The organism is Mycobacterium sp. 852002-50816_SCH5313054-b (genome assembly GCF_001667185.1).
Taxonomy (GTDB): domain Bacteria; phylum Actinomycetota; class Actinomycetes; order Mycobacteriales; family Mycobacteriaceae; genus Mycobacterium.
The window spans coordinates 1-55,017 of record NZ_LZIC01000126.1 but is presented as its reverse complement, the minus strand read 5'-3'; the positions used below and the strand labels follow the sequence as shown (position 1 = coordinate 55,017).

Here is a 55,017-nt window from a genome sequence, read left to right as displayed (position 1 = left end):
CGTTGGCGTGGCGACCGGCAACGCGGTGCGAACCTCGTTGATCGTGGTCGTGTCGGTGACGCTGCTCGTCTCGCTGTCCATCTACGGCACCAACGGCAACTTCAACCTGTCGGGCTAGGGAGGGTGGTGAATGGACAGTGACGCGTAACCTCGGGCCGGGCCCCATCCATCGTTCCGAAACCACCAGTGCCGCGCGACCTGTCGCCGCGTCACCCGGGCGCCATTTCGGCGTGCAGTCCTACGCGCGGCCCCTGGCGGGGCTGGTGACCATCGTCCTGATCGGCCTTGTCTTCTTCCTCGCGGTCGGCCTCTTCCAGGGCTCCTTCACAACGAGCGTGCCCGTCACCGTCGTCTCGCCGCGCGCCGGCCTGGTGATGAACCCGGACGCGAAGGTGAAGATGCGCGGTGTCGAGGTGGGCAAGGTCGCCTCGATCGATGTGCGTCCGAACGGCGAAGCCGTCCTGCACCTTGCGATGCAACCGTCGCAGATGCATCTGATTCCGGCCAATGTGCTCGTCGATATCGCGTCGACGACGGTGTTCGGCGCCAAGTTCGTTGAGCTGGTACCGCCGGCCGAGCCGTCGGCGCAGCCGCTGCGCGCGGGCCAGGTCCTCGAGGGCAAACACGTCACCGTCGAAATCAACACCGTATTTCAGCAACTCACGTCGCTGTTGTCGACGATCGATCCGGCCAAGCTCAACGAGACCCTCGGCGCGATAGCGTCGGCGGTCAACGGCCGCGGCCACAAGATCGGCCAGATGCTGCGCGATCTGGATTCCTTTTTGGCCACCCAGGAGCCCAGCCTTCCGGCGCTGAGTCATGACCTCGAGGCCCTGCCCGCGGTGAGCGACGCCTACGCCGACGCGGCGCCGCACCTGCTCGCCACGGCCGACAACGCCGTCCGGATCAGCAAGTCGATCGTCGACGAGCAACAGAACCTGGATGCGTTCCTGATCAGCTCGATCGGCTTGGCGGACATGGGCAATGACGTGGTGGGCGGCAACCGGCAGGCGCTGACCGATGTCCTGCACCTGCTGGCGCCGACCACCGATCTGCTGAACCAGTACCACCAGGCGCTGTACTGCGGCATCGCCGGTTCATTGGGGAACCTGCACGCGCCGGACCTGCCCGAGCCGATGGTCAAGGTAACCGTCGTGCTCGGCCTCGGCGCCGAGCGTTACCGCTACCCGTCCAACCTGCCCAAGGTTGCGGCGACCGGCGGGCCGCAGTGCCTGAATCTTCCGGTGGTGCCCTTCGACGTTGCGCCGCCGTTCCTGGTGACCGACAACGGCTCCAATCCCACGCAGTACGGCAACCAGCAACTGTTGTGGAACTCCGATGCGCTCAAGCAGCTGCTGTACGGGCCGATCGACGGGCCCCCTCGCAACACCATGCAAATTGGAATGCCCGGATGACGGGCTCGCGCGGGACGATTCTCAAGTTCGGGGCGTTCGCCACCGTGATGGTTCTGCTGACCGTGTTCTTGTTCTTCATCTTCGGGCAGTACACCACCGGTTCGACGAACGGCTACTCGGCTCTCTTCACCGACGTGTCGCGGCTCAAGCCCGGACAGACGGTGCGGGTGGCCGGGATTCGGGTGGGCACGGTCAACAGCGTCAGCCTGCGCGCCGACAAGAAGGTAGTGGTGACGTTCGACGCGGATCGCAGCGTGGTGCTCACCACCGGCACCCGCGCCCAGGTTCGCTACCTCAACCTGGTCGGTGATCGCTACCTCGAGCTCGTCGACGGCCCCGGATCCACCAAGGTGCTGCCGGCCGGGACGCAGATCCCGATCGATCGCACCGCGCCGGCCCTCGACATCGATCTGCTGCTGGGTGGACTGAAACCCGTTACCCAGGGCCTTAATCCGCAAGACGTCAACGCGCTCAGCGCAGCGCTCATTCAGGTCTTCCAGGGCGAGGGCGGCACCCTGCAGTCGCTGTTGTCGAAGTCGTCGTCGTTTTCCAACACGTTGGCCGACAACAACCAAACGGTGCAGGAGCTGATCGACAACCTCAATACCGTGGTGGCCACCGTCGACAAGGACGGCACCAAATTCTCCGGGGCCATCGACCGCCTGGAGAAACTGGTCAGTGGATTCGACCAGGACCGTGACACCATCGGGACGGCGATCACCGCCCTGGACAACGGGACCGCCTCGATCGCGGATCTGCTCACTCGCGCCCGCCCGCCGCTGGCCGCGACGGTGGACCAAACGAGTCGGCTGGCGCCGCTGCTGGACAAGGACAAGAACCTCCTCGACACCTCGCTGCAGAAGTTGCCGCACAACTACCGCAAACTGCTCAGGCTGGGTTCGTACGGCGCCTGGTTCCCCTACTACCTGTGCGGACTGGCGCTTAGGGTGTCCGATCTGCAGTACCGCACCGTGGAAGTGGGCATCAAGCACCAGACCACCGGGCGTTGCGCGGAACCGAAGGATCCCGATGAATAAGTACCGCGGAGCGGGCCTCATCAAGGCCGGATTCATCGGCGCCGTCCTGATCGCGCTGCTCATCGCCGTCGGGCTGAACCCCGATCAGCTGGTGCAGCGGGCCACCACGGTCCGCTACCAGGCGCTGTTCGCCGATGCCGGCGGCCTCGCGCTGGGCAACGACGTGACGATATCGGGAATCAAGGTCGGCAGCGTGACGGGAATGTCGCTGCAGCACGGCGACGTGCTCGTCACGTTCACCGCCAAGGGCAATGTTCTGCTCGGTTCGGCCAGTACCGCACACATCAAGACCGGTTCGCTGTTGGGCCAACGGGTGCTCACTATCGACTCGGCGGGCACCGGCAATCTGCATCCGATGGCCGTCATCCCGGTGTCGCGCACCTCGTCGCCGTACTCGCTGTCCGAGGCCGTCAGCGATCTGACGACCGACCTGCAGGGGACCAACACCGAATCACTCAACCAGTCCCTCGACACGCTGTCGACGACCCTGAATCAGGTTGCGCCGCAACTGGGTCCCGCGTTCGACGGGATCAGCCGGCTTTCCCAGAGTCTCAACGCCCGCAACCAGACGCTCGGACAGCTGCTCAAGGGCGCCGCCGACGTCACCGGCGTCCTCGGGCAACGCAGCCAGCAGCTCAACACGCTGATCCTCAACGCCAACGATTTGTTGTCGATGCTGGTGGCGCGGCGGCAGGCGATCGTGCGGCTGCTGGCCAGCACGTCCGCGGTGGCCAGGCAGCTGTCCGGCGTGGTGCACGACAACGAGGCAAAGCTGGCGCCGTCGCTGGAGAAGCTGAACTCCGTGACGGCGGTCCTGGAAAAGAACCGCGACAATCTCTCCAAAGCCCTTCCGGGCCTGGCGAAGTACGAGCTGACGCAGGGGGAGACGGTTTCGAGCGGCTACTACTACAACCCGTTCATCCCCAACCTCTTCCAGCTGGAATTCTTCCAGTGGTTGTTCGACTACGCCTTCGGGTTCCGCGCCTACGGCGCCCCGGGTCAACCACCGGACACCGCTGGGCCGCGGGCGTTCTTCCCCTTCCCGTTCAACCAAGACCCGGGAGGGCGGCCATGACGGGGCTCAGGGCGATTCCGCGCAGCAAGCTCAAGGTGGGCCTGGCGATCCTGCTCGCGGGGCTTCTGGTTGTCGGCGCAGCGATCGCCATCCGTAACACCTTCTTTCGCCCGACGACGATCACCGCCTACTTCCCCACCGCCACCGCGATCTATCCCGGCGACGACGTGCGGGTGTCCGGCATGAAGGTCGGCACCATCGCGTCCATTCAGCCGCAGGGGACCCGGGCGAAGCTGGTGATGCACGTCGATCGCAACGTGCCCATCCCGTCCGACGCGAAAGCGGTGATCGTCGCGCAAAACCTGGTGGCGGCACGCTACGTGCAGCTCACCCCGGCCTACCGGACGAGTGGCCCCACCATGCACGACGGCGGGGTGATCCCGATCGAGCGGACAGCGGTGCCCGTCGAATGGGACGAGGTCAAGAACCAATTGATGCGTCTGGCAACGGAATTGGGTCCCAACAGCAAGGTATCCACCCCGTCGGTCGCGCGGTTCATCGACAGCGCGGCCGACGCGCTGGGCGGCGGCAATGGCGAGAAGCTGCGCCAGACGCTCGCTCAACTGTCCGGGGTTGCCCGGGTCTTCGCCGAGGGCAGCGGCAACATCGTGGACATCATCAAGAACCTGCAGTCTTTCATCGGGGCCCTGCGCGACAGCAACGTCCAGATCGTGCAATTCGACAACCGGCTGGCCACGCTGACCAGCGTGCTCGACGACAACAAGTCCGATTTGGACGCGGCGCTGACGGACCTGTCGAGCGCGGTCGGCGAGGTGCAGCGGTTCATCGCGGGCAGTCGTGATGCGACCTCCGAACAGGTCGCGCGGTTGGCCGACCTGACGCAGATACTCGTCGACCAAAAGATGGCGTTGAAAAACGTGCTGCACATCTCGCCGACCGCGCTGGCCAACGCCTACAACGCCTACGACCCGGACACCGGGAACATCCGCGGCGGGGTTGGCCTGCAGAACTTCACCAACCCGACGTACGCCTGGTGCGCAGGCATCGGCGCCATCGAGAACGTCACCGCCGTCGAGACCGGCAAGCTGTGCGGCCTGTATCTGAGCCCGGCGTTGAAGGTGTTCAACCCGAACTTCTTCGTCAACTTCAACTATCTCCCGATTCCGGTCAACCCGATCCTGGCCCCGTCGTTTGCCCCGCAAAACGTCATCTACAGCGAGGACCGGCTGAAGCCCGGCGGCGAGGGCCCCAGGCCCGGCCCGCCCTTGCTGCCGCCCGCCGTGTCCGCGTACACCGGGCTGCCGGGCGACCCCGTTGGACCGCCGGGTTCGGTCCCGTTGGGGCGGATACCGGGCGCGGCGATGCCGGAACCCCCGCCGGGTGAACCGCCGCCGGCCGCACCGCCGCCCGCCGCGCCGCCGGCCGCACCGGCGCCGGGCCCGGCCAACCTTCAGGACATGCTGCTCCCGGGTGAAGGAGCGCAACCATGACCGCCCGGATCGCGATACGGCGCCTGCTCGGCATCGGCTGCGCCGTCGTGCTCGCCGTGAGCGGATGCGCGTTCAACGGCCTGAACTCGCTGCCGCTGCCGGGTGCGGTGGGACGGGGTCCGGGTGCCACCACCTACCACGTGGAGCTCGCCAATGTCGTGACGATGGAACCGAATTCGCCGGTGATGATCGACGACGTCATCGTCGGGAGCATCAGCAAGATGACGGTGCGCGGGTGGCACGCCGACGTCGAAATCTCCGTGCGACCCGGCACGGTGATTCCCGCCAACGCGGTCGCGAGCGTCGGCCAGACCAGCCTGCTGGGATCGATGCACCTGGCACTGAATCCGCCGCTGGGCCAGCAGGGCACCGGGCGGCTGCAACCTGGCGCCACGATCCCGCTGAACCGGTCCACGACCTATCCGTCGACCGAACAGACGCTGTCGTCGCTGTCGGTGGTCCTCAACGCCGGCGGGCTGGGCCAGTTCGGGGACATCATCCACAACTTCAACGCCGCCCTGTCCGGAAACGAGGGAGCGGTTCGCGATCTCCTCGAGCGGCTCGACAGGTTCGTGGGCACACTCGATCAGCAGCGCGACAACCTCGTCGCGTCGATACGGGCGCTGAATCGCCTGTCCGGCACGTTCGCCGCCCAACGCGACGTGATCACCCAGGCGCTGTACAAGATTCCGCCCGCGCTGGACGTGCTCATCAAGGAGCGCCCGCGCATCACGACCGCGCTGAACAAGCTCGGGACGTTCAGCAACACCGCGACCCGGCTCGTCAACGACGCGGGCGACGACTTGGTGAGGAACCTGAAGAATCTCGCGCCGGCGCTTGGCGCGCTCGCCGACATCGGGCCGGATCTCGACGCCGCCATTGCGTACGCGCCGACGTTCCCGTGGACCCAGGGCATCATCGACCGGTACATCCGGGGCGACTATCTCAACGGGTATTTCATCATCGATTTGACGAACGCCGGGCTCCGCAAGGGCATCCTGCGCGGCACCCACTGGGAACGGATCGGCGCCGAAGCCGTACCCGGCCCCGCGGACCCCGAATACCTGCAATTCAAATACGGTGCGCCGCCCGGGGCGCCCGGCGGAGTTTCGGCGCCCGGGCCGGTGGGCGAACCGGCGCCGTTCGGGCCACCGCCGCCCTGGGGGCGGCCGCTGCCGGGACCGCCGCCGTCCGCGGCGCCGGCGCCGGTCAACCCGCAGTCGGGAGACACACCGCCGCCCGCGGCTCCGCCGCCGCCGGTGTCACCGCTGATCGCGGGCTTGACATGGCTCGGCCCTGATGCGCAGAAGGGGCCGTCGTCGCTGCCCGCAACGCCGCCATCCGGCGCCCCGGCGCCACCGGCCGACCTGGGTGCCCCGGTGCCGGGTGCGACGCCGACCCCAAGCCAGCCGACGGACGGGGGCTCGTAGATGCTGACCCGCTTCGTCCGCATCCAGTTGGCGATCTTCACGATCGTCGGGATCATCGGTGTGGTCGTGATGACGCTGTGGTACATCCAGGCGCCGACCCTGCTCGGCATCGGCAAGATGACGGTCACGTTGAAACTGCCCGCCACCGGTGGCCTGTACCGCTTCAGCAACGTGACCTACCGTGGGGTGCAGATCGGCAAGGTGACCTCGGTGGGGCTGACCCCCGACGGCGCGAGAGCCACTCTGTCCCTTGATACTTCGCCGAAGATCCCGGCGGACCTGAAGGCGGAGGTGCTGAGCATCTCCGCGGTGGGCGAGTACTACGTCGATCTGCGGCCCCGAAACGACTCGCCGCCGTACCTGCACGACGGCTCGGTGATCGCCATGAACGACGCGACGATCCCCCAGCCGATCGGCCCCGTGCTCGACCAGTCGACTGAATTGATCAACAGCATCCCCAAGGGCAAGCTCGGTCAATTGCTCGACGAGTCGTTCAGTGCATTCAACGGCGCCGGTTACGATTTCGGGTCGCTGTTCGACAGTTCGTCACGGCTCTCGGGTGACCTCAACGGCGTCGCCGACCGGACCCGGAGCCTGACCGAGGACACCGGGCCGTTCTTGGACGCGCAGGCCCAGACAGCCGATTCGATCCGAACGTGGGCGCGCAGCCTGGCCGGATTCAGTGGGCAGCTGGCGAAAGACGACCCGCAGTTCCGCACTCTGCTGCAGCAGGGGCCTGGAGCCTTGGACGAGGCGTCGCGGCTGCTCGACCAAATCAAACCGACGCTGCCGGTGCTGCTTGCGAACCTCACCACGATCGGACAGATCGGCGTGACCTATCACGCTTCCCTCGAACAGATCTTGGTGCTGCTGCCGCCGTTTACCGCGGCGATCCAGTCGTTCGTCGGCACGAAGTCGCCGACGGGGTTGGCCACGGGTGCATTCAACCTCATCATCAGTGACCCGCCCGCGTGCACGGTCGGCTTCCTGCCGCCGAGTCAGTGGCGTTCTGCGGCCGATACCCGCACCGTTGACACGCCGGATGGGTTGTACTGCAAGCTGCCGCAGGATTCACCGATCGCGGTGCGCGGCGCCCGCAACTATCCCTGCATGGGCCAACCCGGGAAACGTGCGCCGACCGTCGAAATCTGCGAGAGCGACAAGCCTTTCCAGCCGTTGGCGATGAGACAGCACGTCTTCGGCACCTACCCGCTGGACCCGAACCTCATCGCGCAGGGCATCCCGCCCGACGACCGGGTCAACTGGAACCGCGAACGGATCTTCGGGCCGGTGGAGGGGACACCGCTGCCACCGGGCGCGGTTCCGCGGGGAACGCCCCCGGGATCGGCGCTACCGCCGCCCGCGGCGCCGCTCAGCCCGTTGGCGCAAATGGGGGAGGTGTCACCCATCGCGCCGATCGATGTTCCTGCTTCCCCCGCCGGGTCACCGGCGCCCGCCGCGTCGCCGGCCGCGCCGCCCGCGGGGCCGTCGGCGGCGCCAAGTGCGTTCGGCCGCAGCGAGTCTCAGACAGGTCCGTCGGTGGCGATCGCCCAGTACAACCCGCGTACCGGCACCTACGTGACCCCGGACGGCCAGGTTTACCGCCAGTCGGACCTGGCCACTTCCAAGGCGCCGAAGACGTGGAAGGACATGTTCGCCACGTGACGCCGGCGGCGGGCCGTCAGGTCAGCTGCGCTGGGTCAGCCTATTTGGTCCAGCCTGAACGGCTGGTCGATGTAGAGCGGCTTGTTGGTGCCGCAGGCACCGCTGGGGCCCGACGTCTGTTCCCGCCCGGCCAGGACTGACGACCCAGGCATTTTCTCACCGGTGTCCGGGTTCGCGGGATAGAAATGGATGACGTCGTGGCCGGTTAATGCGGTGCCGTCGGGACACGTTGTCCAATTCGGGATGTCGCGTTTGACGAACCAGGTGGACCCCTCGTTCATGAAAATCGGTGCGGTCCAGCCTTGGTCGCTGACGACCTGGCCGTCGCAACGGTAGGCCGTGGAGCACGACGTGGTGATCGTCCACGTGCTTCGCACCACCGGCTCCTGGTGGAACACCTCGTTCGTTCGGGCCCAGTCGCCGATCACGGTGGCGGTGAATTTGCCGTTGATGGAGGGGTCGTAGGCCCATGCCGACGGGGCCACTCCCACGCCGCCGGCCACGCCGACGGTCACCAAGGCTGCGCTAATCGCCAATTTTATCGGACGCATCATGTGCTCCTTGACGCCCTAAATACCGCCATTTTCAAGCGAATCGAATTCACAGACTAACACCGCCCCCGCACGTCACGGAATGGTTTTCCCCGATGCTCAGACGGTTCGCTCATAGAACATCGAATTTATCGATGAGCCACGATCCATTGACCTTTGCCATCTCTACCTTCACGCTGCTCGACGTCACGACCGGTTCCGGCTTCGCCTTGCTCGTGGTCTTCTGTTTTATGAAGACAAGCACTACAGCCGAATTGGGGTGCAGTTCCGACACGGCGGCCTTGACGACGCTGGCCGTCGTCGTGACTTGACCGCGTTGTGCCGATGGACCCACAACCTGGTCGACGAACCGTTGGTAGTAGGCAAGATAGTCTTCGGTGAGCCGGGATTTGGCGTTGGCGAAGTCGCGTTCGAGAGTTTCAGGCGAGTAGGACAGCAACGCCACCGCGCCATCGCTGGCGGCCTTGATGACCTGGTGCGTCGCGGCACGGTCGGTCTGCAAATCCGGACGGTAGTCGAAGTAAAAAATCCTGGCAGCGTTGCCGAGAGTAGCAATCAGCAAGAGTGTCAAAAGGATTGGGCGCCACCGCGCCAGGAGATGACGCGTCCAGCGCACGATCGCGCCGGTTCGGCGGGCGGGCGTCGGCTGCCGAGCCGCCTCGGTGGGCGCTGCGTTGTCGACCGTCACGGCACGAACTCGAGTCGCGAAATCTTCAGCTGCCCTGCGTCGCGCTGGACGGTAACGACGATCCGCATCGACCGCGATTCCGGCTTAGCCTGACCGGGTTTGGTGATCTCGGATTTCGCCGCGACCAGGACCACCGCGGAATCCTGGCTCATGGATTGCACAGCGGCGGCTTGCACCGAGCCCTTGGAGCTGACCTTCGAGTCCTCGACTGCCTTCACGGCATCCTCACCGCCCATCAGGATGCTGAGTTTGAATGTCCCGGTCGTGTCGTCGACGAAGCGCTGCAGATCTTCTCTCGCCTTGGTCGCATCGATCGTCATCATCGTCACGATGGCGTTGCGGGCGGCTGCGGCGAACTCCGAGCTGCGCTGCCTTTGCTGCTCGACGCCCCGGTGATGCCATACCAGGAACCCGCTGCCCGCCAGCGAGGCGCAGACGACCCCAACCGCCGCGATCGCGGCCGTGGCCTTTCGGCTGGGGCGGCGCGGCCGGCGGCGGCGCAATGGTGCCGAACCGGTCTCGTCGGCCCCGGCCCCGCTGTCCTGGTCGCCGGGCGCGGCCTCGACCTGCTGGCGCAATCGCATTGCGCGGGCGCGCGCGGCCTCGGCACGGGCCTCCGCCTCGGCGACTTCGGCGGCTTCTGGGATCTCTGTGACCGACGGAGGCGGCGGCGCCGACGGGGCCACCACAAGTCGATCGCGGGCGTCGGTGGCCCCAGCGGGAAGCTTGCGCCGAGGCACTGGATCACCTCCTCGTCCGCGCCTACAGGAGAGCCACATTATCACTGCCAGATGGGCACGCCGGCGGCGGCGACTGTGGGATTGGCTGCCTATCTTCTCGGACCCGGAGAATTCTATTCCCAGAGGTGGGCCAAGTAATTTAAAGTGATCCCGTGCGATTCATCGTGGCAGCGGCCGCCGCATGCTTAGGCCTCTTGCAAGGCCTCGGTGTCCTGGCGGCACCGCCGGCAAGTGCCGGGCCGGTTAATTGCGATTATCCGGACTGCACGCCGGGCATCATGCCGCACCAGGTGCTCGGTGCGCCGTGCGACAACACCACGTACTACGTTTTCGGGACCGCCGACTACTACGTGTCATTCGCCACGCAGCCGGGACGCCTGATGTTCTGCGGCTCGCCGCGGCGGTATGAGCCCCGCTGGTTCCGGTCGCCGCCGATGGCCGGCGTCAAGGTCGAGGGCTCGTCGTGCGTCGACTTCCCGGAGTACTACGTCGCGCAGGCGCCGGATGGCCTGTTCCTGGTCTGCAACGCCCATGACGGAACACAGGTTTGGGAGCGCGGCGACACCTGAGTCCGATTCGCGGCGGGACTTACGGCCGTGTGTTCGGAATTTCCGGCCAATCCTGGAAGGGGCTGGGCCCCCAGTAATCGCCGTTGTGGACCGTGCCGTCCCTGTCCCGATGGTGCGCGTCGTGACACGTGGTCGGATCCCATTGGGGACCCCATGCCGGATCGAACGGCTGGCCCGGGCACCAGTGGTATCCGACGAACGGCCAGGGCGGGTTGTCGGCGTGCGCGCCGGCTGCGGTGCCCAAGCCGGCCAGTCCCAAGCCGGTGGTGGTCATGACCGCTGCGGCAGCGAAACGCGCGACTTTGCTCATGGGAGAACCGTACCCGAGCGCGCGGGAACCCGACCAGGAAAATTGCCGGAATGGGCGTCAGTCGGCGGCGTCGATCAGCCGGCGCGTGATGCGCCCCACCTGGGCCCGCAGGGCGTCGTCGTCAATGTCTGCCACCAGGGGGGACACCACCCCGACCGCGATGGCGCCCGACAGCATTGCCGCCGCGACCCGCGCGTCCTCGGCGGCGTCGTCGAGCAGCACACGATAGAGCCGCTGGACGAATTGCTGGAACGGTTCGTGCTCGCCCAGCAACCGCACGATGACCGGATCGAACTGCAGGGTGCTCGCCGCGCCGCGGCGCTCGACGGCCACGTCGATGACCCGATCGAGCAGCACCTCCCGCGCCCTGCTCCGGTGGTCATCTGCCTCCGCGGCCTCCAGCGCCTCCTCGAGCCCCCCGAGCTCGCGCTCCGTGAGGGCGATGACGATTTGCTCCTTGGTCTTGAACTGGTGGTAGACGGCGGCTTTGGTGACCCCGATGGCGTCGGCGATCATTTGCAGCGAGGTTCCACCGACACCGTGCTCGGCGATCAACTGCAGCGAGGCGTCGAGGATGCGCGTCTGCGCGGGACTGCGCGTGATGAAGCGGAACCGGCTTCTGGTCTGGGGTGAAACCACACCGGCAGCGTAGCCGATCGGCTATTGACCGCAGATAGCCGATCGGCTAGTTTCCCTGACTAGCCGAGTGCGGCCGACCGACCTGGCGCGCTGGAAGGAGTCACCGATGACCGACGTCGGCGCTGACCGTACTCCCGGCCCTCCGCGAAAGCCGTTGCGGCGCACCGATGGCGAGCTGATCCTGTTGTGGACTCTCCCCGCGACGGTGCTGATCTGGATAGGCGCGTTCCTGCTGTTCCCCGGCTTCACGCCGCCGATGTCTCCCACGATGTCGGCAGAACAGGTTGCCGCGTTCTACCGCGATCCGGCCCACCTCCCGGAGGTCCGCTACAGCATGGTCGTGTTCAACTGGTTCGGCGTGTGCCTGGTGCCGATGCTGGCCCTGATCGTCTTGCAGATTCGCCGGATGGCGCACCGGACGCCGATCTTCTCCTACGCGATGCTGGGCTGCGTGGCCGGCGGCCCCACTCTGTTCCTCATCGCGAACGTCTGCTGGCTGCTGGCCGCCTTCCGCACCGAGCGCAGCCCGGAACTGACCCAGCTGCTCAACGACTTCGCGTGGATAACCTTCACGATTCTGGTGCCCTTCCTGATCGGGCAGAGCGTGATTCTTGCCCTGGCAATCTATTTCGACGATCAACCGCGCCCGGTCTTCAAGCGCTGGGTGGCCCATTTCAACCTTCTGGTGGCGGCCGCTTTGGTGCCCGCGGCATTCGTCGGGGTGGCCCTGACGGGCCCGCTGGCTTGGGACGGCTTGCTCTCCTTCTGGGTGAAAAACGTTGCCATTGCCGTGTGGATCGTCGTGATGGGCGTCGCTTTGGCCCAGGCAGTTTATCGGGAGCGGGCCGAATACCGCCGGGGCGGCGAAGAACTCGTCGTCGCATGAGCGCGGTGATGATGACTCCGTCGGCGTCCCCGGCCACGCCGCCGCCGGGGCCGCTGCATCGCCGGATCGGTTGGCACCTGTGGCACGGCCCCAAGCGCGAGCTGTGGCTGGCCTGGGGGGTGCTCGTCGTCTTCTACAACCTGTTCTTCCCGGTGTTCTTCATCATCGCGCAGGTCCAGCCGCCGCCGCAGCCCACCTGGGACCTCGCGACGCAGGTGCACTGGTTTCACGAACGCCACCTCGGGATCCCCGTCGGCTTCGGCGTCATCTTCGCCGTCAGCGGCATGATCGCGATCAACAACGCCCTCATCGCGTACTCGATGCGGCGAATGTCGGTCAGCCCGGCGTTCGCGTATTCGTATCTGATCATCTACTCGCTCAGCGCGGTTCCCGGCATGCTGCTGCTCAATATCGCCCTGATCGTGGGGACGCTGCGACCCGAGCGAGACCCGGAAGCGATCGGTTGGCTCTACGACTTCGCCTTCTTGTCCTTCGACGGAACCATGGGGGTTTTCCTGATCGGCTCGCTGATCTGGATGCTCGCGATCCTGCTCGACAAGAATCGGGTCTTCCCCAAGTGGTTCGGCTACCTCAACCTGTGCAATGCGCTCACCGAGGTCGTCGTGGCGCCGTGCTGGATCTTCCGCCGTGGCGTATTGGCATGGAACGGCCAGATCGCGTGGTGGCTGGACATGGTCGTATTCGGCGTCTACCAAGTCACTTTCATCGTCATGTTGTTTCGCATGATCCAGCGCGAGGACTTCGGTACCGGGCCGCTACCCGCCCTCGCCCGGAAAACGGTGGCCGCGTGATGACCGAGGTGGCCGAGAAGAGCCGACGCGCCAGGTTCGTCCCGGGCCAGCCCGATATGTGGGCCTTCGTCCTGTTCGAAACACTCGTCTTCACAGGGTATTTCGGCTTCTACCTGTTCTACCGCAGCCGAAGCCCGGAGCTCTTCCTGCACTCTCAGGAGCAGCTCGACCTGCGTATCGGGGTCTGCAACACGTTGGTCTTGTTGCTGAGTTCCTGGTCGGTGGCGCGGTGTGTCCAGTCGTCACGCGCCGGCGCGTACCGAGCGGCGCTGCGCGACGTCGTCGTCACGGCCGCATTCGCCGCTGTGTTCCTCTGCTTCAAGGTGTTCGAGTGGTACCGGTTGGTCCGCATGGGAAACGGCCTGGACAGCAACGACTTCTTCACCTACTACTTCTTCCTGACCGGGATCCATTTCGTGCACCTGCTGATCGGCTTTGTGGTGCTCGGTGTGATCGTCTACCAACTTCGAAGCCGGGCCCGCCAGGAGCGGGAGCTCCAGAAAAACATCGAAACGTGCGCCACCTATTGGCACACCGTCGACTTCCTCTGGGTACTCATCTTCGCGCTGTTGTACGTGGTGAGGTGACAGGTGATCACATTCAACAAACGGCTGTTGGTTGTTTGGGTGGTGCTGGCGTCGCTCACCTTGGGATACCTGGTGATCGATCACTCGGTGGATCGTTCGGCCGGCCCCAGCGCGGCGGTCACGTCGAGCGTCATCGTGATCGCAGTCATCAAGGTGCGCATCATCTTTCGCGAGTTCATGGAAGTCAGACAGGCGCCCGCCTTGCTGTGCCGCCTGACGGACGCCTGGGTGATACTGATCGCGGTGAGTCTGCTGGCCTGCTACTTCTCCGGAATGGCGTTCCGATAGCGCGCAAAATGTCAACGCGCTAGACGCGGGTGCCCGCTCTGTCATGGAGATATACGCCGTTTGTAACGGTTGAATAACGCTTATCTCGCGCCGACTTTGGTGATTTGTCCGCGGAAATAACATTTGCCAGATCGCGTGATACGCCGACAGGCGGGTGGCAACCATGACGTTTCTGATCGCGGCACCGGCGCTGGTGGCAGCGGCGGCCTCGGAGCTGGCCGGCATCGGTTCGACGCTCGGCGAGGCTAATGCGGTCGCCGTGGTGGGAACCACCGCCCTGATGCCCGCCGCCGGCGACGAGGTGTCGGCGGCCATCGCGTCGCTGTTCTCTACCTACGCGAAGGCCTACCAGTCGCTCAACGCGCGGGCGGCGACCTTCCATCAGCAGTTCGTGCAGGCGTTGAACGGCGCGGGGAATTCGTATGCGGCCACCGAGGCCGCCAACGCCTCACCGTTGTCGAGCCTGGAACAGGATGTGCTGGGCCTGATCAATGCGCCCACCAACGCGCTGCTGGGCCGGCCGTTGATCGGCAACGGCGCGGACGGGGCGCCGGGAACCGGCCAAAACGGCGGTCCCGGTGGGCTTTTGGTCGGCGACGGCGGCAGGGGCGGATCCGGCGCTGCCGGTAAGCCCGGCGGCCGAGGCGGCGACGCGGGACTGTTCGGCACCGGCGGCCAGGGTGGTGCCGGTGGACCCGGCACCGTCGGTGCCGCGGGCACTCCAGGCGTCAACGGCGGCAACGGAGGGGCGGGCGGCGCCGGCGGCACCGGTGGCCTCTTCTACGGAAATGGCGGTATCGGCGGCAACGGCGGTGACGGCGGCAGCGGGGCGGTCGGGGGCACCGGCGGCGCGGGCGGGGCCGGTGGCCAGGGTTCGGCAATGTTGGGCCACGCGGGGGCCAATGGCACCAAGGGCCACGATGGCACCAGCCTCGGCGGGGGCGGCGGCACGGGCGGAACCTCCTCGGGCGTGTACTCGCCCTATGTCGACGTGACGCTCTACCCCGGGCCCAACGGATACGACTTCTCGTCCGCCGGCCACGCCGGAGTCAAGGACGCCACGCTCGCCTTCATCACCGCGGACCCGAACGGTCAACCGTCCTGGGGCGGCTATTCGGCGTACGACATCAACGGCGGCTCGCAGATCTCGTACATCAACAACCAGATCGCCAACATGCACAACGCGGGCATCGCCGGGGCGATCTCCTTCGGCGGCGAGGCCGGCACGGATCTGTCCGCGGTCAATGGTCAGACCCCCACCGCGCTGGAGCAGGACTATTTGTCGGTGGTCAACACGTACAAGATCTACAACCTGGACTTCGACGTCGAAGGCGCGTTGCAGTCCAACACTCCCGCGCTGACCACGCAGGCGAAGGCGATCGCGATGCTGCAGCAGCAGGAGGCCGCCAACGGCACGCCGGTGACGGTCTCGTACACGCTTCCGGTGTTGCCCACGGGTCTGGTCGCCGGGCAGGGCGGCGGGTTGAACGTGCTGCAGATCGCGGCCGCCAACGGCGTGGACGTATCCCGCGTCAACGTCATGGCCATGGACTACGGCAACGGCTTCGACCAGGCCGGCAACCCCGGCATGGGGGTGTATGCGATCGACGCCGCGACGGCCACCCACGGCCAGTTGATGACGCTCTACCCGTCGATGACCAGCCAGCAGGTGTGGCACATGCTCGGGGTGACGCCCCTGATCGGAATCAACGACGACCCGAGCGAGATCTTCAGTCTTGCCAACGCGCAGCAGCTGACCACCTTCGCCCAGCAGAACAACATCGGCGAGCTGTCCATGTGGGAGCTCCCCCGCGACATCACGGGAACGTTGGGCGCCGTCGACGCCGTCGACGGCAGCGGAATCGCACAGACCCCGTTCGAGTTCTCCGGGATCTTCGAGCAGATCGGCAGCGGACCTTAACCCGGCGTGAAGGTCAGGTGCAGTTCGCTCAGCCCGCGCAGGATGTACGTCGGCTCGTAGGTGTACCGGCGGTCGTCGGCCGGCCCGTGTTTGACCTCGTTGATTTTGATGTCGCCCATCCGGTCCAGGATGCGTTCGATGGAGACCCGGCCCTCCACCCGGGCGAGCGGGCCGCCCGGACACGAATGCACGCCACGCGCGAACGCCATGTGCTCGCGGACGTTCTTGCGGCGGAGGTCGAACTCGTGCGGGGTGTCGAACCGCCGCGGGTCGCGGTTGGCCGCGCCCGGTAGCACCATGACGACGGTGCCGGCGGGAATGTCGATGCCGCCGACCGTGGTGGCCCTGCGGGCCAGGCGGCAGTCGCTTTTCACCGGACTGTCCATCCGCAGCGATTCCTCGATGAACCCGGGGATGAGGCTGCGGTCGTCGCGCAGCTGTTGCTGTATGTCGGGCCGGTCACCGATCACCTGGAGCGCGGCGCTGAGCAGCTTGGCGGTGGTTTCCTGCCCGGCGGCGAAAAGGAAGGTGGCGCTACGGACCACGTCGATGACTTCGGGTGTGGACCCGTCCGGGTATTTCGCCGTCGCCAACGAGGTCAGCACGTCGTTGCGCGGTTCGGACCGCCGGTCCTCGATGTAGGAGCAGAACTTGTCGTCGAGCCATTCCAGCGGGTTGATGCCGACGCTCTCATGGTCGAGGGCGCCCACCCGCGCATCGGGGCGGTCGGCGCCCAATACCACGCGGAACTCCTTGTGATCCTCCTCCGGGACGCCGAGCAGATCGGCGATCACCAAGGTGGCGAACGGCTTTGAGTATTCGCTGATGAACTCGCACTCGCCGTTGACCAGAAACTCGTCGAGCTGGCGGTCGGCGAGGCGCCACATGAACTCCTCGTTCTGCTTGAGCCGGCTCGGGGTGAGCAGTTTGGCCAGCACCGACCGGGCCTTGGTGTGGTCCGGCGGGTCCATGGTCACCATGTGCTCGTTCATCGGGAAGTAGCTGCGGTGCTCATCGATCTGGGCGCTGATGTCGTCGCCCTCGGGCTGGAAGGGCAGCGGGGGAAACGGCCCGCCGAGCGCGACGATGTTCGAGAAGGTGTCGGGATCCTTGTAGACCTCGGTGGCCTCCTCGTAGCCGGTGACCGCGACGACCCCATGATGCGGCAGCCGCAGCACCGGATTCTGGCTGCGCAGGTAGTCGAAATAGGGGTGGGGATCGGGCACCAGCGATTGATCGGTGAAGAAGTCGATCGTGTCGAAGTTGCTCATGTCGTGCATGCCTCCAAGAGCGGCTCTCGGCCGAATGATCGGTCAGCGGCGAGACTCTGCGCCGCCCGAGTCAGGTGTCCATTATCCACAAAGTGCTGAGCACTTGCTTAGCATGGCGGTATTGTCAGGGTCAAGATCGCCGCGCATGGGAGGCGCGACGATCTGGCTACGATCAGGCATGGTCGACACTGGGATGTCGCGAGTGCGTCGAGGGTATGGAGTCAAGGCATGACACCTGCTTCCGTGGCCCGCAGGATCGGGGCGCCGGACGCCAAGAACCGCGGCCTGCTGCTCGACGCGGCCGAACAGCTGATGCTCGAAGAGGGCTATGCGGCCGTCACCTCGCGTCGGCTCGCCGGCCGGGCGGGGCTGAAACCCCAACTGGTGCACTACTACTTCCGCACCATGGACGAGCTGTTCCTCGAGGTCTTCCGCCGCCGCGCCGAAGAAGGGCTGCAAGCGCAGGCGCGAGCGCTGCAATGCCCCCAGCCGCTGTGGGCGTTGTGGAGGTTCGGCACCGACCCGGGCTTCACCCGGATTTCGATGGAGTTCATGGCGCTGGCCAACCATCGCAAGGAGATGCGAGCCGAAATCGCTTACTACGCGGAACGCTTCCGCGAGGAACAACGCCTGGCGGTGGGCGCCGCCCTGCAGCGCTACGGCGCCGAGCGCGAGGACGTGCCGCCGGTGGTGTGGACGGTCCTGATGACCAGCCTGTCGCGGTTCCTGGTTCTCGAGCAGGCGGTGGGCATATCCGGCGGCCACGCCGAAACCTTGGAGCTGGTCGAGACTTACCTGCGCCGGCTGGAAGGCGAGCCGCAGCCCGTTGCAGGGATGCCGCCCACCTGGGTGGTTCACCAGGTCCGCAGCGAACAGAGCGCGCCCTTGGGTCCAACCTTGGACACGACAACCTTGCCGTCGACCGACAGGTCGCATTGAATGCCGGGGTCCCCCGGTTCGCGCCCGGTAGTGACCGTGACCATCGCCCACTGATCCGGGTTCAAGAGGTTGACCGGTTGAACCCACGGCTTACCGGGGCCGACATCGGCGTGGACCTGCGGGGTGAACGCGTATGGGTTGTGGCTGTAGTCGGAGAAGACCGTCGGGTCCTGATCCTGATAGAAGATGTCGACGTAGGCCGGGTTCCTGGACGAGACGACGTACACGACTTGGTGCCAGACCGGGTCGGCGTGCGCCCGCCCGGTGTTCACCAGCAGGCCCGTCAGCGCCATCAAGATCGCCGCGCCAACGCCCAACAGTTTCTTCGCGGTGCTCGTCATGTCGCTCCTTCGGCTGCCGGGCGCGGACTGGCGGTGCGGTTCATCACCCGTTCTGCGGCCTGCCAGTGGGCGTCGGCAACCCACAGCCGTGCAAAGGATGCTATCGCTTCATCAGGGGAAACGCCGCTGATTACCCGTTTTATCTCGGCCGCCGGATGGCGGGCCAGCGAGATTGCGACCGACCGCCAGCCTTCATCGAACGAGGCACGCGGAAACACCAGATCCACCAGGCCTATCCGCTCCGCCTCCGCGGCGTCGAGGGCGGTTCCCGTCCCCGCCAGGAGCAATGCCTTGCTCTTGCCGACAATCGCGGCCAGTCGTTCGGCGCCGCCCCACGCCGGCATGATCTCCAGCGTCACCTGATTGAAGGCGATCTTGATGTCGTCGGCGGCGACCCGGATGTCGGCGGCGACGGCGAATTCGGCGCCGCCGCCGAAGGCGTGGCCGTTGAGCGCGGCGACGACCGGCGCCGGAAACGCCGCCAGCTGATCGCAGATGGACCGCATCCGCCTGGCCATGGCCGCGGCGTCCTCTTCGGTGCGCAGCGCGCTCAGCTCCTTGAGATCACCGCCCGAGACGAAAGCCCGGTCGCCCGCGCCCTTGACGACCAAGGCGCGCGCGCCCGCCGCGGCGTCGATCGCCTTCTCCAGCTGCTCCATGGTGTCCAGCGCGATGGCATTGCGCGCGTGCGGGCGATCGATGGTGAGCACCGCCAGCCCGCCATCGAACTCGAGGTCCACCATGCGTCATCGCTCCAGGGAAAAAGCCGCGAATTACCGATATTGGCATTCTCTTTCGGGGAGAATAACATCATCGCAGCAGGTCCAGAAGTTCGTCGCCGAGGATTGAGGTGGCCAGGTGCGTAACCGAATCGTGGTGGTAGCGGCCGCGGCGCTTGCCGTGGCCGGGCTGGGCGCATGCAGCCCAAAGCCGCAGAGCCCCATCTCCAGCGCAGCGTCGGTGACCGTCAACGGAAACGACGCGAACATCCATGTGGTCAAATGCAGCCAGTTGGAGTGGTACCGGACGATCGACATCGGCGGCGATTTCGCCGGGGCCAAGGTGGTGATCGATCAGCGAGCCGAGCCGCTGACCGCCGAGTCGGTCCGCATCCAAAATCTGGGCGGGTTCACCGGTATGTACTCGGCACATGACGGCGGCAATGCGGACATGAGCCTCAGTGGCGACAAATTCACGATCACCGGCACCGCCAACGGCTACAAGACCGACAAGCCGGGCGAAGCGGCTTCCGCGACGTTCAAAATCATCGCGACCTGCTGACTAACACGGCCCGAGCCTTGAAAGGTGGGGCCCCGTTGCGGTCGTCCGCCCGTAGAGAATAGTATTCTCGTAAATTGCGAAGGAGGATTTCATGGGCCAGTTGTCGCACCGGGAGGACGTCCCGTTTCCGATCTTTGACGCGGATAACCATCTCTACGAGCCGCCGGAGGCGTTGACCAAGTTCCTGCCCAAGGAGTACAAGGACTTCGTCCAGTACGTGCAGATCAACGGCCGCACCAAGATCGCGATCCGCGGCCACATCAGCAACTACATTCCCAACCCGACCTTCGAGGTCGTCGCCCGGCCGGGCGCGTGGGAGGAATACTTCAAGTACGGCAACCCGGACGGCAAGAGCAAGCGCGAGCTGTTCGGTGAGCCGATGCGCGCGATCCCGGCGTTCTTCGAGCCAGGTCCGCGGCTGGAGAAGATGAACGAGCTGGGTCTGGACCGCACCCTGATGTTCCCGACGCTCGCCAGCCTGCTCGAGGAGCGGTTGCGCGACGACCCGGTCGCCATCCACGTCCTGATCCATGCGCTGAACGAATGGCTGGATGAGGTCTGGGGCTTCAACTACCAGAACCGGATCTTCACCACCCCGGTCATCACCCTGCCGATCGTCGAGAAGGCGATCGAGGAGCTGGAGTGGGCGGTCAAGCGCGGTGCCCGCTGCATCCTGGTCCGGCCGGCTCCCGTCCCCGGCTTCCGCGGTCCGCGGTCGTTCGCGACGCCCGAGTTCGACCCGTTCTGGGAGCGGGTCGTCGAGCACGACGTGCTGGTCGGCATGCACTCCAGCGACAGCGGCTACTCCCGGTACACCTCCGAGTGGGACGGCGCCGAGCAGGAGATGCTGCCGTTCCAGACCAATGCGATGGGCATCCTCAACGAGTGGCGGCCGATCCAGGACGCGGTGGGCTCGTGGGTGATCCACGGCGCGCTCTACCGCCACCCGAAGCTGAAGGTGGCGATCGTCGAGGCCGGTTCGAAGTGGATGACCCCGTTGCTGGACGGCCTCGCGGAGGTCTACCGCAAGGCCCCGGAAGTCTTCCCGAGCGACCCCGTCGAGATGGTCAAGAGCCGCATTCACGTCAGCCCGTTCTTCGAGGACGGCATCGACGACCTGGTCAACCTCGTCGGCGTGGACCGGGTGTTGTACGGCTCCGACTGGCCGCACCCCGAAGGGCTGGCCGAGCCGACCTTCTACGTCAACGCGCTGTCGCACCTGTCCGCCGACGACCAGGCAAAGATCATGGGCGGCAACCTCGGTCGACTCGTCACGGTGTGACGTCTAGCAGGCGGCCAATCGAACCTGAGTGGCGGACCATCCCCGAGATGGTCTTGAGCGCGGCGGACCGGTTCGGCGACGCGGAAGCCGTCGTTGACGGTCCGTTGCGCTTGACATTCACGGAAGTCGTCCAGCGGATCCGTTGCGCCGCAGGGGCTTTCGCTGACCTTGGTGTCGACAAGGGCGATCGGATCGCGATCTGGGCACCGAACTCGGCCGAGTGGATCATCGCGGCGTTCGGACTGCTCACCGCCGGCGGTGTGCTGGTGCCGGTGAACACCCGGTTCAAGACCGAGGAAGCGGGTGACGTCATCGCGCGGAGCGGCGCCAAGGCCGTCCTGGTGCAAAAAGGATTTCTGGACCAGGACTACGTTGCGCCCGCGGGGATACCGGTCATCGATGTGAAGTCCGACTTCCTTTCCGGCGGTTCCCCGTTCGAGCGGGCGGTGGACGGCACCGACATCTCGGACATCATCTTCACCTCGGGCACGACGGGGCGCCCCAAGGGCGCGATGATGAATCACGGTCAAACGTTGCGCATGTACGAGGAGTGGGCGACGCTCGCGGACCTGCGCAAGGGCGACCGGTACCTGCAGATCAACCCGTACTTCCACACGTTCGGCCTGAAGGCAGGACTCGTCACGTCCTTCCTGCGCGGCGCGACGATGCTGCCCGTAGCGCTGTTCGACGTCGACGCGGTGGTGAATCTCATTGACGGCGAAGGCATCACGATGCTGCCCGGGCCGCCGACGCTGTACCACTCCTTGCTGACGGTTCCCGACAAGTCCAGGCTTGCCACGTTGCGCGCCGGCGTCACCGGCGCCGCCGACATCCCCGTCGAGCTGGTCCGGCGCATCCATGACGAGCTGCCGTTCCAGACGTTGATGACCGGGTACGGGCTCACCGAGGCGGGCAACGTGACCTTGTCGCGGCCCGGCGACTCCTTCGAGGATGTCGCGACCACCGCCGGGCTGCCGTGCGAGGGCGTCGAGGTGCGCATCGCCGACGACGGCGAGGTGCTGGTCCGAGGCTACGGCGTCATGCAGGGCTACCTGGACGACCCGGCGGCTACTGCCGAGGCGATCGACCCCGACGGCTGGCTGCACACAGGCGATTTGGGCAACTTCGACGACGCCGGCCGGCTGCGCGTCATCGGGCGCAAGAAGGACATGTACATCGTCGGCGGGTTCAACGCGTATCCGGCCGAGATCGAGGGCTTCCTGATGAAGCACCCGGCCGTCGCGCAGGCGGCGGTCATCGGGGTGCCCGACGAGCGGCTGGGACAGGTGGGCAAGGCTTTCGTCGTCGCGAAAGGCGCGGTGGGCGCCGAGGAATTGATCGGCTGGTGCCGTGAGCGCATGGCGGGTTTCAAGGTGCCGCGCACGGTCGAGTTCCTCGAGGCGTTGCCCCTCAACGCCACGGGCAAGGTCATCAAGGACCGCCTGCGTTAGACCCGGCCGCACAAAGACGCGATCTGGGCGAGCCCCCATCGGGCAGCCGGGGTCATGTCGTGAAGTAGTGACCCTGCTCGAGGTCGGCGAGCAGCCCGGCATGAATGGGCTCCCAGCCCAGCAGGTTTCGGCTGTGCGCGCCGGACAGTGTGAGGTCGAGCGATATGAAGGGGGCGAAGGTTCCGAAGTGGTCCGCGGCCCGCTCGGCAGGGATGCTCGCGGTGGGGATACCCAGGTGGCGGCCGATGGTCTCAGCGATCTCGCGTACCGGAATGCCCTCCTCGGCCGCGGCGGGCAGCTGAGATCCGATTGGGGCGTCTTCCAGGGCGAGCCGGAAGAGCGTGCCGAGGTCGAGGGCGTGAACGGCGGGCCACCTATTGTTCCCGTCTCCGACGTAGCCGGAAACGCCTGTGCCCCGCGCGATCCCGATCAGCATCGGGACGAAACCCCGCTGATCGCGACTGCTGTGCACTACCGGCGGGATCCCCACGTTCACTGACCGCACACCGTCCTCGGCGAGCGAGGCGACCGTACGAGCGATTTCCGAGCGGGGGTTGGCGCTCAACGCCTCATCGCTGTCGGTACTGCCGCTACGCGTCACGCCGACCCCGATCGAGGTCTTGCCGGCGCCGGCCAAGGCCTGGCCGAAGGTCTGCACGACGGCCAGGTCTGCGCTTGCCGCACCGGCCAGGTCTCCGGCGGCTACCGCGGCGTGATCGAACGCGAGATGAATCACCGCGTCTGCCCCTGCGGCAGCGTCGCGCAACCCGTCGAGATCGCCGAGGGCGCCGCGAAAGACGTTGGCGCCGAGTGCTTTCACAGCATCTGCCGAGGTGTCGGACCGGGCGAGCCCGACCACCTCATGTCCGGCTCGGAGCAGCTGCGGAACCACAGCGGAGCCGATGTGGCCACTGGGTCCGGTGACGAAGACGCGCATCGTGAATCCTCCGCTGGCGTAATTCGGGCCCGAGGTTGGGACGAAGAGTGATGTGACTCGGTTCCATCACCCTAACACCGTGACGGAACCAAGTCACATCACCCGGAAAAGCGGCGCGGTGCCGGTTTCGGTGTCGGCCCCGGCGGCGAGGCATTCTCGGCCTCAGCCGACCCGGATGACCAACTTGCCGACGTGCTTGCCATCGCGCAGCCGCTCGAACGCCGATTTGGCATCTTCGAAATCGAAGACTCCGTCGATGACCGGTGTGAGGCCCGTCGCAACCACGGCACGGACGAGTGCCTGCAAGTCGGTCCGGTCGCCGACCGTGATGCTGCGCATTGTCGCGCCACTGCCCTTCAGGAGGAAATAGTCGATGCCGGGGTTGTCGTCGCTGAGGAAACCGATCAGCGTCACCTCCCCGTTCGCGGCGACCGCCCGCAACGACTGCTCGATGGTGGCGGGCCCGCCGACCTCGACGACGCGGTCCACACCGCGCCCTTCGGTCACGTCACGAACCTGCTCGCCCCACTTGGGGTTGTCGCGGTAATTGATGACCTCCGCGGCGCCGAGGGCGCGCAGTGTCTCGGCCTTTCGCGCGCTCGAGGTGGTCGCGATGACGCGGGTGCCCAAGATCTTGGCCAGTTGCAACGCGAACACCGAAACCCCACCCGAACCAAGGGTCAGCACCGTCTGGCCCGCCCGCACCGGCGTGGGTCCGCCGAGCGCGTTCCACGCCGTTACCCCGGCGCAGGGTAGCGTCGCCGCCTGTTCGTCGGGGATTGCCGCGGGGATGCCGACGACCGCTTCCCGCGAGACCACCTTGTATTCGGTGAGCCACCCGTCCTGCCCACTGCCGTAGCTGTCGGAGTTCGCGGTGGCCGGCATCGGGCCGCCGAACCACCGGGGGTGGAAGGCACTGACGACCCGGTCGCCCGGCCGGTGGTCGTCGACGCCCTCACCGGTCTCGACGACTTCGGCGGCGGCATCGCTGCACGGCACCAGGCCCGGCCTGCTGTCGCGCACGTAGCGACCCAGCGGGATTGCGATGTCCCGGTAATTCAGTGCGACAGCCTTGATGCGAAGCAGCAGTTCTCCTCGCTGCGGTGACGGGACGGGTTCGTCGCGCATCCGCAATCCGTCGAGCCCGCCGGCGCCGTCGAATCGGTACACCTGCATGGTCGAGTTCCTTTCTATCCGACAGCTTTCGATGTCAGCAGAGTGTGAGTTTGTGTCGGTGCTCGTTGTAGGGGATCAGCTCGTCGTCCCGTCCGGCGCGGACCTTGTCGACGAAGTCGAGGTTGGCCAGGGCGGCCCGGCCGATGGCGGCGATGTCGAATTCGCCGCGTTCGAATTGCTCGACGAGTGTTTGCAGTGAGGCGATGTCGGCGTGCCCGTCGGGGGTGTTGCCCTGGCCTTCAATGGTTTTGGTGAGCCCGATCGATCCCACGACGATGGTGGGCAGTCCGGTGACCTTTTTGGTCCATCCCGCCAGACTCAGTTGGCCGTCTGTGCCGCTGCGTTCGGGAAAGGCCGGCTGGTAGTGCCGGCGCGTTGACGGGTGCAAGATGTCGACACCGGCTTCGGCGAGCGGGCGCAGGAGCGCTTCCAACTCGTGCGGGCTGTTGACGAGCCTCGCGTCATACAGGTCGGCCTTCCATTGGGAGAAGCGGAAGCTGATCGGTGTCTGCGGTCCCAGTTCGGCGCGCAGCGCCGTGATCAGTTCGGCGGCAAACCGTGTCCTGTCCCGCAACGCACCCCCGTAGCGGTCATCGCGCCGGTTGGTGCGGCCCCACAGGAACAGGTCCGGTAGGTATCCATGGGCGCCGTGCACTTCGATGCCGTCGAACCCCGCCCACTGCGCGTTGCGGGCCGCCCGCACGTAGTTGCCGTAAATTCTGTCGATGTCGTTGGTAGAGAGTGGTTTCCCGACCGGTTCACCGTAGAAGTCGATTCCGGACGGACTCGCGGCCGGGACATCGGGGAACACTGCTGGGTTCGGTCCCCGGTACACCCCGGCATGGAGTAATTGCGAGAAGATCGCCGCGCCTTCGTCGTGTACTCCTTCGACCACGGTTCTCCACACCTCTTTCGCCTCGTCGCGGAAGTAGCTGGCCATATCCAGGTCCAGCGCGGTACTCGGATCGGGGATCAGTGTCGCCTCGGTGATCAGCAGGCCCATGCCGCCGGCTGCGCGCCGCCGGAAATATCCTGGGTACTCCGCGGTGGGCACCCCGTCCGGCGTGGCGTATCGGGTCATCGGGGCCAGGGCGAACCGGTTCGGCAACCGGACCGATCTCACTGTCAGTGGTGTGAGCAGGCCTGAGATGTCGACGGCGTCGTCTGCCATCGGAATTCCTCCCAATAGTCGTTCAGCGATGCAGGCAATGAGCCGCGCCGCAGGCGGCTCGAGCTACCAGGTGAGCACCAGGCGGCCGCGGAGTCCGCCGGCTTCCAGTCGCCGGTGTGCGTCGGCGGCCCGCTCGGCGGGCAGGGTGTCCGCCACACGCAGGGTCAGGGTGCCGGCTTCCGTCAGGTCGCGCAGGGTGTCGAGCACATCGGTGCGCGAGATGTGCTCGGTGACCGAAACCACGTGCCAGCGGATTGATCGCTGACTGGGGCCAACATGCTGGCGGGCCGACGTGACCGAGCCGCCGTCGCGGACGGCCGGAACGATGGCGTCGGTATAGAGCGCCGCGTCCACAACACCGTCGACCCCCGCGGGCATCACCGCGCGAATGCGTTGGGCAAGTCCGTCACCGCGGCGGACGACGACGTCTGCCCCCAATTGTTTGACGAGTGCGTCGTCGGTCTCGGCGGCGTCGGCAACCACCTGCAGCCCTTGGTATTTGGCCAATTCGATCGCGTAGCCCCCCAGGGCTCCGGCCGCACCGGTCACCGCGACGGTGCCGCCGGCGGGAACGGCGAGCGCCTCGAGCATCGCGTAGGCGGTCACGGCATTCATCAGAAGAGTGGACGCCGCAACGGTTGTGGCGTCGCTCGGCGTCCGCACCACCGACCTGGAATCGGTCACGACGTATTCGGCGTACGCGCCGACCTTGCCCATCGGGCTCAGCGTGAGTCCGATGACTCGCTCGCCAATGCCGATCGAACCACCGTCGGGGTCCTCGTCGAGAACACCGCAGAAGTCCCAGCCCGTCACGTACGGTGGATCGGGATAGCGGCCTCCCGGGAGGGTATCTGGCGGATAGTGGCGTTTCATCCATCCCGACCGTGCCGCCGTGTCGGCGGGATTGACCGCCGCCGCGTGCACGCGTACCCGGACCTGCCCGGGCCCGGCATGGGGCTCCGGTAACTCCAAGGCCCGCAGTACTTCTGGGCCACCGAACTCGGTGTAACCGATTGCTTTCATACCCACCCCCAACTACATGTGCGCGGCCGATATTCCGGCATTTCTGGAGTCTTCGCGGTATCTTTCCATCTAATTCATCTGTGGCGGAAGCTCATTGGTTCGTCGATTGCTCGGCCCATCGCGTAGAGCGATAGGTATTTATCGAAAGCTGTTCTGGTGGAAATGCTTACGCTGGTGCCGGTGAGCGCTCGGGAACGTTGAGCACCTTCTCGATGGCGGTGGGAATGTTCTCGACGGCCTCGTGTCCGCCCAGGGCCAACCGCATGAGATAGCCGGGCAGCACGCACAACAACAGGTCCGCCAAGGCGGTCGGATCGAGTTGGCCGTCGGATTGACGATGCGCGCCGGCGCTCAACGTGGCGAACGCGGAGGCGATGGCGTTGCGCAGGTGTGTCGCCAGCGTCGGGTTGCGCAGGGCTTCCGACCAGACCAACAGGGCGATCGCGGCGAAGCCATCCTCACCGTGGCGGAGGGTCACGAAGTCGAGCACCGTCGCGATGGCCGCCTGTGGGCTTGCGCCGCCCTCGATGGATTGTCCGATGACGGCGACGACCTGCTCCAGGTTGTCCGCGGCGATCGCCTCGATGACCGCGTCCTTGCTGGGGAAGTAGCGGTAGACCGCACCCGAGGACATTCCCGCTTCCTCGACCAGGTCGTGCATCGAGGCGGCGTGAAATCCGTTGCGGATGAAGCAGCGACGCGCGGCCGCCATGATGTGTGCGCGCCGCTCCGCGCGGTATTCGGGCGTGACTTTCGGCATGAACCCCAGCATAGCATAAAAAAGCACGAGCATTCGTGTTTGACAGCAAGGGACAACGGGCGCACTATAAAAAGTGAATGTTCGTTCGCGTTATCCGAGTCGACCAGCAGCGGAGGAGACGAGATGAGTGAGGCAAGCGACTTCGGCACGTTCGGGCGTTTCGTGGAGACACCGGTCGACCAGATGGACCCGGCCATGAAACAGGCCTACGAGTTCACCCGCGAGCTGCGAGGATTGGTGCCCGGTCCGCACAGGATCTGGCTGGCCAATCCGGCGTTGTCCATGACGATCGCGCCGACCGGCGCCTATTTTCAGCGGCGCTCCACGTTGAGCAAGGCCGAGATCGAGATCGCCACCCTCGTCGTCACCGCGCAATGGCGCAGCGCGTACGCCACCTACGAGCACGAGATCATTGCCGAACGCGCCGCCCGCCTCGGCCCGCGGCGGGTCGAAGCGCTCATCAGTGGATTGCCGGTGTCGTTCGACGACCCGCGAGAGCAGGTGGTCTACGAGTTGGCGTCCGCATTGGTCGCGCCGCGGGTGGTGCCGACGGGCCTGTACCGGCGCGCCAGGGACCTCTTGGGGGACGCGGGCATCGTCGACGTCGCGGTGCTGCTGGGCTGGTTCACCATGGTGTGCATGACGCTGGCCGCCTTCGACGTGCCGGCCAACGCCGGTGGGCTGGACCAGTGAGCGGCCCCGCACATGGCCTGGGTGGCCGCTTGGCCCTGGCCGACCGGGTGGCTGTCGACGGCGCGGCGCGGGAGTTGTTCGACGACATCACGACCACCGCCGTGAAATGGGCGCGGCGCAGCGGATTCGCGGCGGCCACCGTTGACGGGCGCCTGATCGGGCCGTTCAATCCGAGCCTGCTCAACCCCGGCATGTCCGCGGCATTCCTGAAACTGCAAGCGGCCGAACAGCACTGCACGTCGCTGGACGAGCGTACCCGGCAGGTGGTGATCCTCACCGTCGGTTCCGTGTGGCGCGCGCCCTACGAGCTCTACGCCCACTCCGCCGTGGCCCTTCACGCCGGACTCTCGGAGTCGGTGATCGCCGAACTGGTTGCCGGGACCGAGCCCGAGGCGCTCACCGACGAACAGAGGACCGCCCATCGCCTGGCTCGCGCGCTGTCCGCCACCCATCACGTCGACGACGCGCTGTACGACCAAGCGTCGCAACGGTTCGGGCCCGCGGGTGTCTTCGACATCACCATGCTGACCGGCATCTATCACACCGTGTGCGGCATCCTCAACGCCTTCGCGATTCCAGCGCCCGACCACCACTGACCATCGAGGACCACCATGTCTCTTCCACCCCTGCCCACCGTGACGCTTACCCCGGTGGCCCACTTTCCCCAGAAGTACTTTCTGGAGAACCTCGCGGTGCGCGCGGACGGCTCGCTGCTGATCACCGCCGTTCTTCAACGCGAACTCTGGTGGGTGCCCGCGCCCCGGTCGGGCGCGCTCGTCGAGCCGGTGCTGGTGCACAGCTTCGATCACCCGGTCACCGGGATCGTCGAGGTCGCGCCCGACGTATTCATCGTCAACCTGACCCTCGCCTACACCACCGGTGAATCCTGTCTGGCGAGAGTCGATCTCACCGACTGGGCACCCGGACGGCCCCTGTCGCCGGAGACCGTCTACGCCTTCGACGACCGGGCTCGCGGACTCAACGGCAGCTGCCTGCTCGCGCCGGGGGTTTTGGCGGTCGCCGACTGCTTCGCCGGTCTGATCTGGCGGGTCGATCTCGATCCCGACGCGCGACACGCCACCGCGCACGTGTGGCTCGCCCACGACACGATGGCCTTCGACCCCGACAGCGAGGTGCCGCCGCCCCCGCAGCCGGGGGTCAACGGCGTCCGTTACGGCTCGCGCACCGGCTACCTCTACTACACCTCCACGGCACAAAAGGTCTTCATGCGCGTCGCTGTCGACCCGACGACGCTAAACCCTGCGGAATCAGCGGAATTCGTCGCCGCGATCGACAACGCCGACGACTTCTGCCTGGACGAACAGGCCGCGTTCGCCTACGTCACCAGGCACCGCGCCAACACCATCGACCGCGTGCCGCTGCGGCCGCGGCACGGCAGCGAGGTCCGCCACATCGCCGGTGACCCCTTCGACGACATCCTGGTCGGTCCGTCCAGCGCCGCGTGGGGACGGGCGGACGGCGAGCATGGTCGGGTCGCCTACGTGACCACCGACGGCGGCACCACCGCCCCTCCCGAAGGGGTCGTTCGACGCGCCGCCGTGCTGCGCATGGAGTTGGACTTCGCCACAACAGGATTGACGGGCGGGGCGCACACATGAGCCGGCACGTCGTCGCGGCCGGGCAGGCGTCGATCGACACCCGCGTCGACGGGAACGGACCCGCCGTCGTCGTCATCCCGTCCTACGGCCGCGACGCCGGGCGCGACTTCGACGCTTTGACCGCGTCGCTGGTCGCCGCGGGGTACCGCGTGCTGCGCCCACAGCCGCGCGGCGTCGACGGCTCCTGCGGACCGATGAGCGATGTCACCTTCGCCGACATGGCGGATGATGTCGCCGGGGTGATCGACGATTTGGCCGACGGGCCCGCGGTCATCCTCGGGCACGCATTCGGTAACTTCGTCGCCCGCGCCGCGGCCGTGCACCACCCCGACAAGGTGGCCGCGGTGATCCTGGCCGCCGCGTCCGGGAGAACCGTTCCCCCGCAGATCAATTCAGCGCCCATGCGCGCCGGCGACCCCACGCTGCCCGACGCGATCCGACTGACCGCGTTGCGGCTGGCGTTCTTCGCACCCGATCACGACGCCTCGATCTGGCTCACCGGCTGGTATCCGGAAACCCTGGCGATGCAAGTGGACTGCGTGCGCCGCACAGACGTCGCACGCTATTGGGGCGCCGGAAACGCGCCGGTGTTCGAGATCATCGCCGCCCTCGACCCGTTTCACACGCGCGACGAATGGGGCGATATGCGCGCCCGCTACGGCGCTCGAGTCACCACCACTGTCATCGACGATGCCAGTCACGCCCTGTTCCCCGAACAGCCCGCTGCGGTTGCCGCCGCAGTCGTCGAGTACCTGAACGCCGTCGGCCACGCCGTCGGCCACTGAGGGCACGCAGGGAACCAAGTCACATCACCTACGATGCTGCCATGGGTCGGTGGGAGCCAAATCCCCGGGAGCGATTGGCGCGTGCGGCCCTCGAACTGTTCACCGAACACGGCTATGACGCCACCACGGTCATCGACATCGCCGAACGGGCCGGGTTGACCAAGACCACATTCTTCCGGCACTTCCCGGACAAGCGCGAGGTTCTCTTCGCCGGCCAGGACATCCACCGCCGGTTGCTCACCGACGGCATCGCCGGTGCACCCGACACGGCCACTCCGCTCGAGGCGGTCGCGGCTGGCCTCGATGCCGCCACGGCCGCGTTCACACCGGCCCAGCGCGAGTTCGGACCTCGGCTACAGGCGGTGATCTCCGCCAATAGTGAGTTGCGGGAACGCGCCGCTTTCAAGCGCGCCGACCTCGCCGTCGCCATGACTGAGGCGCTCACGAACCGCGGTATAGCTGACCCTGCGGCCTGCCTGGCCGCCGAGCTCGGGGTGTTGGCGTTTGACCGCGCCTTCGCACTCTGGTGCGATCCCGCCAACCGGCGAACGTTCACCGTGCTGGCACGTCAGGCACTGCACGAGCTCCGCGCGGCGACCGCGGTGCTCGACTGAGACCGAACGTCGCCAGCAGACAATCCGGGTCCCCTGGAACCGACCCGATGAGCGGCGTCGATGTCGGAGAACCCCATTTCCCCAGCTTGCGCTCATTTTCTTGCGCCCCCTGGGCGCCAGCGCGATGGCGTTGCTGGCAAAGAATGATAACGTTGTTCTCCTAGTTGGCACGACCTTCGGGGCGGAAGAACATCGGCGCAGGTGCTCGCGCGGCCATGCGTGTGCCGAGTAGGGTTGCCCGACGGCTGGGAGACAGCAGGTCCCGGCCGGGCTGTCGTCTCCCGGCCGTCGGCGGCTAGGCACTCACTTGCCACGACGAGCAAGCGGTAGAGGAGTTTTGGATTGAGTCACGAGCACTCTCGGCATCGGTCAGGTGAGCGGTGAGTGGCGGGGCACGCCAAGACTCCGCTGACACGAAACTGGTTCCGGTGAACGAGGACGAAATCCCAACTACCGCCGCCGACATGCGGGCGCTGGCCGACCAGGCCGAGGCGGAGGCGGCGGAAGCGGAGGCCCTTGCCGCCGCCGCGCGTGCGCGCGCCCGGGCCATCCAGTTGCGCCGCGAGGCCGAACTCGCCGAAGCCAAGCAACAAGCCGAGAAGAAGGCCGTCGCAGAAGTCCCCGCGGAGGCCGAGCCGGACGCGACGGCATCGGTGGAGACCGAGGTGCCCGACGCCCCGCCTGAGGCGCAGGCCGACGCCACCGAGACCGCGGACGATGCGGAAACCGGCGAGACCGAAGAGCCGGTCGCGGAGGCCGAATCCGATGCGTCCGCCGACGCGGCGCAGCCCGCGCGACGCCGGCGCCGCGTCTCCGGGCGTCTTCGCCGCCCCAGCTGGTCCACCCTCGCCGCCAGCCTGGCGATACTCGTTATCCTCGGCGCGCTGGCGGGCAGCGGCTACATGATCAAAGAGCATCACGATGCCGTCCAGCAGCGCCAGCGTGCGGCCGAATTCGTCGCCGCGGCACGCCAGGGAGTCGTGACGCTGACGTCGCTGGACTTCAACAACGCCAAACAAGGGGTGCAGCGCATCCTCGAGAACTCCACCGGCTCGTTCAAGGACGACTTCCTGAAGATGGCCGACGATTTCACCAAGGTCGTGGAGCAGTCGAAGGTGGTTTCGCAAGGCAGCGTGCAGACCGCGGCGGTGGAACTGGACTCGATGACCAGGGATTCGGCGGTGGTGCTGGTTGCCTCCACCTCCGAGGTCACGAATGCGGCTGGCGCCAAGCAGGACCCGCGCAACTACCGGCTGATCGTGACGGTCGCACGCGACGGTGGCCAGCTCAAGATATCGAAAGTCGAGTTCGTGCCGTGACCGCAGACAAAACATCGGCTCAGAAAACCGCGGACGTCGACGAGACCGCCGAGGCCGCAGAGGTCGACGAAACGGTTGACGCGGAAAAGCCGGCCGACGTCGACTCCGCCGGAGATGTCGACGCCGTCGAAGACATCGACGCCGCCGGCAATGACGGCAAGGAGTCGGGTCGCCTGAAGCGGTTCGCCGCGCGGGCGAAGAAGCGCTCGTCGGGCAGGGTTGTCGCCGCGGTGCTGGCGGTGCTCGTGGTCGCGTCGCTGGCACTGCTCGGCGGCCTGTACTGGTTTTCCTACCGGCCCGACCGGGCGACCGATGCGGGCGCCGCCAAGGCCGCGATCTCGGCCGCCAGCGAGGGAACGGTGGCGGTGCTGTCGTATTCCCCGGACACCCTCGACCGCGACTTTTCCTCGGCGAAGTCGCATTTGACCGGCGACTTCCTGTCCTACTACGACCAATTCACCCAGCAGATCGTCGCCCCGGCCGCCAAGCAGAAGGCGGTGAAGACCACCGCGGTGGTCCTTCGGGCCGCGGTGTCGGAGCTGCATCCCGGCTCGGCCGTCGTGCTGTTGTTCGTCAACCAGAGCACGCAGAGCAAGGATCGGCCGGAGCCCACGTTCACCAACAGCAGCGTGTCGGTCACCCTGACGAAAGCTAATGGCAGATGGCTGATTTCGTCGTTCAACCCGGTATAGGGCCGTCACGTTGACGACGGGCGATATCCACTCGATGATGATCGCGTCGGATTATCGCGTCCCGGACCCCAGCCGGGTATGGCCGCTGCTCGAGCGCAACAAGGCCGCGCTCGCCGACATCGGCGCCCACCACGTGCTGGTGTACACCTCCACCCACGACTACGGGCGCGTACTCGTGATGATCGGCGTGCACAGCCGCGAACCCATCGTGGAACTGCTGCGCTCGCGGGTCTTCTTCGATTGGTTCGACGCGGCCGGCGTCGAGGACATCCCGGCCGTCTTCGCCGGCGAGATCGTCGAGAGATTCATCCCGCAACCGCCGGCCGCGCCGGGGGCGCCGGGCGTGGTGGTCTGCGCGATCGCCTCCGTCGACGACGTGTCGACTTTGACCGCGGGGGTCAGCTCCGCAATGGACAGGTTCACCGCCGCCGGCATCCGAAAGACCTGGGTTTTCCAGGCTTTTGACGACGAGCACGAGGTCCTGATCTTGCAGGAGTTTCCCGACGAGGACGGTGCGCGGCGGTGGATCGAACACCCGGACGCCGCGGCGCAATGGATGTCGGGGGCCGGCGTCGGGGCCTACCCCCCGCTGTTCGTCGGGCAGTTCTTCGACATGATGCGCGTCGAGGGGGACTGAGCGCGCCCGATGTTCGTGTGCTTGTGCAACGGCATCACCAGCCAGACGGTCGCCGAGGCCGTCGAGGCCGGGGCGTCGACGACCAAGGACGTCGCGCAGGCGTGTGGGGCGGGTGCCGATTGCGGGCGTTGCCGGCGCACCGTTCAGGCGCTACTGCGATCGTCGGCCCCGGACCGAACGGCGCGGCCGACCTAACCGCGTGCGCTGCCCTCCGGTGACATCGGCCCGACGAGCTGGCCGAGCAGGTGGGGGATTTCCAGGCGCGGCAAGACGACCTCGACGAACACCATCCGGTCCCGGTGCTGGGCCGCCGCGGTGAATGCGTCGTCGAGTTCGCCGTAGGTCTGCGCCCGGAACGCAAGAGGGTTGGCCACCCCCAGCGCCCGGGGGATCTCGGTCCAACTCCAGCTCACAATGTCGTTGTAGGGGGCCGTCTTTCCGTGAATCGCCCGTTCGACGGTATAGCCGTCGTTGTTGACGACAACGATGACCGGGGACAACCCCTCGCGCGAGAAAACGCCGAGCTCCTGGACGGTCAGTTGAGCGGCCCCATCGCCGATCAGCAAAACCGTCCTGCGCTCCGGATGCGCCACCGCGGCCCCGACCGCCGCGGGCAACGTGTAACCGATTGAGCCCCAAAGCGGTTGACCGATGAAGGTGACGCCCTGCGGCAGCATGTGATCCGCCATGCCGTAGAACGACGTGCCCTGATCGGCCAGGACCACGTTGCCCGGTGTGAGCGCCTCGCAAAGCCGGTCCCACACCATCTGTTGCGTCAACGGCTCATCACGCGCCGGGGCCGGCGGCGGGGGCTCGGCCGGTGGCGACGCCACCGCAGGGGAGGTGATGCCGCGCCGAACCAGAATGCCGGCCAGCGCCTCCAGCGCGGCACCCATCTCGAGCGGCGCGAAAACCTGGCCCGCGACGGTGCTTTGGTACTGCCCGACGTCGATGGTGCGCGCCGGGTCGATCCGCTGGCTGAAGAACCCGCTGACCATGTCGGTGAACACCACCCCCGCCGTCACCAGCGCCGGCGCCTCCTCGATGGCGGTGCGCACCCATTCGGCGCTGGCCGAACCCGCATAAATGCCAAGGAAATTCGGGGAGCTCTCGTCGAGCAGACTCTTTCCCCACATCAGCGTGGCGTGCGGCACCACGTCGGCCGCCAGCAGCGCCTCGAGCTCTTTGACGGCTTGCAGGCGGTGGACCAGCAGGTCGGCGAGCACGGTCAACTGGTGATCGCCGATGAGTTCGGTGGCGGCAGCGGTGAACAGCGACAGCGCCCGCGGGCTGGTGCCACCGGTGTAGCGGGGCAGCGGTGCGTCGGGCGGTTCGGTGGGGAACCGCGCCACGTCGGTGGACAGCAGGATGTAGCCAGGGCGCTTCTGTTCGCGCACCTCGGACAGCACCCGGTCGATCTCCCTGCATGCCGTCGCCGGCATGAGATTGGCCTGGGCGCAAGTGATTTCGCGGCTGATCCGGAAGAAGTGTTCGAAGTCCCCGTCGCCCAGCGAATGGTGCAGCGCCCGCCTGGTGCCCTGCGCGTCCTTCGAGGGACCGCCCACGATGTGCACCACGGGCACGTGTTCGGCATAACTGCCCGCGATCGCGTTGGCCGCCGAGAGCTCACCGACACCGAATGTCGTTACCACGGCCGACATTCCGCGTAGCCGACCGTAGCCATCGGCCGCGTATCCGGCGTTCAGCTCGTTGGCGCTGCCCACCCAGCGAATGGTCGGGTGCGCGACGATGTGGTCCAGGAATGCCAGGTTGTAGTCGCCGGGCACGCCGAAGATCTCGGAGACGCCGAGCTCGGCGAGGCGGTCCAACAGGTAGTCACCGACGGTGTAGACGGGATCACTCACGAAGACGACGGTACGCCTGGTGCAAACGCCTACCGGCCGGACTCCAATTGGCCTATCGTGCGGGCCATGGCAATCAAAGAATCCCGCGAGATCGTCGTCGAAGCCAGCCCCGAGGAGATTCTGGACGTCATCGCAGACTTCGAAGCGATGCCCGAATGGTCGGGACCGCACCAGAGCGCGGAGGTGCTCGAGACCGGCGGCGACGGCCGGCCCAGCCAAGTGAAGATGAAGGTCAAAACGGCGGGCATCACCGACGAACAGGTGGTGGCCTATACGTGGAGCGGCAACGAGGTGAGCTGGACGCTGGTGAGTTCGGCCCAGCAGAAGTCGCAGGACGGCAAGTACATTCTGGTGCCCAAGGGGGACGACCAGACGCTGGTCAAGTTCGAGGTCACCGTGGACCCGAACGTTCCACTGCCCGGTTTCGTGCTCAAGCGCGCGGTCAAGGGGACGATGGATTCGGCCACCCAGGAGCTGCGCAAGCGCGTGCTCCAGGTCAAGAAGGGTAAGTAGCCGCCCGTGGCGGGTGGGCCTCTGGCCGGGGTGCGGGTGATCGAACTCGGTGGCATCGGGCCGGGGCCGCACGCGGGGATGATGCTCGCCGATCTGGGCGCCGACGTGGTGCGGGTGCGGCGGCCCGCCGTGGCGATCGCAAGCGCGGCGAAGCCGGGCGATGCGGGTCGCCACCAAACGGGCGTGGCGATCGCAAGCGCGGCGAAGCCGGGCGATGCGGGTCGCCACCGAACGGGCGGGCTGACGATGCCGCCCGAGGACCGCGACCTGTTGCACCGCGGGAAGCGGATCGTCGACCTGGACGTCAAGGCGCGGCCCCAGGCGCTGCTCGAGTTGGCGGGCAAGGCCGACGTGCTGCTCGACTGCTTCCGGCCCGGCACCTGCGAGCGACTCGGCATCGGTCCCGACGACTGCGCGGCGGTCAACCCGCGGCTGATCTTCGCGCGGATCACCGGCTGGGGGCAGCAGGGCCCGGTGGCCCAGACGGCGGGCCACGACATCAACTATCTGTCGCAGACCGGTGCGCTGTCGGCGCTGGGCTACCGGGATCGACCGCCGCTGCCCCCGCTGAACCTCGTCGCCGACTTCGGTGGCGGTTCGATGTTGGTGCTCCTGGGCATCGCCGTCGCGCTGTACGAGCGGGAACGCTCGGGCAAGGGCCAGGTCGTGGACGCCGCGATGGTGGACGGCGTCAGCCTGCTCGCCCAGATGATGTGGACGATGAAGGCGACCGGTTCGCTGCGTGACGAGCGCGAATCATTTCTGCTCGACGGCGGCGCCCCGTTCTACCGCTGCTACGAGACCTCCGACGGCAAGTACATGGCCGTCGGCGCCATCGAGCCGCAATTCTTCGCGGCGCTGCTGAGCGGGCTCGGCCTGTCGCCCGACGAGGTGCCCGCCCAGCTTGACATCGGTTCGTACCAAAGGATGTACGACGTCTTCGCGGAGCGGTTCGTCGGCCGCACCCGCGACGAGTGGACGAGAATTTTCGCGGGCACCGATGCGTGCGTCACCCCGGTGCTGACCTGGAGCGAAGCCGCCGCGAACGACCACCTGAACGCGCGGTCGACCGTGATCACCGCCCACGGCGTCGAGCAGGCCGCACCCGCGCCGCGTTTCTCCAGAACGCCCGCCGGCCCCGTCGGGCCGCCGCCGGCGGCAACGACGCCGCTCACCGAAATCGGCTGGTAAGTAGAGATTTCGGCGAACGCCACCCGCGCGTAGGGCGTTGGGGTTAAGTTGATCCCAGTGGCCGTAAAAGCATCACGGGAATTTGTCGTAGACGCGCCGCCTGAAGTGGTCATGGAGGCGCTGACAGATGTCGGCGTCCTGTCATCGTGGTCGCCGCTGCACAAACACATCGAGGTGGTCGATCGTTATCCCGACGGTCGGCCCCACCACGTCAAGACCAAGATCAAGATTCTCGGGCTCGTCGACAAAGAGATCCTGGAATATCACTGGGGCCCTGACTGGGTCGTCTACGACGTCAAAGGGACCGCCCAGCAGCATGGCCAACACGTCGAGTACAACCTGAAGCCCGAGGGCCTCGACCAGACGCGCGTGCGTTTCGATATCACTGTCGAACCGGCCGGACCCATTCCGGCGTTCGTCGTCAAGCGGGCCACCGAAAAGGTTCTCGACGCCTCGGTGAAGGGGCTGAGCGACCTCGTGGTGGGTGGCGGGGCCCTCGACAACCCGACCTAGTTGTAGCAGTGGCCGTCCAAGCATCGTCGGAAATCGTCATCGACGCGCCCCCGGGCGTGATCATGGACGCGCTCGCCGACATGGACACCGTGCCGTCCTGGTCCGCGGTGCACAAGAAGGTCGAAGTGATCGACTCCTATCCCGACGGGCGGCCCTGCCACGTCAAGGTCACGATCAGGGTGATGGGCATTTTCGACACCCAGCTCCTGGAGTACCACTGGGGGCCGGACTGGATGGTGTGGGACGCCAGAAAGACCATCCACCAACACGGCCAGCACGGGGAGTACAACCTGACCCGCGAAAGCGACGACAAGACACGCGTGCGATTCGGCATCACCGTCGAGCCATCGGCGCCGTTGCCGGAGTTCGTGATCAACCGGGCCCGCAAGAAGATCCTGCACGCCGCGCTGGAGGGGCTGCGCAAGCGGGTGATGGAGGGCAGCTAACGGCCTTGGTCCCGCAGCGTGGCCAGTCGCCGGATCGCCTCGTCGAGGGTGTCTTCGCGTTTGCAGAAGGTGAAGCGCACCAGGTGATTCCACACGTCCGCGTGCGGCGCCGCAGGATCGCAGAACGCCGACATCGGGATGGCCGCCACGCCGACCTTTTCCGGTAGCGCCGCGCAGAACGCGGTGCTGTCGTCGTACCCGAGCGGGCGCGGGTCGGCGCACAGGAAGTAGGTGCCGTCGCTGTCGTGTACCGCGAAGCCGATATCGGTCAGCCCGGTCGCGAGCCGATCCCGCCTGGCCTGCAACGAGCGCCGCAGCCCGGCAACCCAGGCATCCTCGGTGTCCAGCGCCAGGGCCACCGCGGGCTGGAACGGCGCGCCGCCGACGTAGCTCAGGTACTGTTTGGCCGCGCGCACGCCGGCGATGAGTTGCGCTGGCCCGCAAGCCCATCCGATCTTCCACCCGGTGCAGTTGAACATCTTGGCCGCGCTGGAGATGGTGATCGTGCGCTCGGCCATGCCGTCGAAGCCGGCCAGTGGCAGATGCTTCCTGCCGTTCGGGCGGTCAAACACCAGGTGCTCGTACACCTCGTCGGTGATCACCAAGAGGTCGGCCGCCACCGCGATCTCCGCGATGGCCTCCAGATCCGCCGCGCTCAGCACCGTGCCGGTCGGGTTGTGCGGCGAGTTGACGATCAGCGCGCGGGTCCGGGGCGTCACCGCGCGCCGCAGGGCGTCGGCGTCCAGGGCGAAGCCGCGCCCGTCGGGGACGAGCGGCACCGCCACCCGATGCGCGCAGGCCATCGCGACCACCGGCGAATAGGAGTCGTAGAAGGGTTCGATGAGGACCACTTCCGAGCCCGGCTCGACCAACCCGATCACCGCCGCGGCGATGGCCTCGGTGGCGCCGACCGTCACCAGCACCTCGGTGTCAGCGTCGTACTCGACGCCGAAGTGGCGCCGGCGTTGCGCGGCGATGGCCTGGCGCAGCGGTGCGATGCCTATCCCGGGCGGGTACTGGTTGGCGCCCGCGGCGATGGCGTCCTGCGCGGCCTTCAGCAGCGCCGGGGGACCGTCCTCGTCGGGAAAACCCTGGCCGAGGTTCACCGCGCCGATCCGCGCGGCCAGCGCCGACATCTCCGCGAACACCGTCGTCGCGTACGGCCGCAGCCGCGACACCGTCATGGGGGTCGAGCTTAGGACGGCATTCGTCACTTGCACCACATTGGCCTCTGGCGGCAAGGGGGTTGGTGGTGCCCGCCTCAGAGCGACAAATCCCGGACGCCACGCGGCGTTGAGACTGATGTGGCCGATGTGGTTCCGAGCGGTCGCCCGGAGTGCTCGGCGGCGGTGAGCTGCGCAAACCGCCCAACCAACAGGTTGGCCGGGGACCCTGTTACGGTGGCCTGTACTGGACCTAGTGTTTAGGACGGATCCGAACCCCCATTTGTGAAGAGGAAGCCCGACATGTCCGAAGAAGCCTTCGTCTACGAGGCCATCCGCACCCCGCGCGGCAAGCAGAAGAACGGGTCGTTGACCGAGGTCAAGCCGCTGAACCTGGTCGTCGGTCTGATCGAGGAGCTGCGCAAGCGCAACCCCGACCTGGACGAGAACCTGATCAGCGACGTCATCCTGGGGTGCGTTTCACCGGTCGGTGACCAGGGCGGCGACATCGCCCGCACCGCGGTGATCGCGTCCGGCATGCCCGACACCGTCGGCGGCGTGCAGCTCAACCGCTTCTGCGCCTCGGGCCTAGAGGCCGTGAACACCGCCGCCCAGAAGGTCCGCTCCGGCTGGGACGACATGGTGCTCGCCGGCGGCGTGGAGTCCATGAGCCGCGTGCCGATGGGCTCCGACGGCGGCGCGATGATGGCCGACCCTGCCACCTCGTACGACGCGTACATCGTCCCGCAGGGCATCGGCGCGGACCTGATCGCCACCATCGAGGGATTCTCCCGCGATGACGTGGACGCCTACGCGCTGCGCTCGCAGGAACTCGCGGCCGCGGCGTGGTCGGGCGGCTACTTCGCCAAGTCGGTGGTTCCGGTCCGCGACCAGAACGGCCTGCTGATCCTCGACCACGACGAGCACATGCGCCCCGAGACCACCAAGGAGGGCCTGGCCAAGCTCAAGCCCGCCTTCGAGGGACTCGCCGCGATGGCCGGCTTCGATGATGTGGCGCTGCAGAAGTACCACTGGGTCGAGAAGATCAACCACGTCCACACCGGCGGCAACAGCTCGGGCATCGTCGACGGCGCCGCGCTGGTCTTGATCGGCTCCGAGGCCGCCGGCAAGTCGCAGGGCCTCACGCCCCGCGCCCGCGTCGTCGCTACCGCCACCACCGGCTCCGACCCGACGATCATGTTGACCGGCCCGACGCCGGCCACCCAGAAGGCGCTCGACCGGGCGGGCCTGACCGTCGACGACATCGACCTGTTCGAGCTGAACGAGGCGTTCGCGTCGGTCGTGCTGAAGTTCCAGAAGGACCTCAACATTCCCGACGAGAAGCTCAACGTCAACGGCGGGGCCATCGCGATGGGTCACCCGCTGGGCGCCACCGGCGCGATGATTCTGGGCACCATGGTCGACGAGCTGGAGCGCCGCAACGCCCGTCGTGCGCTGATCACGTTGTGCATCGGTGGCGGCATGGGCGTCGCGACGATCATCGAGAGGGTTTAAGCGCATGGCAGAGAACACGATTCAGTGGGATAAGGACGCCGACGGCATTGTCACGCTGACGCTGGACGACCCTTCCGGGTCTGCCAACGTGATGAACGAGCACTACATCGAGTCGATGCACAAGGCCGTCGAACGCCTTGGCGCCGAGAAGGACTCGATTACCGGCGTGGTGATTACCAGCGCGAAGAAGACCTTCTTCGCCGGCGGTGACGTCAAGAGCATGATCCAGATCGGGCCGGAGAACGCCGGAGAGGCGTTCGACCTCGTCGAGGGCGTCAAGAAGGACCTGCGCGCGCTGGAAACCCTTGGCGTGCCGGTGGTAGCCGCCATCAACGGCGCCGCGCTCGGCGGCGGGCTGGAGATCGCTTTGGCCTGCCACCACCGCATCGCCGCCGACGTGAAGGGGCTCGTGGTCGGCTTCCCCGAGGTGACCCTGGGCCTGTTGCCCGGCGCCGGGGGCGTCACCCGCACGGTGCGGATGCTGGGCATCCAGAACGCGTTCATGAACGTGCTGAGCCAGGGCACCCGCTTCAAGCCGGCCGCGGCCAAGGACAACGGCCTGGTGGACGAAATCGTCTCCAGCGTCGACGAATTGGTGCCGGCCGCCAAGGCGTGGATCAAGGCCAACCCCGAGGCGCACACCCAGCCGTGGGACGTCAAGGGCTACAAGATCCCCGGCGGCACCCCGAGCACCCCGTCGCTGGCGGCGATCCTGCCGTCGTTCCCGTCGCTGCTGCGCAAGCAGCTCAAGGGCGCGCCGATGCCGGCGCCGCGGGCTATCATGGCCGCCGCCGTCGAGGGTGCGCAGGTGGACTTCGACACCGCCACCCGCATCGAGAGCCGCTACTTCACCGAGCTGGTGACCGGCCAGATCGCCAAGAACATGATCCAGGCGTTCTTCTTCGACCTGCAGACCATCAACGGCGGCGGTTCGCGCCCCGATGGCATCGGCAAGACCCCGATCAACAAGATCGGTGTGCTCGGCGCCGGCATGATGGGCGCCGGCATCGCCTACGTCTCGGCCAAGGCCGGCTTCGACGTCGTACTCAAGGACGTCAGCCTGGAGGCCGCGCAGAAGGGCAAGGGCTACGCCGAGAAGCTGGAAGCCAAGGCGCTGGAACGCGGCAAGACGACCAAGGAGAAGTCCGACGCGCTCCTGGCCCGCATCACGCCGACGGCCGACGCTGCCGACTTCAAGGGCGTCGATTTCGTGATCGAGGCGGTGTTCGAAAGCCAGGACCTCAAGCACAAGGTGTTCCAGGAGATCGAAGACGTCGTCGAGCCCAACGCGGTTCTGGGCTCCAACACCTCGACCTTGCCGATCACCGGTCTGGCGACCGGTGTCAAGCGGCAGGAGGACTTCATCGGGATCCACTTCTTCTCACCGGTCGACAAGATGCCGCTGGTCGAAATCATCAAGGGCGAGAAGACATCCGACGAGGCGCTGGCCCGCGTGTTCGACTACACCCTGGCCATCGGCAAGACCCCGATCGTCGTCAACGACAGTCGCGGATTCTTCACCAGCCGCGTCATCGGCACCTTCGTCAACGAGGCGCTGGCGATGCTGGGTGAGGGCGTCGAGCCGGCCAGCGTGGAGCACGCCGGTTCGCAGGCCGGGTATCCGGCGCCGCCGCTGCAGCTTTCCGACGAGCTCAACCTGGAGCTGATGCACAAGATCGCGGTCGCCACCCGCAAGGGTGTCGAGGACGCCGGCGGCACCTACGAGCCGCACCCGGCGGAAGCCGTCGTCGAGAAGATGATCGAGATCGGCCGGTCCGGGCGGCTCAAGGGCGCGGGCTTCTACGAGTACGTCGACGGCAAGCGGACCGCCCTGTGGCCGGGGCTACGGGAGACGTTCAAGTCGGGCTCCTCGGAGCCGCCGTTGCAGGACATGATTGACCGGATGCTGTTCGCCGAGGCGCTGGAAACGCAGAAGTGCCTCGACGAGGGCGTGTTGACGTCGACCGCCGACGCCAACATCGGGTCCATCATGGGCATCGGCTTCCCGCCGTGGACCGGGGGGAGCGCGCAGTTCATCGCCGGCTACTCGGGCCCGGCCGGCACCGGCAAGGAGGCGTTCGTCGCGCGCGCCAAGGAGCTGGCCGCCAAGTACGGTGACCGCTTCCTGCCGCCGGCGTCGCTGACCTAATTCCTCTGGCAGTGTTCGCCGGGCCCCGTCCGGCCACCAGACGCAGAATCGCGTAACGCGGGCCCCCCGCGTGCGATTCTGTGTCTGCTCGCGGTCAGAGGGCCGCGGCGATCCGGCGCCACTGCTCGCGCGGGAATTCCGTCGGATCGGCCGTCAGCACCTGGACGCAGACATGGTCGGCGCCGGCCGCGCGATGTTCGGCGACCCTGCGCATGACGGCCTCTTCGTCGCCCCACGCGATGATCGCGTCGAGGAGCCGGTCGCTAACCTGTGCCAGGTCGTCTTCGGAGAACCCGCTGCGCAGCAGGTTGTTGGCGTAGTTGGGCAGCGCCAGATACGCCCGCAGCCAGTCGGCCCCGATGCGGCGCGCCTCGTCGGCGCCGTCGCACAGGATCACGGTCTGCTCCGGCAGCAGCAACGGGCCCTCGCCCAAAACCGAACGGGCGGAGGCGGTGTGGTCCGGCGTGACGAGGTAGGGGTGGGCGCCGCGGGCGCGCGCCGCCGACAGGGCCAGCATCTTCGGGCCGAGCGCGGCGAGGACCCGCGCTTCGGCGGGCACCGGTCGCGACGCGGCATCCAACCCGTCCAGGAATGACGCCGTCGCGGCCAGCGGCTTGCGGTACCGCCCTGGCTGGCCGGCGTCGATCAGCGGCGCGTGGCTGACCCCGATGCCCAGCAGGAAACGGTCGCCGTGCTCGGCGGTCAGGGCGTCATACGATGCGGCGACGTCGCCGGGCGAGTGCATCCACAGGTTCAGGATCCCCGTGGCGATCGCGGTCCGCTTGGTCGCCGCGAGCAGGTGACCCACCGCGTCGAAAACCGGTCCGCCCACGTCGGGAATCCACAGCGCGGTGAATCCCAGTTCGTCCAATTCCGCTGCCGCGTCGGCTGATTCGGACGGATCGCCGTAGCGCAGTTGACTGCTCCACACCCCGACACCGGCAAGGTCCATCGGTGATCCTTCCTTCCGCGTCACACCTCGCTGTAGTCGGGCACCGGCATCGAGTCGTGCATTCGCACGCCTTTGGTGTTCAGCTTCGCCAGCGCCCGGGAGAGCGAGCCCGGCATCAACGAGACTAGCTGTAGCCCGCGGGTCAGCGCCCACACTCCCGCCCGGGAGCCGGGGATGATGGTGCGGGCGGCCCCGCGCGCAAAGGCCCGGCTGAGGTGCACGGGCTGATGCATCTGCAGTTCGTAGGCGGCGAACGCGCGCAGGTGATCGCCGTCCGCCCGGGCGAGTTCGCCGGCCAGCACGTAGGCGCCGAGGACGGCGAGGCTGGTGCTGCCGCCGACCGCGGGGCCGGGGCAGTAGCCGGCGTCACCGACGAGGGTGACCCGCCGGCGCGACCAGATGTTCATGCTCAGTTGACTGATCGCGTCGAAGTAAAAGGCCGGCGTCCGGTCGACTTCCTCCAGCCAGCGGTCCACCCGGGGATGCATGCCCGCGTACGCGCCGCGCAGTAGCTCCTTCTGCCGCAACGAGTCTCGGTGGTCGTAGTCGAGTTCGGATTTGCTGCGGAACATGAACACCACCCGGGCGTCGTCCAGATGCTCCGCGGTGTAGATCGCCGCGAGCCGCCCGACCCCGACGTGGCCGATCATCTCGTTGGGTTCGGCCAGCGACTTGGGTGCGGACAGCACCGCCAGGTAGCCGCCGAGGAACCGGGTCAGGCTGTCCTCCTCGCCGAAGGTCAGGCGCCGCACATTGGAATGCAGCCCGTCCGCGCCGACGATGACGTCGAAGCTGCGGGCCGGGGAATGCTCGAACGTCACGTCGCCGTCGTGGCCGATGGCCGTGATGGAGTCGCCGAAGAGGTACTCCACGTCGTCGCGGGCGGCGTCGTAGTAGATCTCGCTGAGATCGTCGCGCATGATCTCCACGTGGCGGTCCGACGCGACGCCGACGAGCTTGGTGAGGTCGACCTCGGTGGCTCGGGATCGACCTTCCCGATACATGGTCATGCGATCGGTTCCGGTGGCGAGCGCCTCGATGCGGGGCAACACACCCATCTTCGCGGAGATCTCCATCGCGGGACGGAACAAGTCGACCGCGTGGCCCCCGGTCTTGCGCAGCGTCGGCCCGCGCTCGACGACCGTGACGTCGAAGCCATGCCTGGTCAGCCAGTACGCCAGCACCGGCCCGGCGATGCTGGCACCGGAGATCAGAACCCGCATGGGCGTCAGCCTACGGTCGAGACCGGCGGCGAGGCCCGGCGGATGGGCCCCTTACGCGCTAGTTCTGGTCCTGGGCGTTCTGCGTGAAGATGTCGCCCGAAGTCTGTCCGTTGTCGTTGACGAAATTGGTGTCATCCGTGGCGAACTGCGCGGCGGCCGAGGGGCCGGACGCGAAATCGCTTGCAGTGCGGGTCGGCTGCGCGGCGCCGAACAGCGCGAGCATCGCGGCGGCCGCGGCCCCCGCGAAGATCAGTTGCGTCGCGCAAATTCGCCGGCGCCGCGATGGATTGATGTGGTGCCCGAGGTTTGTCATGCATTCTGTTTAGGGGTTGGCCGTCGGCGGCGGCTGGGGCTGAGCTATCGATCCGCTGTGAGGCCGGCGGGCTACAGTCACTTGCTATGCGCTTTGGTCTCTTCATTCCGCAGGGCTGGCGAATGGATCTCGTCGGCATCGAAACCGACAAACACTGGGCGGTGATGCGCGACCTGGCCGCCTACGCGGACAACAGCGCCTGGGACTCGCTGTGGGTGTACGACCACTTCCACACCGTCCCGATGCCGACGGGCGAAGCCACGCACGAGGCGTGGTCGCTGATGGCCGCCTACGCGGCGACCACGTCGAGGATCAAACTCGGGCAGATGTGCACGGCGATGAGTTACCGCAATCCGGTGTACCTGGCCAAGGTCGCCGCGACCACCGACATCATCTCCGGCGGCCGGATCCAGATGGGCATCGGCGGCGGCTGGTACGAACACGAGTGGCGCGCTTACGGTTACGGCTTCCCCTCGGCCAGGGTGCGGTTGGCGCGGCTGGACGAAGGCGTACAGATCATGCGCGACGCCTGGCGTGACGGCAAAGTCAGTTTCGACGGCGAGCACTACCAGGTCGACGGCGCGATCGTCTCGCCGAAGCCGTTGCAGGACAACGGGATACCGATGTGGATCGCCGGAGGCGGCGAGAAGGTGACGTTGCGCATTGCCGCGAAGTACGCGCAGTACACCAACTTCACCCCCGAGCCCGGGGCGTTCGCGCACAAGTCGGAGGTGCTGGCCCAGCATTGCCGCGAGGTGGGCACCGACTTCGAGGCGATCGTGCGCTCGGCGAACTTCACCGCTCTCCTCGGTACCTCGGATGACGACGTTCAGGATCGGCTGAAGCGGGTACGCGACCGCATGGTCGGCTACGTGCCCGAGGCGGTGGCCGACGCGATGATCGCCGGTGGCAGCGGGCCGGATTCGGCCACGGGCACACCGGAACAGGTGATCGAGCGGATCGCGAAGATCCGCGACCTCGGATGCGAATACGCGATCTGCTACTTCCCGGATGCGGCCTACGATCGTTCCGGCATCGAGTTGTTCGAGCGGGAAGTCATTCCCGCACTGAGCTAGCTAGATGTCGGTGGTGACGTAGCGCGTCTTGACCGGCGGCGCGGCCAGCAGCGGAGGCAGCTCCGTCAATTTCCCCTCACCGGCCCGGAAGGCGCGATACGCCTCGTCGTGCTCGACGCTCTGCCAGAGTTCATAGATCAGCCAGTGCGCCTCGTCGTCCTCGTCGACGAGCACGTCGGTCTGCAGGTTGCCCGCGAACGCGCGCGTGTCTTTGAGCGCCCTTCCCATCACTTCGCGCGCCGCTTGCACCGCGTCGGGCTTCAGCCTGAGTTCGAGTGTCACCGTCACCGGCATGGTGGTCTCCTCACGTCGCACAGATCCTCGCCAAGATAGCGCGGCCAACCGCCCGGGCGGGGGCCCGGATGCCGACGAGAATGTGGTTTCCACTTTTCGGAAACCTGTTATACGGTTCAGTGAGCACTATTCTTTTGCCCACCGTGGACGCTCCTGGAGGATCCCTCGATGCAGAAGGCACTCGCCCCCGAAATCTCCACCTGGCCCGACGAGAACCCACAGCTCATCGGGAGTCGCTGCGGCAGCTGCGGTGCCACGACCTTTCCCGTGCAGCAGTGGTGCCCGCGCTGCAGCGGGGGCGAGATGACCGAGTTGTTGTTGCCGCGCCGCGGGACCCTGGTCGCGTGGACCACCCAGGGTTTCCCGCCCGGGGCGCCCTTCGCCGGTCCGACCGGTAAGGACTTCGTGCCGTTCGGCGTCGGCCTGGTCCAGCTGGGCGACATCATTCGGGTCGAGGGTCGGCTGACCGAAAACGACCCGGCCAAGCTGCAATTCGGTCAGGAGGTCGAGCTGACCATGGTGCCGTTGACCACCGACGAAGAGGGCGCCGAGGTCATGACGTTCGCCTTCCAGCCCGTCTAGAAAGGAGTGCTTCAGATGACGAACGACGTGGCGATCATCGGCGTGGGCCTGCATCCATTCGGCAGGTTCGACAAGACCGCAATGCAAATGGGGGCCGAGGCCATCCACGCCGCGCTGAGCGACGCCGGTGTGGGCTGGAAGGACATCCAGTTCGGCTTCGGGGGCAGCCACGAGGTCTCCAACCCCGACGCGGTGACCCGCCTGGTCGGGCTGACCGGGATCACGTTCACCAACGTGTTCAACGCGTGCGCCACCGCGGCGAGCGCCATTCAGCAGACCGCCGACACCATCCGGCTGGGCAAGTACGACATCGGCATCGCGATCGGCCTGGACAAGCACCCGCGCGGCGCGTTCACCGACGACCCCGCCAAGCTGGCGCTGCCGCAGTGGTACGCGCAAAACGGGCAGTTCGTCACCACCAAGTTCTTCGGCATGAAGGCCAACAAGTACCTCCACGACCACAACATCTCCCAGGCCACACTGGCCAAGGTCGCCGCGAAGAACTTCCGCAACGGCGCGCTGAATCCGAATGCGTTCCGCCGCAAGCCGATTCCCGAGGAAGAGATCCTCAACTCGGCCGTGCTCAACTACCCGCTTACCCAGTACATGTTCTGCGCGCCCGACGAGGGCGCCGCCGCGGTGATCATGTGCCGCGCCGACATGGCGCACAAGTTCACCGACAAACCGGTCTATGTGCGCGCCTGCGAGATCCGGACCAGGCGTTACGGCGCCTACGAGGTGCACGCCACCTTCGCTCCGCCGGACGAGGACGTCTCGCCGACGGTGTACGCGGCCAAGGCCGCGTACGAGGCGGCGGGCATCGGGCCCGAGGACGTCGACGTCGCCCAGCTGCAGGACACCGATGCCGGCAACGAGGTCATCCACATGGCCGAGACGGGCCTGTGCGCCGACGGCGAGCAGGAGAAGTTGGTGGCCGACGGTGCCACCGAAATCCACGGCTCGATGCCGGTCAACACCGACGGCGGCCTGATCGCCAACGGTGAGCCGATCGGCGCCTCGGGCCTGCGGCAGATGCACGAGCTGGTGCGCCAGCTGCGCGGCGAGGCCGGGGAGCGCCAGGTGCCCGGCAACCCGCGCGTCGGCCTGGCGCAGGTGTACGGCGCGCCGGGCACCGCGTCGGCCACGATCCTGTCGCTCTAGCTGCTCGCGCTAAATCGCGGGTCCCAGCAGGTCGTCCGCGTCGCGGATGACGTAGCCGTAGCCCTGCTCGGCCAGGAAGCGCTGGCGGTGCGCGGCGTACTCGGCGTCCAGGCTGTCGCGGGCCACCACGGAATAGAAGATGGCGCCGCCGCCGCCGGCCTTGGGCCGAAGCAGCCGGCCCAGCCGCTGCGCCTCCTCCTGGCGCGAACCGAACGTACCCGAAACCTGCACCGCCACAGAGGCTTCCGGCAGGTCGATGGAGAAGTTGGCGACCTTGGACACCACCAGCGTCGACACCTCGCCGCGGCGGAAGGCGTCGAACAGCGCCTCGCGTTCCTTGGTCCGGGTGGACCCCTGGATCACCGGGGCATTGAGTTCCGCGCCGAGCTCGTCGAGCTGATCCAGGTAGGCGCCGATAACCAGCGTCTGCTCGCCGGGATGCTTTTCCAGAATCGACTTGACCACCGCGATCTTGGTGTGAACCGTCGAGCACAGCCGGTACCGCTCTTCGGGTTCGGCCGTCGCGTACGTCATCCGCTCGCTGTCGGTCATGGTGACCCGCACCTCGACGCACTCGGCGGGCGCGATCCAGCCCTGCGCCTCGATGTCCTTCCAGGGCGCGTCGTAGCGCTTCGGGCCGATCAACGAAAAGACATCACCCTCGCGGCCGTCCTCGCGGATCAACGTGGCCGTCAGGCCCAGCCGCCGCTTGGACTGCAGGTCGGCGGTCATCCGGAACACCGGCGCCGGCAGCAGGTGCACCTCGTCGTAGATGATCAGCCCCCAGTCGCGGCTGTCGAAAAGCTCCAGATGCCGGTACTCACCCTTGGTGCGGCGGGTGACCATCTGGTACGTCGAGATGGTGACCGGCCGGATCTCCTTGCGTTCGCCGGAGTATTCGCCGATCTCGTCCCCGGTCAGCGAGGTGCGAGCGACCAGCTCGCGTTTCCACTGCCGCGCGGCGACGATGTTCGTGACCAGGATCAGCGTCGTCGCGCCCGCTTTCGCCATCGCGGCGGCGCCGACCAGCGTTTTGCCCGCGCCGCAGGGGAGCACCACCACCCCGGAGCCGCCGGCCCAGAACGAGTCCGTGGCCAGCTGCTGGTAGTCGCGCAGGTGCCAGCCGTCCTGATCCAGGCTGATCGGGTGAGCCTCGCCGTCGACGTAACCGGCGAGATCCTCTGCGGGCCAGCCGATCTTCAGGAGCATCTGCTTGACGCGGCCCCGCTCGCTGTTGTGGACGACGACGGTGTCATCGTCGATCCGGGCGCCGAGCATTGGCGCGATCTTCTTGTGGCGCAGCACCTCCTCGAGCACCGCGCGATCCAGGCTGACCAGCGTCAGGCCGTGCGCCGGGTGCTTGACCAATTGCAGCCGGCCGTAGCGGGCCATCGTGTCGACGATGTCGACCAGCAGCGGCTGAGGCACGGCGTAGCGGGAGAAGCTGACCAGCGCGTCTACGACCTGCTCGGCGTCGTGGCCGGCGGCACGGGCGTTCCACAGCGCCAGCGGTGTGATGCGGTAGGTGTGCACGTGTTCGGGTGCGCGCTCCAGCTCGGCGAACGGCGCGATGGCGGCGCGTGCCTCGCCGGCCAGCTCGTGATCGACCTCGAGCAGCACCGTCTTGTCGGACTGCACGATCAAGGGTCCGTCGGTCATCTCACCATTATTCAGTCGTTCCCCGACACCACCGACGTGATGCGGTGGATGGCGAAGTCACGCAACCGCCCCGACGCCGAGTCGAAGGCCACCAGCTGCCCGCCTTTTATTGTGATCGGCGACACCACCCGCTGCGTGGCCACACCGGCGGCGTCGAGGTAACCGATCACCAGTGTGTCCTGGACCCTGGCCGCTCGCTGCAGCAGCGACATGGTGACCGCCGGGTCGACGCGGATGTTTCCGAAGGGTGCGGCGGTCACCTTCCGCAGCACCGAGACGACGGCGTTCAGCGTCTCGCTGCTGGGCCGCGGCGGCGGGCGGTACGGCCTGCGCTGCTGCGGTGTGGGCACCCTGGCCCCGCGCGGCCGGACATCGACGATGGAGCCGGTGGAGTCCTCGGCGGCCGGGGCGAAGCCCGCCTTGCGCAACGCGACCAGCACCTCGGCGATCGGCGCGGGCGACACCGCCACCGTCGGCGCCAGCGCACGCAACTGCAGCTCCTCGGCCGCCGCCACGGCCTGTGCCAGCAGCGCCGGGTCCTCGCACCGCACGAACGACGTGGCCATGCCGATGCGCAGCTGGCCATGCCGACGGGCCGCGTCGTCGATGAGATAGGTAAGCCCTTGCGGCACAGGGGTTTTAGAGTGCTTTCCGAACAGGTCGTGCATCCAGTCGCGGGTCTTGCCGATGTCGAGTGCGTGCCGGATCGACTGCTCGCTGATGCGGTACACCATCGCCGTGCCGGCCGATTCGACGGTGGCGACCGCGGCCAGGTCGTCGGCGAGGTCGCGTTGCAGCGGCCCGGGCACCACCACGGTCAGATCGGCCTGCACCAGGAAGTGGTCGATCGGGGCGGGCATCGCCCGCGCCATCGCGCGCACCGCGATCTCCGGGTCGCCGTCTTCCTCCAGCAGCGCCCGGCCGGGCGTGCTGATCGCCCCGCGACCCACCACGCCCAGCGCGTGGCTTTCGGCCAGCAGATCGGCGACGGGTTTGGGCTGCAGCCGCCTGGCCCAGCGCGGTCGCCGCCAGATCAGCGTCGCCGACCCCCTCACCGCGTCGACGCCGGCGCCGGGCGGCAGCCCGCACAGCATGCCCAGCAACAGTCGGCGATCCAGCGGAGCGGCCGTCGAGTACAGCAAATCGGTCAGGGCGCCATAGGGTTTGGCATCCGGACCGCGGGTGCCGATCAACGCCGGCCGGCTCGGCAGGTCGAGCCAGGTGCTGGCCAGCAGGTGCCAGCGCTCGGCGGGGGACATCGCGCTGAACCGTTCGGTGGCCGCCGTGGGCGCCCAGTACGGGCCTTCGCCATGGGCGGGCTCCGGATCGGGCATGCCGCTGGCGATCAGTCCCGCCGCGGCGGCGATCTCCAGGATCAGGCCCAGCCGCGGCTCCTCGACGCCGGTCGCTTTGGCCAGCCGCTTGACGTCACGAATCCCCAGTCCGCCGCTGCGCAGCTCGGAAACCGGTGTGGTGCCGAGGTTCTGCAGCAGCACGTCGAGCTCGCGCAACACGTCGATGACAGCCCCGGCGGCCACCGCGTCGACGTCCTCGATGCTGGTGGTCGACACGACCGGGTCGGGCGCGGTCAGCTGCAGGGGGCCCGGGTCCTCGCCGCGCAACACCTGCCCGACGTGGCGAGGCAAGATCACCGTCTCGGCATCGATGCGCCGCAACAGGCCGAGCGCCAGCAGCTGCGGCACCGGCCGATCCGCCGGGGCGCCGGGCGCGGCGTCGCGAGTGCGACCCATCGGCGAGCCCTCGAGCAGCTTGTCCAGCACGTCGAGCTGCGCCCGGTCGAGCCCGTCGACGAGGGCGGCGATCTCCTCGCCCGTGCGGGAGCTGTCCTCGAGCGTCACTTGGCCCGGATGCCACGGCAACGCGGTGCCCGCGTCGGCGGCCACCCGGACCGCGGTGTCGCCCCACACCAGAGCGCGCTGCCTGAGGTCCTCCAGTGCGCCCTCCACGTCCGCCGCGGCGGCGCGTTCGCCGATCAGGGCCAGCAGCTTGGCGGTGGGCACCGGGGCGGAATCGGCCTGCAGTACCAGCAGCGCGTCGAGCACCGCCAGCCCGAGAAAGTCCAGGTCGTCGGTGGCGGCCTTGACCGATTGGCGCGCCTGAGCACGCGCGGCCAACGCGGCAATGCTGCCGGGCGGGGGCTGCGCGAGGTCTGGCCGGAGTTCCAGCAGTCGGATCAGCCGCTCGTCGGGTAAGTCGGCCAGCCAGGACCCCAGCGGGATATCCGGGGTGTTGTCGGTCATTGCCGACCAGCGTAAAGCAGTCGGCGGCCCCAACGGCCACGCTCACCACGCGGACCAGTGGCCTTGCGCCACGCGCGCGTGCGCGACCTGTCAGAATGGACCGCGTGGCTGACACTGCTGAGGGCAAGGCACGCAAAACCAACTACGTCGACAACGGCTGGCCGACGACGGACCCGGACGACCACGCCGTGAGCGAGCTGGTGAGCGACCGGACGGGTGCGTTGTCGCCCTTTGGTGAGCTGGTGTTCCCCCTGCCCGCGACTGACCTGCCCTACGTTCACCCGGTCACGGTCGTCAACCGGTAGGTCGCCTGGATGGCTAGGGCCTCTGAGGCCTCGAAGGCCTCGGCAACCCGGGAGTCGCCGGATTCCCGGTCGGGCACGCTCTCGCATGTGGACGAGCGCGGCGCCGCGCACATGGTCGACGTCACCGAAAAGGGCGCCACGAAGCGCACCGCCGTCGCCGCGGGCGCCTTGCGCACCTCGCCGCAGGTCGTGGCTTTGATCTCGACCGGCGGCCTGCCCAAGGGCGACGCATTGGCCACCGCACGGGTGGCCGGGATCCTGGCGGCAAAGCGCACCAGCGATCTGATCCCGCTGTGCCATCAGCTCGCGCTCACCGGCGTCGACATCGATTTCGCTATCGGCGACTCGGACATCGAGATCACCGCGACCGTGCGCAGCACCGACCGCACCGGAGTGGAGATGGAGGCGCTGACCGCCGTCAGCGTCGTCGGGCTCACGCTCTACGACATGATCAAAGCGGTGGACCCCGCAGCACGCATCGACGACATTCGGGTATTGCGCAAGCAGGGCGGCAAAAGCGGAAGTTGGGAGAGGTGATGGGCGCGCGATCTGCACGAGTGATCATCGCTTCGACCCGCGCGTCGGCCGGTGTGTACGACGACCGATGTGGGCCGATTATCACAGAATGGCTTGAGCAACAAGGGTTTTCGTCCGTACAGCCCGAGGTGGTGGCGGATGGGGAGCCGGTCGGGGAGGCGCTGCGCGTCGCGCTGGACGCCGAGGTCGACCTGATCATCACCTCGGGCGGCACCGGCATCTCGCCCAGCGACAGCACCCCGGACCAGACCGTGGCGGTGCTGGACTACATGATTCCGGGGCTGGCCGACGCCATCCGCCGCTCGGGGCTGCCCAAGGTGCCGACGTCGGTGCTGTCGCGCGGCGTCTGCGGCGTGGCCGGCCGGACGCTGATCGTCAATCTGCCGGGTTCGCCCGGCGGGGTACGCGACGGCCTCGGGGTGCTCGCCGACGTTCTCGACCACGCGCTCGATCAACTCGCGGGCGGGGACCACGAGCGATGACGCGCGTCTTGCGCGCCGCCATCAGCGAAGAGCCGATATTTTTGGCGGAGCACGAAGAGTTGGTGGGCCATCAGTCGGCTGGAGCCGTCGTCGGCTTCGTCGGCATGATCCGCGACCACGACGGCGGCCGCCGGGTGGTGCGGCTGGAGTACTCCGCGCACCCCTCGGCCGAGCAGGTCCTTGCCCAGGTGGTGGCCGAGATCGCTGAGGAGGCCAGCGGCGTGCGAGCCATCGCCGCCAGCCACCGTATCGGCGTGCTGCACATCGGGGAGGCCGCGCTGGTGTCCGCAGTGGCCGCCGACCATCGCGGCGCGGCATTCGATACCTGCGCCCGGCTGGTCGACACCATCAAGGCGCGGCTACCGGTGTGGAAGCACCAGTTCTTCGACGACGGAACCGAAGAATGGGTCGGCTCGGCCTAGCGGCCGAAAATCAGCCGGCCTGAGGCGGCTGCGCCAGGGCGTCCAGCGCGTCGTTCCCGTGGATGTCCGCGCCGCGGATCGCTTCCCACAGTTGCCTCGTGTAGCCGACCTGCGATGCGTGCCGCGTTTGCGGGTCGACGTCCGGTGCGTCCGCGGGAGGCGCGGGAGGCACATCCGCGGGCGGCGGTACCGGCGCGTCTGCAGGAGGCGCGGGCGGCAGGGCGTCGGCGGGCGGCGCCGGAGCGGCCGGGGCAGCCGGCGGCGCATCCGGGGCAGGCGCAGGTTGGCCAAAGGAGGCCAGCTGCACCGGCGGTGCCGGATCGGCGGGCGGCGGGGGAGG

At 67.3% G+C, this 55,017-nt stretch carries 60 protein-coding genes and 1 pseudogene (1 of these 61 only partly in view); 39 read left to right on the top strand and 22 right to left on the bottom strand.

Going from position 1 to position 55,017, the window contains the following annotated elements:
- The 7 genes in view from A5787_RS22425 to A5787_RS22395 are tightly spaced (at most 19 nt apart) and all read left to right on the top strand, a layout consistent with a single transcriptional unit that may run on beyond the window.
- Positions 1-118: the end of an ABC transporter permease gene (locus A5787_RS22425; protein ID WP_066971237.1), read on the top strand. The gene continues 728 nt to the left of window position 1, outside the view; the window shows 118 of its 846 coding nt (coding positions 729-846); the start codon falls outside the window, past its left edge; its stop codon occupies positions 116-118.
- Positions 119-137: 19 nt separating this feature from the next.
- Positions 138-1,415, top strand: coding sequence for an MCE family protein (locus tag A5787_RS22420; RefSeq protein ID WP_066971090.1), 1,278 nt, complete (start codon positions 138-140; stop codon positions 1,413-1,415).
- Positions 1,412-2,452 carry an MCE family protein gene (locus tag A5787_RS22415; protein ID WP_066971088.1) on the top strand — a complete coding sequence of 347 codons (1,041 nt, stop codon included), beginning with the start codon at positions 1,412-1,414 and terminating at the stop codon, positions 2,450-2,452. Before A5787_RS22420 ends, A5787_RS22415 begins: the two co-directional genes overlap by 4 nt.
- Positions 2,445-3,527: an MCE family protein gene (locus A5787_RS22410; protein ID WP_066971086.1), complete on the top strand. Its 1,083-nt coding sequence runs from the start codon at positions 2,445-2,447 to the stop codon at positions 3,525-3,527. Before A5787_RS22415 ends, A5787_RS22410 begins: the two co-directional genes overlap by 8 nt.
- A complete protein-coding gene (locus tag A5787_RS22405; RefSeq protein ID WP_066971084.1) occupies positions 3,524-4,978 on the top strand; it encodes an MCE family protein in 1,455 nt (484 codons plus the stop codon). The genes A5787_RS22410 and A5787_RS22405 overlap by 4 nt, the downstream gene beginning before the upstream one ends.
- Positions 4,975-6,408, top strand: coding sequence for an MCE family protein (locus A5787_RS22400; RefSeq protein ID WP_082977386.1), 1,434 nt, complete (start codon positions 4,975-4,977; stop codon positions 6,406-6,408). The genes A5787_RS22405 and A5787_RS22400 overlap by 4 nt, the downstream gene beginning before the upstream one ends.
- Entirely contained in the window at positions 6,409-8,073 is a 1,665-nt protein-coding gene (locus A5787_RS22395) for an MCE family protein (RefSeq protein ID WP_066971082.1), read from the top strand.
- A gap of 35 nt (positions 8,074-8,108) precedes the next feature.
- Here A5787_RS22395 and A5787_RS22390 read toward each other — a convergent pair whose 3' ends face one another.
- The 3 genes from A5787_RS22390 to A5787_RS22380 all read right to left on the bottom strand — a co-directional run bounded on the left by A5787_RS22390 (position 8,109) and on the right by A5787_RS22380 (position 10,052).
- Entirely contained in the window at positions 8,109-8,588 is a 480-nt protein-coding gene (locus A5787_RS22390; protein ID WP_231994117.1) for a hypothetical protein, read from the bottom strand.
- A gap of 148 nt (positions 8,589-8,736) precedes the next feature.
- On the bottom strand, positions 8,737-9,312 hold the full coding sequence (locus tag A5787_RS22385; RefSeq protein ID WP_231994115.1) for a twin-arginine translocation pathway signal: 576 nt from the start codon (positions 9,310-9,312) through the stop codon (positions 8,737-8,739).
- Entirely contained in the window at positions 9,309-10,052 is a 744-nt protein-coding gene (locus tag A5787_RS22380) for a hypothetical protein (protein ID WP_082977385.1), read from the bottom strand. The genes A5787_RS22385 and A5787_RS22380 overlap by 4 nt, the downstream gene beginning before the upstream one ends.
- 152 nt (positions 10,053-10,204) lie before the next feature.
- Between A5787_RS22380 and A5787_RS22375 the strand changes: the two genes are divergently transcribed.
- Complete coding sequence (locus A5787_RS22375; RefSeq protein WP_066915689.1) at positions 10,205-10,621, top strand: hypothetical protein; 417 nt, start codon at positions 10,205-10,207, stop codon at positions 10,619-10,621.
- Between the two features lie 19 nt (positions 10,622-10,640).
- Here A5787_RS22375 and A5787_RS22370 read toward each other — a convergent pair whose 3' ends face one another.
- Positions 10,641-10,931, bottom strand: coding sequence for a hypothetical protein (locus A5787_RS22370; protein WP_066971081.1), 291 nt, complete (start codon positions 10,929-10,931; stop codon positions 10,641-10,643).
- A 57-nt stretch (positions 10,932-10,988) separates the two neighbouring features.
- On the bottom strand, positions 10,989-11,570 hold the full coding sequence (locus A5787_RS22365; protein ID WP_066971079.1) for a TetR/AcrR family transcriptional regulator: 582 nt from the start codon (positions 11,568-11,570) through the stop codon (positions 10,989-10,991).
- A gap of 106 nt (positions 11,571-11,676) precedes the next feature.
- On the opposite strand from A5787_RS22365, the gene A5787_RS22360 reads away from it, so the two are divergent.
- The 5 genes from A5787_RS22360 to A5787_RS22340 all read left to right on the top strand — a co-directional run bounded on the left by A5787_RS22360 (position 11,677) and on the right by A5787_RS22340 (position 16,064).
- On the top strand, positions 11,677-12,456 hold the full coding sequence (locus tag A5787_RS22360; RefSeq protein ID WP_066971229.1) for a hypothetical protein: 780 nt from the start codon (positions 11,677-11,679) through the stop codon (positions 12,454-12,456).
- Positions 12,453-13,268, top strand: a complete 816-nt coding sequence (locus tag A5787_RS22355) for a hypothetical protein (RefSeq protein ID WP_066971076.1) — start codon at positions 12,453-12,455, stop codon at positions 13,266-13,268. Before A5787_RS22360 ends, A5787_RS22355 begins: the two co-directional genes overlap by 4 nt.
- Positions 13,268-13,855, top strand: coding sequence for a cytochrome c oxidase subunit 3 family protein (locus tag A5787_RS22350; protein ID WP_066971074.1), 588 nt, complete (start codon positions 13,268-13,270; stop codon positions 13,853-13,855). The genes A5787_RS22355 and A5787_RS22350 overlap by 1 nt, the downstream gene beginning before the upstream one ends.
- A gap of 6 nt (positions 13,856-13,861) precedes the next feature.
- Positions 13,862-14,143 (top strand): cytochrome C oxidase subunit IV family protein, encoded by a 282-nt coding sequence (locus A5787_RS22345; protein ID WP_066971228.1) that lies wholly within the window; start codon positions 13,862-13,864, stop codon positions 14,141-14,143.
- Between the two features lie 163 nt (positions 14,144-14,306).
- Positions 14,307-16,064, top strand: coding sequence for a PE domain-containing protein (locus tag A5787_RS22340; RefSeq protein WP_066971072.1), 1,758 nt, complete (start codon positions 14,307-14,309; stop codon positions 16,062-16,064).
- On the opposite strand, the gene A5787_RS22335 is transcribed toward A5787_RS22340, so the two are convergent.
- Complete coding sequence (locus A5787_RS22335) at positions 16,061-17,335, bottom strand: cytochrome P450 (RefSeq protein ID WP_066971226.1); 1,275 nt, start codon at positions 17,333-17,335, stop codon at positions 16,061-16,063. The two genes, A5787_RS22340 and A5787_RS22335, sit on opposite strands and share 4 nt — an antisense overlap.
- A gap of 228 nt (positions 17,336-17,563) precedes the next feature.
- Here A5787_RS22335 and A5787_RS22330 point away from each other — a divergent pair, with 228 nt between their 5' ends.
- A complete protein-coding gene (locus A5787_RS22330; protein WP_066971070.1) occupies positions 17,564-18,274 on the top strand; it encodes a TetR/AcrR family transcriptional regulator in 711 nt (236 codons plus the stop codon).
- Here the strand turns inward: A5787_RS22330 and A5787_RS22325 are convergent.
- Together A5787_RS22325 and A5787_RS22320 are read right to left on the bottom strand one after the other, a co-directional pair.
- On the bottom strand, positions 18,190-18,615 hold the full coding sequence (locus tag A5787_RS22325) for a hypothetical protein (protein ID WP_066971068.1): 426 nt from the start codon (positions 18,613-18,615) through the stop codon (positions 18,190-18,192). The genes A5787_RS22330 and A5787_RS22325 overlap by 85 nt on opposite strands.
- Complete coding sequence (locus A5787_RS22320; RefSeq protein WP_066971066.1) at positions 18,612-19,358, bottom strand: enoyl-CoA hydratase/isomerase family protein; 747 nt, start codon at positions 19,356-19,358, stop codon at positions 18,612-18,614. Before A5787_RS22320 ends, A5787_RS22325 begins: the two co-directional genes overlap by 4 nt.
- A gap of 115 nt (positions 19,359-19,473) precedes the next feature.
- Between A5787_RS22320 and A5787_RS22315 the strand changes: the two genes are divergently transcribed.
- The 3 genes from A5787_RS22315 to A5787_RS22305 all read left to right on the top strand — a co-directional run bounded on the left by A5787_RS22315 (position 19,474) and on the right by A5787_RS22305 (position 22,629).
- Positions 19,474-19,896 carry a lipoprotein LpqH gene (locus A5787_RS22315; RefSeq protein ID WP_066971064.1) on the top strand — a complete coding sequence of 141 codons (423 nt, stop codon included), beginning with the start codon at positions 19,474-19,476 and terminating at the stop codon, positions 19,894-19,896.
- A gap of 91 nt (positions 19,897-19,987) precedes the next feature.
- Positions 19,988-21,178 (top strand): amidohydrolase family protein, encoded by a 1,191-nt coding sequence (locus tag A5787_RS22310; RefSeq protein ID WP_066971063.1) that lies wholly within the window; start codon positions 19,988-19,990, stop codon positions 21,176-21,178.
- On the top strand, positions 21,175-22,629 hold the full coding sequence (locus tag A5787_RS22305; protein WP_255361739.1) for a FadD3 family acyl-CoA ligase: 1,455 nt from the start codon (positions 21,175-21,177) through the stop codon (positions 22,627-22,629). The genes A5787_RS22310 and A5787_RS22305 overlap by 4 nt, the downstream gene beginning before the upstream one ends.
- 52 nt (positions 22,630-22,681) lie before the next feature.
- On the opposite strand, the gene A5787_RS22300 is transcribed toward A5787_RS22305, so the two are convergent.
- From A5787_RS22300 to A5787_RS22280, 5 genes are all read right to left on the bottom strand, one after another.
- On the bottom strand, positions 22,682-23,566 hold the full coding sequence (locus A5787_RS22300; RefSeq protein ID WP_066971059.1) for an SDR family oxidoreductase: 885 nt from the start codon (positions 23,564-23,566) through the stop codon (positions 22,682-22,684).
- Positions 23,567-23,728: 162 nt separating this feature from the next.
- Complete coding sequence (locus A5787_RS22295) at positions 23,729-24,742, bottom strand: NAD(P)-dependent alcohol dehydrogenase (protein ID WP_066971057.1); 1,014 nt, start codon at positions 24,740-24,742, stop codon at positions 23,729-23,731.
- A 34-nt stretch (positions 24,743-24,776) separates the two neighbouring features.
- Positions 24,777-25,913 carry a 12-oxophytodienoate reductase gene (locus A5787_RS22290; protein WP_066971055.1) on the bottom strand — a complete coding sequence of 379 codons (1,137 nt, stop codon included), beginning with the start codon at positions 25,911-25,913 and terminating at the stop codon, positions 24,777-24,779.
- A gap of 63 nt (positions 25,914-25,976) precedes the next feature.
- Complete coding sequence (locus tag A5787_RS22285) at positions 25,977-26,936, bottom strand: NADP-dependent oxidoreductase (protein ID WP_066971053.1); 960 nt, start codon at positions 26,934-26,936, stop codon at positions 25,977-25,979.
- 166 nt (positions 26,937-27,102) lie between these two features.
- Positions 27,103-27,696: a TetR/AcrR family transcriptional regulator gene (locus tag A5787_RS22280; protein ID WP_066971224.1), complete on the bottom strand. Its 594-nt coding sequence runs from the start codon at positions 27,694-27,696 to the stop codon at positions 27,103-27,105.
- Positions 27,697-27,819: 123 nt separating this feature from the next.
- Between A5787_RS22280 and A5787_RS22275 the strand changes: the two genes are divergently transcribed.
- The 9 genes from A5787_RS22275 to A5787_RS22235 all read left to right on the top strand — a co-directional run bounded on the left by A5787_RS22275 (position 27,820) and on the right by A5787_RS22235 (position 34,250).
- Positions 27,820-28,389, top strand: coding sequence for a carboxymuconolactone decarboxylase family protein (locus A5787_RS22275; RefSeq protein ID WP_066971051.1), 570 nt, complete (start codon positions 27,820-27,822; stop codon positions 28,387-28,389).
- Positions 28,386-28,985, top strand: a complete 600-nt coding sequence (locus A5787_RS22270; RefSeq protein ID WP_066971048.1) for a carboxymuconolactone decarboxylase family protein — start codon at positions 28,386-28,388, stop codon at positions 28,983-28,985. The genes A5787_RS22275 and A5787_RS22270 overlap by 4 nt, the downstream gene beginning before the upstream one ends.
- 15 nt (positions 28,986-29,000) lie before the next feature.
- A complete protein-coding gene (locus tag A5787_RS22265; RefSeq protein WP_066971046.1) occupies positions 29,001-30,008 on the top strand; it encodes a hypothetical protein in 1,008 nt (335 codons plus the stop codon).
- Positions 30,005-30,793, top strand: a complete 789-nt coding sequence (locus tag A5787_RS22260) for an alpha/beta fold hydrolase (RefSeq protein WP_066971044.1) — start codon at positions 30,005-30,007, stop codon at positions 30,791-30,793. Before A5787_RS22265 ends, A5787_RS22260 begins: the two co-directional genes overlap by 4 nt.
- A gap of 41 nt (positions 30,794-30,834) precedes the next feature.
- Positions 30,835-31,407 (top strand): TetR/AcrR family transcriptional regulator, encoded by a 573-nt coding sequence (locus tag A5787_RS22255; RefSeq protein ID WP_066971043.1) that lies wholly within the window; start codon positions 30,835-30,837, stop codon positions 31,405-31,407.
- A 464-nt stretch (positions 31,408-31,871) separates the two neighbouring features.
- A complete protein-coding gene (locus A5787_RS22250; RefSeq protein WP_066971222.1) occupies positions 31,872-32,726 on the top strand; it encodes a hypothetical protein in 855 nt (284 codons plus the stop codon).
- A 173-nt stretch (positions 32,727-32,899) separates the two neighbouring features.
- A complete protein-coding gene (locus A5787_RS22245; RefSeq protein WP_231994120.1) occupies positions 32,900-33,418 on the top strand; it encodes a twin-arginine translocation pathway signal in 519 nt (172 codons plus the stop codon).
- Between the two features lie 10 nt (positions 33,419-33,428).
- Positions 33,429-34,055: a fatty-acid--CoA ligase gene (locus tag A5787_RS22240; RefSeq protein WP_156764079.1), complete on the top strand. Its 627-nt coding sequence runs from the start codon at positions 33,429-33,431 to the stop codon at positions 34,053-34,055.
- Between the two features lie 9 nt (positions 34,056-34,064).
- Positions 34,065-34,250 (top strand): bacterioferritin-associated ferredoxin, encoded by a 186-nt coding sequence (locus A5787_RS22235; protein ID WP_066971039.1) that lies wholly within the window; start codon positions 34,065-34,067, stop codon positions 34,248-34,250.
- Here the strand turns inward: A5787_RS22235 and A5787_RS22230 are convergent.
- Positions 34,247-35,920 (bottom strand): alpha-keto acid decarboxylase family protein, encoded by a 1,674-nt coding sequence (locus tag A5787_RS22230; protein ID WP_066971037.1) that lies wholly within the window; start codon positions 35,918-35,920, stop codon positions 34,247-34,249. The two genes, A5787_RS22235 and A5787_RS22230, sit on opposite strands and share 4 nt — an antisense overlap.
- Before the next feature lie 66 nt (positions 35,921-35,986).
- Between A5787_RS22230 and A5787_RS22225 the strand changes: the two genes are divergently transcribed.
- Genes A5787_RS22225 through A5787_RS22210 form a run of 4 tightly spaced genes read left to right on the top strand, consistent with a single transcriptional unit; the run spans position 35,987 to position 38,583 of the window.
- Positions 35,987-36,433 (top strand): SRPBCC family protein, encoded by a 447-nt coding sequence (locus tag A5787_RS22225; RefSeq protein ID WP_066971035.1) that lies wholly within the window; start codon positions 35,987-35,989, stop codon positions 36,431-36,433.
- A gap of 6 nt (positions 36,434-36,439) precedes the next feature.
- Positions 36,440-37,624, top strand: coding sequence for a CaiB/BaiF CoA-transferase family protein (locus tag A5787_RS22220; protein ID WP_156764078.1), 1,185 nt, complete (start codon positions 36,440-36,442; stop codon positions 37,622-37,624).
- A 57-nt stretch (positions 37,625-37,681) separates the two neighbouring features.
- Entirely contained in the window at positions 37,682-38,137 is a 456-nt protein-coding gene (locus A5787_RS22215; RefSeq protein WP_066971033.1) for an SRPBCC family protein, read from the top strand.
- Positions 38,138-38,145: 8 nt separating this feature from the next.
- Positions 38,146-38,583, top strand: coding sequence for an SRPBCC family protein (locus A5787_RS22210; protein ID WP_066971032.1), 438 nt, complete (start codon positions 38,146-38,148; stop codon positions 38,581-38,583).
- On the opposite strand, the gene A5787_RS22205 is transcribed toward A5787_RS22210, so the two are convergent.
- On the bottom strand, positions 38,580-39,767 hold the full coding sequence (locus A5787_RS22205; protein WP_066971030.1) for a pyridoxal phosphate-dependent aminotransferase: 1,188 nt from the start codon (positions 39,765-39,767) through the stop codon (positions 38,580-38,582). The two genes, A5787_RS22210 and A5787_RS22205, sit on opposite strands and share 4 nt — an antisense overlap.
- Before the next feature lie 282 nt (positions 39,768-40,049).
- Between A5787_RS22205 and A5787_RS22200 the strand changes: the two genes are divergently transcribed.
- Both A5787_RS22200 and A5787_RS22195 read left to right on the top strand, forming a co-directional pair.
- Positions 40,050-41,261, top strand: a complete 1,212-nt coding sequence (locus A5787_RS22200) for an acetyl-CoA C-acetyltransferase (RefSeq protein WP_066971027.1) — start codon at positions 40,050-40,052, stop codon at positions 41,259-41,261.
- Positions 41,262-41,265: 4 nt separating this feature from the next.
- Positions 41,266-43,410 (top strand): 3-hydroxyacyl-CoA dehydrogenase NAD-binding domain-containing protein, encoded by a 2,145-nt coding sequence (locus A5787_RS22195; RefSeq protein ID WP_066971025.1) that lies wholly within the window; start codon positions 41,266-41,268, stop codon positions 43,408-43,410.
- 94 nt (positions 43,411-43,504) lie between these two features.
- On the opposite strand, the gene A5787_RS22190 is transcribed toward A5787_RS22195, so the two are convergent.
- The 3 genes from A5787_RS22190 to A5787_RS22180 are packed head-to-tail and all read right to left on the bottom strand — an operon-like array spanning position 43,505 to position 45,898.
- Positions 43,505-44,362, bottom strand: coding sequence for an LLM class F420-dependent oxidoreductase (locus tag A5787_RS22190; protein ID WP_066971023.1), 858 nt, complete (start codon positions 44,360-44,362; stop codon positions 43,505-43,507).
- A 20-nt stretch (positions 44,363-44,382) separates the two neighbouring features.
- Positions 44,383-45,585, bottom strand: a complete 1,203-nt coding sequence (locus tag A5787_RS22185; protein ID WP_066971021.1) for an FAD-dependent monooxygenase — start codon at positions 45,583-45,585, stop codon at positions 44,383-44,385.
- Positions 45,586-45,643: 58 nt separating this feature from the next.
- Positions 45,644-45,898 (bottom strand): hypothetical protein, encoded by a 255-nt coding sequence (locus tag A5787_RS22180; protein WP_066971019.1) that lies wholly within the window; start codon positions 45,896-45,898, stop codon positions 45,644-45,646.
- 86 nt (positions 45,899-45,984) lie between these two features.
- Here A5787_RS22180 and A5787_RS22175 point away from each other — a divergent pair, with 86 nt between their 5' ends.
- Positions 45,985-46,974 (top strand): LLM class F420-dependent oxidoreductase, encoded by a 990-nt coding sequence (locus A5787_RS22175; RefSeq protein ID WP_066971017.1) that lies wholly within the window; start codon positions 45,985-45,987, stop codon positions 46,972-46,974.
- Here the strand turns inward: A5787_RS22175 and A5787_RS22170 are convergent, their stop codons facing one another.
- Positions 46,975-47,268, bottom strand: coding sequence for a putative quinol monooxygenase (locus A5787_RS22170; RefSeq protein ID WP_066971216.1), 294 nt, complete (start codon positions 47,266-47,268; stop codon positions 46,975-46,977).
- Positions 47,269-47,436: 168 nt separating this feature from the next.
- Between A5787_RS22170 and A5787_RS22165 the strand changes: the two genes are divergently transcribed.
- Positions 47,437-47,850 carry a Zn-ribbon domain-containing OB-fold protein gene (locus tag A5787_RS22165; protein WP_066971015.1) on the top strand — a complete coding sequence of 138 codons (414 nt, stop codon included), beginning with the start codon at positions 47,437-47,439 and terminating at the stop codon, positions 47,848-47,850.
- A 15-nt stretch (positions 47,851-47,865) separates the two neighbouring features.
- Positions 47,866-49,011 (top strand): thiolase family protein, encoded by a 1,146-nt coding sequence (locus tag A5787_RS22160; protein ID WP_066971013.1) that lies wholly within the window; start codon positions 47,866-47,868, stop codon positions 49,009-49,011.
- 9 nt (positions 49,012-49,020) lie between these two features.
- Here A5787_RS22160 and A5787_RS22155 read toward each other — a convergent pair whose 3' ends face one another.
- A complete protein-coding gene (locus A5787_RS22155; protein ID WP_066971011.1) occupies positions 49,021-50,670 on the bottom strand; it encodes a DNA repair helicase XPB in 1,650 nt (549 codons plus the stop codon).
- An 11-nt stretch (positions 50,671-50,681) separates the two neighbouring features.
- A complete protein-coding gene (locus A5787_RS22150; protein WP_066971009.1) occupies positions 50,682-52,931 on the bottom strand; it encodes a helicase-associated domain-containing protein in 2,250 nt (749 codons plus the stop codon).
- A gap of 104 nt (positions 52,932-53,035) precedes the next feature.
- Here A5787_RS22150 and A5787_RS22145 point away from each other — a divergent pair, with 104 nt between their 5' ends.
- The 4 genes from A5787_RS22145 to A5787_RS22130 are packed head-to-tail and all read left to right on the top strand — an operon-like array spanning position 53,036 to position 54,677.
- Complete coding sequence (locus A5787_RS22145; protein WP_173842213.1) at positions 53,036-53,236, top strand: hypothetical protein; 201 nt, start codon at positions 53,036-53,038, stop codon at positions 53,234-53,236.
- Positions 53,237-53,245: 9 nt separating this feature from the next.
- Positions 53,246-53,773, top strand: coding sequence for a cyclic pyranopterin monophosphate synthase MoaC (moaC, locus tag A5787_RS22140; protein WP_066971006.1), 528 nt, complete (start codon positions 53,246-53,248; stop codon positions 53,771-53,773).
- Positions 53,773-54,255, top strand: a complete 483-nt coding sequence (locus A5787_RS22135) for a molybdenum cofactor biosynthesis protein B (RefSeq protein ID WP_066971214.1) — start codon at positions 53,773-53,775, stop codon at positions 54,253-54,255. The genes moaC and A5787_RS22135 overlap by 1 nt, the downstream gene beginning before the upstream one ends.
- Positions 54,252-54,677: a molybdenum cofactor biosynthesis protein MoaE gene (locus A5787_RS22130; RefSeq protein WP_066971004.1), complete on the top strand. Its 426-nt coding sequence runs from the start codon at positions 54,252-54,254 to the stop codon at positions 54,675-54,677. Before A5787_RS22135 ends, A5787_RS22130 begins: the two co-directional genes overlap by 4 nt.
- A 10-nt stretch (positions 54,678-54,687) precedes the next feature.
- On the opposite strand, the pseudogene A5787_RS27875 reads toward A5787_RS22130, so the two are convergent.
- Positions 54,688-55,017, bottom strand: a pseudogene (locus A5787_RS27875) (resuscitation-promoting factor RpfA); the annotation flags it as partial.

Excerpts from the sequence above, each read along its gene's own strand:
- A5787_RS22415 (WP_066971088.1), top strand. The coding sequence starts at position 1,412 with ATGACGGGCTCGCGCGGGACGATTCTCAAGTTCGGGGCGTTCGCCACC.
- A5787_RS22410 (WP_066971086.1), top strand. The coding sequence starts at position 2,445 with ATGAATAAGTACCGCGGAGCGGGCCTCATCAAGGCCGGATTCATCGGC.
- A5787_RS22405 (WP_066971084.1), top strand. The coding sequence starts at position 3,524 with ATGACGGGGCTCAGGGCGATTCCGCGCAGCAAGCTCAAGGTGGGCCTG.
- A5787_RS22400 (WP_082977386.1), top strand. The coding sequence starts at position 4,975 with ATGACCGCCCGGATCGCGATACGGCGCCTGCTCGGCATCGGCTGCGCC.
- A5787_RS22395 (WP_066971082.1), top strand. The coding sequence starts at position 6,409 with ATGCTGACCCGCTTCGTCCGCATCCAGTTGGCGATCTTCACGATCGTC.
- A5787_RS22370 (WP_066971081.1), bottom strand. The coding sequence starts at position 10,931 with ATGAGCAAAGTCGCGCGTTTCGCTGCCGCAGCGGTCATGACCACCACC.
- A5787_RS22360 (WP_066971229.1), top strand. The coding sequence starts at position 11,677 with ATGACCGACGTCGGCGCTGACCGTACTCCCGGCCCTCCGCGAAAGCCG.
- A5787_RS22355 (WP_066971076.1), top strand. The coding sequence starts at position 12,453 with ATGAGCGCGGTGATGATGACTCCGTCGGCGTCCCCGGCCACGCCGCCG.
- A5787_RS22350 (WP_066971074.1), top strand. The coding sequence starts at position 13,268 with ATGACCGAGGTGGCCGAGAAGAGCCGACGCGCCAGGTTCGTCCCGGGC.
- A5787_RS22340 (WP_066971072.1), top strand. The coding sequence starts at position 14,307 with ATGACGTTTCTGATCGCGGCACCGGCGCTGGTGGCAGCGGCGGCCTCG.
- A5787_RS22335 (WP_066971226.1), bottom strand. The coding sequence starts at position 17,335 with ATGAGCAACTTCGACACGATCGACTTCTTCACCGATCAATCGCTGGTG.
- A5787_RS22330 (WP_066971070.1), top strand. The coding sequence starts at position 17,564 with ATGACACCTGCTTCCGTGGCCCGCAGGATCGGGGCGCCGGACGCCAAG.
- A5787_RS22325 (WP_066971068.1), bottom strand. The coding sequence starts at position 18,615 with ATGACGAGCACCGCGAAGAAACTGTTGGGCGTTGGCGCGGCGATCTTG.
- A5787_RS22320 (WP_066971066.1), bottom strand. The coding sequence starts at position 19,358 with ATGGTGGACCTCGAGTTCGATGGCGGGCTGGCGGTGCTCACCATCGAT.
- A5787_RS22310 (WP_066971063.1), top strand. The coding sequence starts at position 19,988 with ATGGGCCAGTTGTCGCACCGGGAGGACGTCCCGTTTCCGATCTTTGAC.
- A5787_RS22300 (WP_066971059.1), bottom strand. The coding sequence starts at position 23,566 with ATGCGCGTCTTCGTCACCGGACCCAGTGGCCACATCGGCTCCGCTGTG.
- A5787_RS22295 (WP_066971057.1), bottom strand. The coding sequence starts at position 24,742 with ATGCAGGTGTACCGATTCGACGGCGCCGGCGGGCTCGACGGATTGCGG.
- A5787_RS22290 (WP_066971055.1), bottom strand. The coding sequence starts at position 25,913 with ATGGCAGACGACGCCGTCGACATCTCAGGCCTGCTCACACCACTGACA.
- A5787_RS22285 (WP_066971053.1), bottom strand. The coding sequence starts at position 26,936 with ATGAAAGCAATCGGTTACACCGAGTTCGGTGGCCCAGAAGTACTGCGG.
- A5787_RS22280 (WP_066971224.1), bottom strand. The coding sequence starts at position 27,696 with ATGCCGAAAGTCACGCCCGAATACCGCGCGGAGCGGCGCGCACACATC.
- A5787_RS22275 (WP_066971051.1), top strand. The coding sequence starts at position 27,820 with ATGAGTGAGGCAAGCGACTTCGGCACGTTCGGGCGTTTCGTGGAGACA.
- A5787_RS22265 (WP_066971046.1), top strand. The coding sequence starts at position 29,001 with ATGTCTCTTCCACCCCTGCCCACCGTGACGCTTACCCCGGTGGCCCAC.
- A5787_RS22260 (WP_066971044.1), top strand. The coding sequence starts at position 30,005 with ATGAGCCGGCACGTCGTCGCGGCCGGGCAGGCGTCGATCGACACCCGC.
- A5787_RS22255 (WP_066971043.1), top strand. The coding sequence starts at position 30,835 with ATGGGTCGGTGGGAGCCAAATCCCCGGGAGCGATTGGCGCGTGCGGCC.
- A5787_RS22250 (WP_066971222.1), top strand. The coding sequence starts at position 31,872 with ATGCGGGCGCTGGCCGACCAGGCCGAGGCGGAGGCGGCGGAAGCGGAG.
- A5787_RS22235 (WP_066971039.1), top strand. The coding sequence starts at position 34,065 with ATGTTCGTGTGCTTGTGCAACGGCATCACCAGCCAGACGGTCGCCGAG.
- A5787_RS22225 (WP_066971035.1), top strand. The coding sequence starts at position 35,987 with ATGGCAATCAAAGAATCCCGCGAGATCGTCGTCGAAGCCAGCCCCGAG.
- A5787_RS22205 (WP_066971030.1), bottom strand. The coding sequence starts at position 39,767 with ATGACGGTGTCGCGGCTGCGGCCGTACGCGACGACGGTGTTCGCGGAG.
- A5787_RS22200 (WP_066971027.1), top strand. The coding sequence starts at position 40,050 with ATGTCCGAAGAAGCCTTCGTCTACGAGGCCATCCGCACCCCGCGCGGC.
- A5787_RS22195 (WP_066971025.1), top strand. The coding sequence starts at position 41,266 with ATGGCAGAGAACACGATTCAGTGGGATAAGGACGCCGACGGCATTGTC.
- A5787_RS22190 (WP_066971023.1), bottom strand. The coding sequence starts at position 44,362 with ATGGACCTTGCCGGTGTCGGGGTGTGGAGCAGTCAACTGCGCTACGGC.
- A5787_RS22185 (WP_066971021.1), bottom strand. The coding sequence starts at position 45,585 with ATGCGGGTTCTGATCTCCGGTGCCAGCATCGCCGGGCCGGTGCTGGCG.
- A5787_RS22180 (WP_066971019.1), bottom strand. The coding sequence starts at position 45,898 with ATGACAAACCTCGGGCACCACATCAATCCATCGCGGCGCCGGCGAATT.
- A5787_RS22175 (WP_066971017.1), top strand. The coding sequence starts at position 45,985 with ATGCGCTTTGGTCTCTTCATTCCGCAGGGCTGGCGAATGGATCTCGTC.
- A5787_RS22170 (WP_066971216.1), bottom strand. The coding sequence starts at position 47,268 with ATGCCGGTGACGGTGACACTCGAACTCAGGCTGAAGCCCGACGCGGTG.
- A5787_RS22165 (WP_066971015.1), top strand. The coding sequence starts at position 47,437 with ATGCAGAAGGCACTCGCCCCCGAAATCTCCACCTGGCCCGACGAGAAC.
- A5787_RS22160 (WP_066971013.1), top strand. The coding sequence starts at position 47,866 with ATGACGAACGACGTGGCGATCATCGGCGTGGGCCTGCATCCATTCGGC.
- A5787_RS22155 (WP_066971011.1), bottom strand. The coding sequence starts at position 50,670 with ATGACCGACGGACCCTTGATCGTGCAGTCCGACAAGACGGTGCTGCTC.
- A5787_RS22150 (WP_066971009.1), bottom strand. The coding sequence starts at position 52,931 with ATGACCGACAACACCCCGGATATCCCGCTGGGGTCCTGGCTGGCCGAC.
- moaC (WP_066971006.1), top strand. The coding sequence starts at position 53,246 with ATGGCTAGGGCCTCTGAGGCCTCGAAGGCCTCGGCAACCCGGGAGTCG.
- A5787_RS22135 (WP_066971214.1), top strand. The coding sequence starts at position 53,773 with ATGGGCGCGCGATCTGCACGAGTGATCATCGCTTCGACCCGCGCGTCG.
- A5787_RS22130 (WP_066971004.1), top strand. The coding sequence starts at position 54,252 with ATGACGCGCGTCTTGCGCGCCGCCATCAGCGAAGAGCCGATATTTTTG.